Genomic DNA, 57,671 nt, shown 5'->3' with positions numbered 1-57,671 from the left:
ACGAGCTATTTTTTTAGTCGTTGCATTAATTTCATCTGTTTGCAGCATCCGATTCTCCCCCCAAATATCAAGCTCACCAAGTTGTTCATTGGGTGATTGAGCGGATTGATTTCCTATTAAAAGCATCGATAATGCCTGTTTCTCGGTTATATTGGTGAGGGTAGAGCCCGCGATATAAAGAAGTTTCGACGGTGCATGAAGTTTCTGCATATCATTATTATTTTTGGTTCTATTATGATGAGCTATGTTATATAGCGCTAAGCTCGCTTTTTGTATTTCACTATCAACTCCCTTTTGTATTTTGTTAGCACTTCCCTTTTTTTCTGATTGATTTCCGCTAAATAAATTGAATAACTCATTTTCAGCTTGTTGACCAATGGCATCTTGTCGTAATGCGATATTATTTAGTGCTTCAATACTATAAAAATCACCATTTCTTGCCGATATACATAATGTCTCAAAAATGTCAGGTTTGATTATGTCCATGAATAAGTGATTAAACTGGGTAACATTTAGCGAAGGAAGGTAAGAGGGGATCATCATTATTTTTTCCTTTTATATATTGCAGGTAATCGTCAGCAAATAATATTGCTATGCTTATTATTCGCGATTGTAAAATTACAAGAAAAATAAATAGCCAACTATATAAAAGCGATTTTGTTGGAAAAATAAACAAGCTACCCATAATTTTGTAAGTATAGCGGGGCACTAAATTGCCTGTTTTATTGCGTTAGCACACTTTTATTCATACTTTGTCTTTAAGTTATCGTTGTGTCCTGATATATATAGCGAGTTAACTCATACTATGGTGGATTAAAATGAAAAAAGGTTTAGTAAAACTGCTCGCTGGCGCCACGCTAACATTGACGATGGCAAGTCATAGCTTTGCGGCTGAAAAAATTACAGTATTTGCTGCGGCATCACTGACGAACGCACTGAATGAAATATCTGAGCAATACAAAAAAGATCATAATGTTGAAGTGGTGGCCTCTTATGCATCATCGTCAACGTTAGCTCGCCAAATCGAGCAGGGCGCACCTGCGAATATGTTTATTTCGGCTGATCAGCAGTGGATGGACTATATTATTGATAAAAAAATAATGGTTGCTGATACGCGTTATACTTTGCTAGGTAACGAATTAGTACTGATTGCGCCGAAAGACTCTAAAATCGATAAAGTTGAAATTAATAAACAAACTGATTGGAAAAAACTATTAGATGGCGGTCGCTTAGCGGTTGGCGATCCTGATCATGTTCCTGTCGGTATCTATGCAAAAGAAGCGTTAACTAGTTTAGGTGCTTGGGATACAGTCAATCCATTGTTAGCACGTACTAATAACGTGCGTAGTGGAATGGCACTGGTTGAACGTCAAGAAGCTCCACTGGGCATTGTTTATGGTTCAGACGCAGTAGCAAGTCAAAAAGTTAAAGTAGTTGGTATCTTTCCTGCTGATTCACATAAACCCGTTGAATATCCAATGGCTATTGTGAAAGATCAGGATAATAAAGCGACTCGTGACTATTATGAATATTTGAAAACCCCAGCGGCTTCAGAAGTATTCAAACGTTACGGTTTTACTCCACGTTAATAATTTTTGTTAAGAGACTATCGTATTGCAGATGTTAAGTGCTTATGAATGGGAAGCGATTTATCTAAGTCTAAAGGTGTCGGGAGTTGCGGTGGCATTTAGTCTGCCTCTTGGCATTCTTGTTGCTTGGATATTAGTCCGTTGTAATTTTCCGGGTAAAACACTGCTCGATAGCATTATCCATCTACCACTGGTATTACCGCCGGTGGTAGTGGGTTATTTGTTATTGATAAGTATGGGAAAACGCGGTTTTATTGGTGAATGGCTATATGATTGGTTTGGCTTTAGCTTTACCTTTAGTTGGCGCGGCGCGGCATTAGCCTCAGCGGTGGTTGCTTTTCCGCTCATGGTCAGGGCTATCCGTTTAGCTCTTGAAGCAGTCGATAGAAAATTGGAGCAAGCTGCTAGAACATTAGGGGCAACACCTCTAATGGTTTTCTTTACTATTACGATCCCACTTTCTTTACCGGGTATTATTGTCGGTACCGTGTTAGCTTTTGCGCGTTCTCTTGGTGAATTTGGTGCGACGATTACTTTCGTTTCCAATATTCCTGGTGAAACGCAGACTATTCCTCTCGCTATGTACACCTTGATAGAAACCCCTGGCGCAGAAGTGGATGCAGCGCGTTTGTGTATTATCGCGATTATTTTAGCCTTGGTTTCTTTATTAATTTCAGAGTGGCTGACCCGTTGGGGTAAAAAGCGTTTGGGAGTTGCTTGATATGTTAGAACTTGATTTCTCCCAAAAACTGGGTGAATTACAACTAGAAGTTAAAACTCAGTTACCCACCGAGAGTATAACTGCCGTTTTTGGACTTTCAGGTGCCGGAAAAACGTCATTAATCAATGTAATTGGCGGATTAACCAAGCCCAATAAAGGGCGGATAGTGCTCAATGGACGCACCTTGGTCGATACTGAAAAACGCATTTGTTTACCACCTGAAAAGCGTCATATTGGTTATGTATTTCAAGATGCACGGTTGTTTCCGCATTATCGAGTTAAAGGCAATTTGCGCTATGGTATGGCGCCAGTAATGAAAGCTCGTTTTGACGATATTGTGGAATTATTAGGTATTGAAGAGTTACTTCATCGTTTTCCTATTACGTTATCCGGTGGTGAAAAGCAACGGGTAGCGATAGGTCGCGCATTATTGACTGCGCCAGAAATTTTATTGATGGATGAACCTTTGGCCTCATTAGATCTACCTCGTAAACGTGAATTATTACCTTATTTAGAAAAGCTGTCACAAGATGTTAAAATCCCTATTTTGTATGTTAGTCATAGCCTTGATGAAATATTACGATTGGCGGATAAAGTTATCGTGATGGCTCAAGGTAAAGTGAAAGCCTTTGGCCCATTAGAAGAAGTGTGGGCAAGTAGTGCATTACGGCCGTGGTTGCAGCAAGAAACGCTGAGTAGCGTTATTGGAGTCGTGGTACACAGTCAGCACCCTGACTATGCGATGACTGCCGTGATGGTGGGCGGACAAAAATTGTGGATCCCTCGCGTGAATACTGTGCAAGGCAGTGAATTACGCATACGTATCGATGCATCGGATGTTTCATTGGTCTTAGAAAAACCGCAGGTTAGTAGTATTCGTAATATTCTATCAGCAGAAGTGGTGGAATGGATTGAAGATGGCGAACAAGTCGATGTTAAATTAGATTTAGGCGATGAACATTATCTTTGGGCGAGAATTACCCGCTGGGCGCGAGATGAGCTTTCTATTCGTAAGGGGCGAAAAGTCTATGCTCAGGTTAAGGCGGTCTCTCTCTCTCGCCAATTATAATGACTCGTTGTACTTCGCGCTGTGGCGTTGTTGGCTTCACTCAGTTATTCAGGTCACGTACTTATGTATGCTCCCCGAGGTATTGTTGAAAGGTAATCGTGAGGGATACTGGTCTATTACTGTGAGAGCGAATTGGTGTATTAATTTTCAGTTTATAAAGGGCGATACTTATATTCTGAACTATGAGGACTATCATTAATGAGACAGTTTAAAGTTTCACATCCTGGAGAGATCATTGCTCGCGACTTGGACGATATGGGTATCAGTGGTCGTCGTTTTGCATTAAATATTGGTGTTACACCTGCAACAGTATCTCGTTTTCTGGCTGGAAAAACGAACTTAACACCTTCACTGGCTATTCGAATTGCAGCCGCTTTAGGGAGTACTCCTGAGTTTTGGTTACGTCTTCAAACTGCTTATGATTTAAGGCAATTGGAGGACAAAATTGATACTTCGAAAATTGAACGATATGGTGAAAATACAGAAACAAATGAGATTTCATCAACTCATTGATGTAAAAGTGAATAACATAAACGAAAAAACCGCCTAAATTTAAGCGGTTTCATTAAAAGGCGAGTTAAGCTGAGATAGTGAAAAACCTCAAACAAACTGCTATAAAACGTATTTACGGATAACCTCGGCGATGCCGGGTTCGGTATTTTCACGGGTGACGAGAGCAGCTTGTTGTTTGATTTCATCAACGGCATTGCCCATAGCGACACCTAAACCTGCGGTGGTTAACATACTTAAGTCATTGAAGTTATCACCAAAAGCAACGACATCTTTCATCGTCATACCTTGTGATTCAACCCATTCTTTTAAGCGTTGACCTTTACTGTTACCTTTACGACCTACATCCACTTGATCAACCCAAGACCATTCACAATCAAGACCGAGATCGGTTTCGATTTCATGGATCACTTGGTTAAGTTGGTCGAGGTCAGGTGAGCTGACTGCAAACTTCCAAATAGAGTCATAGTCATGCATAACATGAGCAAAATCTTCAACAAATTCAATCGTTGGACGCTGAGCTTGTGGTAATGTTTCTGCCCAATTGAGCGTGCGTTTGATGCTCTCAGTCGGTGCGTTGTATAGCATTGCGTTATCAACATACATTAGATGTTGAATATCAGAGCCACGTAATTTATCAATCATACTGGTGACTGAATCTAGTGTCATAGGATTTGATTTGAGTACTTTTTTACCCAAATAATCATAAAGATAAGTCCCATTACAACAGATTGCAGGGGTATCAAGATCTAAAGCTTGGTAAAAAGGATGGATAGCCACATGGTGACGACCTGTCACGATAATGACTTTAACACCTTGGCGACGAGCTTCATTTAAGGCTGCTAAAGATTCAGGTAAAATTTTCTTTTGATGATCAAGCAGTGTTCCATCGAGATCGAGCGCAATAACGCGGTATGACATAAACGGCTCCACGTGATTTGAGAGGTTGCCTATATTACTGACATAGTAAATATAGGGGTAAAAAATGTTTAGGGTGTAGCAATAAGTCTATTAGCTTTAACATTAAGCTAGTTTTGTTTGTTTTAGCATCTTAACGGTAACTGAACCGTTTTAGTATCATTATTATTCAATCTTTTATAATTTGATCAGCGGTATTGTTGTCCGTGTTTATTTCTCTAAGTTAGCGCGATATTAAACGTGGTGTAATGTGCTTATTGGTATATTTTAGCTTGCGGTCTAACCTTAGGGTATAGTAAGAAATAGTGAGTATTATTTTAATATTTTCATCATGAATCAAGGAGCCAAGATGGATCAGGTTGTTTATATTGCAAGTCCCGAAAGTCATCAAATCCACGTGTGGTCGATGAACGAAGTTGGTGAGCTCACACTTATACAGACTGTTACGACGCCGGGACAGGTTCAGCCGATGGTCTTGAGCCATGATAAAAAACATCTTTATATAGGTGTGCGCCCTAATTTTCGTGTTGTGACTTATGAAGTGGAAGACAAAGGGACATTACGGTTAAAAGCAGAAACATCCATCCCCGGAACGCCAGTTCATTTATCTTTGGATAATAGCGGCCGATACCTGTTTGTCCCTTCTTATCACCAAGGTAATCTCGCGGTATTACCCATTAATAATGATGGCGTACCAAATTCTGCAATCCAAGTGATAGAAGGGCTGCGTAATCCCCATTCATCCCATGTTGATGCAGATAACCAACAATTATGGGTGCCGTGCTTAGGTGAAGACCATATCCGTTTGTTTGATTTACATGAAAATGGTTATTTAACGGAAGCAACCGCAGACCAAATTACAACTGCTACGCAATCTGGTCCTCGCCACCTCGCATTCCATCCAACAGAAAAAGTTATTTATTGTGTGAATGAGCTAGATTCAACGGTGGGCGTGTATCGTAAATTCACTCGCTATCGTAACATGCAAACCTTGGCAAATTACCCATTAGGCAACGAAAGCCAGCGCTGGGCGGCCGATATTCATATTACGCCAGATGGCCGTCATTTATATGTCAGTGAACGTTCCGAAAGCTATCTCAGCCACTATTTAGTTTCTGATAACGGTTGCGAGCTAACATTAGAAGCGCGTTACCCAACAGAGACACACCCAAGGGGCTTTAATATTGATGCAACAGGGCGCTTCTTAATTTCGAGTGGGCAAAAATCAGACCACATCTCAGTCTCTGAAATTGACTCGATTACGGGGAAATTGACGCAAATAGGTAGGTATGGGGTCGGGAAAGGCCCTATGTGGGTCTTAATCTAATACTCGTCATATTTCGCGCTACAGGGGTGTTGGCTGCACTTGCTCGCTCTAGTCACGTAGTTATCTACGCTCCTAGAGTCTCGCTCGTTGGCCGCCTACCTGTAACACGAACTATTTCTAGTCACGTAGTTATCTACGCTCCTAGAGTCTCGCTCGTTGGCCGCATTGCGACAGCCCGAACTATTTAGAGTATTATTTGAACAGTATGTTAAATAGAATATTTAAAATAATGAGTTAACTTAAAACTTTTTTGATCGTTTGGGTGATTTTACTTAGTTGTTCTGGGGTGATGATGTAGGGCGGCATCACGTAGATGAGTTTACCGAATGGACGGATCCAGACGCCATTTGCAACAAAAACCTTTTGTAGCGCAGCGGTGTCTACTGGCTGCTTCATTTCAATAACACCAATTGCACCAAGCACGCGTACATCTTGTACACTCGCGTAGTTTGCTAGAGGCATTAGTTCGCTAATTAATTGCTGCTCAATGTTGGCGATGGTTTGTTGCCAAGGGCTGTTAAGTAATAGCGTGATACTGGCATCAGCGACGGCGCAGGCGAGTGGATTAGCCATAAATGTTGGGCCGTGCATAAAGCAACCCGCTTCACCGTTACTGATCGTTTCAGCGACATGACGAGTCGTGATAGTCGCAGAGAGGGTCATATACCCTCCCGTTAATGCTTTGCCTAAACACATAATATCTGGTGAGATATCAGCGTGATGACAAGCAAAAAGTTTACCTGTACGACCAAAACCGGTGGCAATTTCATCAGCGATTAAGAGCAAATTATATTGATTGCATAAGTCGCGTACCCCCTTTAAATATTGAGGGTGATAAAAACGCATTCCACCAGCGCCTTGAACGATAGGTTCGAGGATGATCGCCGCTATTTCATGATTATTTTCTGCTAATTGTTGCTCAAGTGGCAGTAAGTCTGATTTATCCCATTCGTCGTTAAATCTACATTTTGGTGCATCAATAAAGATATGTGGTGGCAAATAGCCTTTGTACAAGCCATGCATGGAGTTGTCAGGGTCACAAACCGCCATTGCGCCGAAAGTATCACCGTGGTATCCATGGCGCAGCGTTAATATGCGTTGACGTTTCTCCCCTCTAGCTTGCCAATACTGCAAAGCCATTTTGAGCGCAACCTCTACCGCAACAGAACCTGAGTCGGCAAGAAAAACACACTCAAGAGGTTCAGGAGTGATAGCAACTAATTGTTTACACAGGTTAACTGCGGGTGGATGAGTTATTCCACCAAACATCACATGGGACATTTTTTCTAATTGATTAGCAGCAGCTAAGTTTAGTTTAGGATGATTGTAGCCATGAATTGCCGCCCACCAAGAAGACATTCCGTCTACTAACTTTTTTCCATCAGCCATTATTAGCTCGGCACCTTGTGCTGCTTTGATTGGATAAGCAGGAATTGGCTGGCTCATTGAGGTATAGGGATGCCAAATGTGTTTAGCATCAAAAGCAATATCAGAACTATCCATTTAATCTGTCGTCAACTTTTTTAAATTAATTTAGTTGACATGATAATCGCAATATTTAAACTGGCAACAACTTTTTAAATGGGAGACTTTCCGTGAGCCAAGCAAAACAATGGACAATAAAACAAGCTAACGAACTGTTTGCAATGTCTTTTTTTGAACTTTTATTTCAAGCACAGCAAATTCATCGTCAAAATTTTGACCCGCAACAAGTTCAAGTTAGTACGTTGTTGTCAATTAAGACGGGGGCTTGTCCTGAAGATTGTAAATATTGTGCGCAGAGTGCACGTTATAAAACAGGACTAGAAACTGAGCGATTAATGGAAGTTGAACAAGTACTTGAGTCGGCGAAAAAAGCCAAGCAAGCAGGCTCAACACGTTTTTGTATGGGGGCCGCATGGCGTAACCCGAAAGAGCGAGATATGCCTTATTTGGAGATGATGGTTAAAGAGGTAAAATCCTTAGGTATGGAAACCTGCATGACCCTTGGCATGATTGATAATACGCAAGCGAGTCGGTTAGCTGAAGCTGGACTTGATTATTACAATCATAACCTTGATACCTCCCCTGAGTTTTACGGCAATATTATCACCACCAGAACCTATCAAGACCGCTTAGATACGTTAGAAAATGTCCGTGAGGCGGGGATTAAAGTTTGCTCCGGCGGCATTTTAGGGTTAGGGGAAAAGGTCAGCGATCGTGCGGCATTATTAGTGCAATTAGCAAATCTACCTAAGCCGCCGGAAAGCGTGCCTATCAATATGTTGATGAAAGTCGAAGGTACGCCAATGGCCGATAATGAAGATGTGGATGCTTTTGATTTTATTAGAACTATTGCTGTTGCACGTATCATGATGCCTGCGTCGTATGTCCGGCTTTCTGCTGGGCGTGAATACATGAATGAGCAAACGCAAGCGCTGTGTTTTATGGCAGGAGCGAATTCCGTATTTTATGGCTGCAAATTACTCACGACACCAAATCCGGATGAAAACAAAGATTTAGCACTATTTCGTAAATTGAATATTAACCCAGAACGCATCGATACCGTGGAAGGTGATAATCAGCAAGTGGCAAAATTGGCACAAACCTTGTTAACGGCTGATAACTCACAGTTTTATAATGCGGCAGTATAAATGAGTTGGCAATTATTTATTCAAACACAGCTAGAACAGCGCAAACAGAATTTTGCTTGGCGTGAACGTCGCTGTATTGATGGCGCTAATGGTCGAGAGCTTAATTATCAGGGAAAGCATTATTTAAATTTTGCATCAAATGATTATTTAGGACTCAGCCATCACCCTGACGTCGTGACAGCATGGCAACAAGGCGCGGAGCAATATGGCGTCGGTAGTGGTGGTTCAGGTCATATAACGGGTTATACCAAAGCGCATTACGATCTCGAAAAAGAATTAGCTGAGTGGTTAGGTTATCCAAAAGCTTTACTATTTATTTCTGGTTTTGCCGCGAATCAAGCGGTGATTACTGCATTGATGTCTCAGGGCGATCGCATATTAGCGGATAAATTAAGTCACGCATCTATTTTAGACGCAGCAATGCATTCGGGGGCTAATTTACGACGCTTTCAGCATAACAGTGTTGAATCACTGGAAAAACATCTTGCGCAAACAACGTCAGGTAAAACATTGGTTATTACTGAAGGTGTTTTTAGTATGGATGGTGATGGTGCGCCACTTGAACAATTACAACAAGTTGCTAAACAGCACCAAGTTTGGTTGATGGTGGATGATGCTCACGGAATTGGCATAAGAGGTAGTCAAGGACGAGGAAGTTGTGATGCTGAAGGAATTAAACCAGAGATTTTGGTTGTGACATTCGGTAAAGCATTTGGATTAAGCGGTGCCGCTGTTCTTTGTGATGAAAATACGGCTGATTTTTTTATTCAAACGGCTCGTCATTTAATTTATAGCACCTCGATGCCACCCGCTCAGGCTGTTGCACTTGCTGAAGCCGTGAAGCAGGTTAAACAGGCTGATGTTGCGAGAGAACAGCTCAGGCATAATATTGACTATTTTAGACATAATATCAATGTACCTGATATGCAATTAGCATCGTCAATGACTGCGATTCAACCATTAATTATTGGTGATAATGATAAGAGCCTACAACTCGCTAATTTCTTGCGCGAAAAGGGAATTTGGGTACAAGCGATTAGGCCACCAACAGTACCACCAAATAGTGCAAGGTTACGAATTACGCTTAGTGCTGCCCATCAACAGCATGATATAGAACGGTTATTGGAGGCAATGCATGATTTTGTCTTCATATCGTGAAAAACAGCAAATTGCGGCCGCTTTTGGCCGTGCCGCAATGCGTTATGATGCTTTAGCTAATTATCAACAAAATAGTGGTAAACAGCTATTAGTACAGTTAGATATTGAACTCGAAAAGCATCAACGTATATACCCACTAAAAGTCTTGGATGCAGGTTGCGGGACGGGGTTTTTTAGCCAAAGATTGAAGGCGCGAGGTAATGAAGTGACCGCGCTTGATTTATCTGCGGGTATGCTGAATGTGGCTAAAAATAAAAATTCAGCAGCACATTATCTTTGCGCCGATATGGAATCATTACCTTTTCGCCGCGAAACATTTGATATGGTATTTTCTAATCTTTCAATTCAATGGTGTCGAGATATTTATCAGCCCTTAAGTGAGCTTTATCGCGTTACAAAACCGGGCGGATTGATTGCATTTACCACATTAGCTGAAAATTCATTAAATGAATTATCTCAGGCATGGCAAATCCTTGATGGTACTTCTCACGTTAATTCTTTTTTGCCTTATTCATCTATTTTCAAAAGTTGCCAAACATGGCGCAATAAATTGAATTTGCAGGCAGATACTGTTCATTTTTCTGATATCCATGCTCTATTAAATTCACTAAAAGGCATTGGTGCGACTCATTTAACGAAGGAGCGTCGAAAAGGATTAATGACACGTCAACGGCTACAGCAACTTGCATCTGTTTATCCAATAACAGATCAAGGCCTACCTTTAACTTATCAAACTGTTTTTGGAGTAATTTACCGTGACTAAAACTTATTTTATAACAGGTACTGATACTGAGGTTGGTAAAACGGTAGCAAGCTGTGCATTGTTGCAAGCGGCGAAATCTCAAGGTTTAAAAACGGTAGGTTACAAACCGGTTGCGTCAGGGAGTGAATTTACTGAGCAAGGGCTACGTAATGACGATGCTCTCCTTTTGCGAGCCAATAGTACTGTTCAAGTATCTTACGATGAAGTTAATCCTATCGTATTTGAAGCCGCAACTTCGCCGCATATTATCAGTGAGAAAATGGGCAAACCTATCGAATTTTCAGTGATGACAAAGGGGCTTGAGTACTTACAATCACAAGCACAATGGGTATTGGTAGAAGGTGCTGGTGGTTGGTATACACCGTTATCGAAAGAGAATACATTTGCTGATTGGGTGGTAGAACAGCAGTTACCTGTGATTTTGGTTGTAGGGGTCAAACTTGGGTGTATCAACCATGCATTATTAACTGTTCAGGCAATCAAAGCGTCTGGATTAGTGCTATCTGGTTGGATAGCCAATGAAATAGAGCCCGCCGGCACATTTCAGGTTCAATATCTTACAACGCTTAATCAAATGATTAATGCACCTTGTGTCGGATTAATTCCTTATCAAGTTACAAAACCGATAAATGAAGTTGGTCAGTACATTAATTTCTCTTTGTTATAAGATACTGAAATCAATTTACGAATAAATCTAATAAGATCCTCTGCATACAAATTAACTGAGGATCATCATTTTTTAAATTGTGATCCGATCTTTTTAAATAAGAAAATCCCATTTTCTGTCAAGCTGATTACCTTTAATATTAATGAATATACTTCAAATCAGATAAAATCTCTTTTTTAGCGAATATGCGGCATGAAAATTTTTCGTTTTTTTGTCATCTTACTGTCATTTAATTCATGTTTAACAAATTTTGTAATTCGCGCCGAAGCATGAGTACTAAGGGCTCCCAGAGTTATCCACCATTTCTGTGGATAACCTTGTGCATTAACTGATAAAATTGGGTGCAACACTAGGTGAGCTGCGGCTTCGTCTTTATTTGATGTCATTCTGGACTTTAAAGTAATAATTTTAAAAATCAATGAGTTAAATAAAATCAAGACATGAATTTGTATTTGCGATAAAGCTAAAAAAGGTCATAGCATAAAATATATGGTTTCTAAAAGGTCAAGTATTATTTTGGGGATAACATTTTTACAGATAGATTAAAACTACTTGACACAGAAAATTTAATCATAGCACTTGAAGCTGGTTTTTTATCCAGTATTATAGCGGGAGAGATTCGTTAAGAGGCACAGATATGAGTAAGGATTTTAAGCTGTATTCCGAGTTCCAGCCGGGCGGTGATCAGCCTGAAGCGATACGCAGATTAACTGAAGGGTTAGAGGATGGACTTGCTCATCAAACATTATTAGGTGTGACGGGTTCAGGTAAAACTTTTACTATCGCCAATGTGATTGCAAACCAAAACCGACCTACTATGCTGATGGCGCATAATAAGACATTAGCCGCTCAGCTTTATAGTGAAATGAAAGCTTTCTTTCCAGATAATGCGGTTGAATATTTCGTATCTTACTATGATTACTATCAGCCTGAAGCTTATGTACCTAGCTCTGATACCTTTATTGAAAAAGATGCCTCTGTAAACGAACATATTGAACAAATGCGTTTATCTGCTACTAAGGCCTTACTTGAACGTCGAGATGTCATTGTCGTGGCATCTGTATCGGCTATTTACGGGCTGGGCGATCCAAACAGCTATTTAAAAATGATGCTGCATCTTTCAGATGGCATGATCATCGATCAGCGTTCAATTTTAAGGCGATTAGCCGATCTGCAATATACGCGCAATGATCAGGCATTTACGCGAGGAACATTCCGTGTGCGTGGTGAAGTGATCGATGTCTTCCCTGCTGAATCTGATGAATACGCAATAAGAATTGAATTATTTGATGAAGAAGTCGAAAGACTGTCCCTTTTTGATCCTCTAACTGGGCAGATCCAGCACCGAGTACCACGTTTTACTGTTTACCCTAAAACGCATTACGTCACACCGCGAGAGCGCATACTCGAAGCTATGGAGCAAATCAAAGTTGAACTTGTTGATAGGCGTAAAGTATTACTTGATAACCATAAATTACTTGAAGAACAACGAATAGCACAGCGTACACAATTTGATCTTGAAATGATGAACGAGCTGGGATATTGCTCTGGGATAGAAAACTACTCTCGTTATCTTTCAGGGCGTGCCCCGGGCGATCCGCCACCGACCTTATTTGATTACCTACCTGCTGACGGCTTATTGGTAGTCGATGAGTCACATGCGACTATTCCTCAAATTGGTGCGATGTACAAAGGTGACCGTTCACGAAAAGAAACATTAGTTGAATACGGTTTTCGTCTGCCTTCAGCGCTTGATAATAGACCAATGCGTTTTGAAGAGTTTGAGGCTCAAGCACCTCAAACCATTTATGTTTCAGCCACGCCGGGTAACTATGAGTTAGATAAATCAGGCAACGATATTATTGAGCAAGTGGTTAGGCCGACAGGGTTACTCGATCCGATTATTGAAGTTCGCCCAGTAACCACTCAGGTGGATGATTTACTTTCTGAAATACGAATTCGAGTGAAAAAAGAAGAGCGTGTTTTAGTCACAACATTAACCAAGCGCATGGCAGAAGATTTAACTGAATATCTTGAAGAGCATGGCGAACGTGTACGTTACCTTCATTCAGATATTGAAACGGTTGAACGGGTTGAAATTATTCGTGATTTACGACTTGGCGTATTTGATGTGCTGGTGGGTATCAACTTGTTGAGAGAAGGGCTAGATATGCCGGAAGTATCTCTTGTTGCCATCTTAGACGCAGATAAAGAAGGTTTTTTACGTTCAGAACGTTCATTGATACAGACTATTGGGCGTGCTGCACGTAACTTGAATGGCCGAGCGATTCTATATGGCGATAAAATTACTAAATCAATGGAAAAAGCCATTTCTGAAACTGAACGTCGTCGTGCTAAACAAATGGCATTTAACGAAGAGCATGGCATCACACCTCAAGGATTGAAAAAGAAAGTTGGCGATATCTTACAAATTGGCCATAAAGTTGGTAAAGGCAAAGGCCGAAATAAAGATAATGCGAAGCATGAAAATGTTGCTAATGTGCAATCAATGTCGACAAAAGAACTGGAAAAATGCATTTCTCAGCTTGAGGCGAAGATGTATAAACACGCACAAGATCTTGAATTTGAAGCGGCGGCGCAAGTGCGAGATGAACTACAGACACTCAGAAATCAATTTATTGCAAACTCTTAAATAGCTTTGCTTTATATTGAGTTACACGCATTCGATCTTTTGGGCAGAATGCGTGTTAACTCATTAATATAAACATTAATGATATTTATATTAAATACATTTGTATAAATTGTAATCTAATTCTTTAGCTACTGAAGCAATCATTTTTTGTCCTCTAACACTGTTACCTACGGTATCTAATGGTGGCGAGAATGCCGCGATTGCCATAACGCCAGGTATAACAGTTAATATCCCACCACCGACACCACTTTTACTAGGTAGACCAACAGTATAAGCCCAATCACCGGAACTATCGTACATGCCTTCCATCGTCATTTCGGCCAGTATTCGAGTGCAATTATCGGGTTTTAGTACTTGCTCTTGAGTTAGTGGATTTTTTCCTCCGGAAGCAATTGTTGCCCCCATTGTTGCTAGCTCTACAGTAGTGACGAGTGTTGAGCATTGGCGTGTATAAACATCACAGGCTTCCATTGTGTCGCAATAAAGATAACCCGCAGAATACAATAGCCAAGCAATACCTCTATTATGGAAATTAGTTGTTTGTTCGGATTGATTTAATTCATCTGAAAGATAAATATCTTTTGAACCTAATTTTTGTTGTATCGCTAAAATTCGCTGCCAGCGTTCCTCGATTGATTGCGCCTTAATAATACTCGCTGCCGACATTGCACCGGCATTAACCAGGGGAGATAAAGGTTTTTCACCGTGTAACTCTAATGCCATCACTGAATTGAACGGCAGTCCTGTTGGTGTCGCGCCTATTTTTTCTTGAATAGTATTTGCATCATAATCTTCAAGCGCCAATGCTAAGGTGCAAACTTTTGAAATAGATTCAAGCGCAAAGCGGTACTGTGCATCTCCTGCGGTAATAACATCCCCTTGTACTGTTACAATTGATAATGCGCAAAGTTGACTGTCTATTTGGGCTAAAAATGGGATGTAGTCAGCGTTAGCCCCACCATTATCATGACGAAAATTTTGGTATGCTTTATCTACAGCGCTTTGAAGCTTTGTTATCTCTCTCATAGAAGTTATTCCTTAATAAATATATATTATTTTCAATGACAGTGGACTAAATCTTATGAATCAGTAATAGGATTATAGGTATATATAATAAGTAAAAAATAATGGAAAACGTGAGTGATTGAGTCGCAAGGATGACATCGGCTTTATATTTACTCGCTAAAATTATCGTCGTATTTGGAATAGGCAAAGAACAAACTAATATAGTAATTTTTATCATCATTACTGGCATGTGTAGTAAGAGTCCTAGTGACAAAACCACTGCGGGAGTAATGATAAACCTAAAAATGAGTATAACGATAATATAGGGTGTTATCTTTAAGTTTTTAAATCCAGTAATATAAATTATTGTCCCAATAATTAACATTGCAATAGGCGCTGTCATCCCACTTAAATAGTGAGCAAACGAAGATAAAAATGAAGGGATTTCAATATGATTTAATAACAAAATGACACCAATAATGAAGGCAATTAAAGGTGGCGTAAAAATATTTTTAATTGTAACGAATAGGTCGAATTTTTGAGTGTCATTATCATTCTTGAGTAAATAAATACCTAGCGTCCAATATAAGATAGTCTGAGCGATATAGGTCATCAAAGCATAAGGAAGTAGATGAGAGCCGTAAACAGCAAGTGCAACTGGAATACCAAAAAAAATTGTGCTGCTCATTGAGCAGAGGCCAACAAATAGCCCTCTATCTGTTCTCGGTATTTTAATGATTAACGCAGTAATAAAAGAAAGAAGCATCAGTATGAGTATTGAACTAAAAGGTAGGATAATATTGGGTAATAACGTTAAGAATTCTTTTTTTGAAAAATCATGAATTATTGACAATATAAGTGTTAAGGGGAGCGTAATATTGAGTAATAATTTTGTCATCGCATTATTACTATTTTGATTAAACCATTTTATTTTTCCTAATATGAATCCGATTCCAACTATCAGAAAAAGCACTAATATATTAGCATAATCCTGTAACATTGATCCTCCAATTAAATTTATTTTTATCATACTTCCTAAAAACTAAATGGTTTTATGATGGAGTCGTCATATTAAGAAGTTTGTTATTATCGAGTTAAATTAATAAGTCCCTACATTGGTATGTTTAAAATATAGTGCAAATAGATAGAAATAGAAAATAAAATAATTGAGATGAGTTCGCTTATTTCTATTGTACTATTTCTGTACGGTTTTTATGGGGAGGGGAGATAAACCACCTTTCAGGGAAAGGCGGTAATAATTAATTTTAAGTGAGACTAGCGATGTGAGTGTTTATAGCAATGGCACTGTCTGTTCGATGGCTTGAAGCAGCAACTTTCTGTCGTGACGATAAGGAATATCATCTGCTTCGAGTACGCGCTGAATGATTTTTCTGTCATGGCTAATCGTACTAATATCGGTGCGAGGACCTAAGATTAAAGCATCTATTTTTTTACAACCAATATGCTTTTCCATCATTTGTAATTTTTCAGGTAAAGATAGATTCGCAGCGGAAGAGCTGAGTTCTTTACCGAGGTTACCAATATAAATCATCGGGGCTTTACACTCACGTAATGCAGTCGCAACCTCATTGAGCAGCAGTAATGGCATTAAGCTCGTAAAAAAACTACCCGGACCAATAATAATTAAATCGGCTTGATGAATGGCTTGAAGTGCTTCAGAGGTGGCTTTGACTGTTGGATATAGTCGTAGTTCTTTAGGGAGTTCAATCAATGCATCGACATTCACTTCACCATAAACTTCATTACCCATATCATCAATAGCCATTAAATCGACTGGAGACTCAGACATCGGGATCAACTGCGCATCTACTTTAAGCATGTTGCGAATTAAATTAATCGCCTCAAGTGGACGAACACTAAGATGATCTAATGACTTTAACATTAGATTGCCTAAATTATGTCCTGAAAGCTCACCATTACCGACAAAACGATATTCAAACATGGCAGATGCAATAGACGGTTCTGTAATTAACTGGTTTAGGCAGTTACGCATGTCACCCCAAGCAATTCCCCCTTCTGCACGGCGAATTCGACCTGTTGAGCCACCGTTATCTGTGGTGGTAACAATACCTGTTAAACGAGAGCCTAAAGATGAAAGTGAAGACATCACACGACCAAGTCCATGCCCGCCGCCAAGAGCGACAACATGTCTGAGATCAGTCAGACTGCGATTCGTCATAGTATTCCTATATCAGTTAATTTTTCAGCGCCATAAAGCTAAGCTACTTCCTATTATCATAATGAATGAGCGAAACGAAAAATATCATTATGCAAAATAGGTAAAAGCAATTTATAAACAAGTGAAAATAGGTCTATAAATCGGGTTTACAAGCCGTGTCTATAATTATTGGGCGTTAATCTACCATAAAACATCATCGCTAGCTGATTTACTGTGATAAAAAACAATAAAAGAGAACATTCCGTATTTACCTTAATCAAGATGAACAAAAAATCGTCATGGAGTTCCCATTTTGAGAAATTAACGATATTATGTAAATAATTCTCATTTTCATTATTGGCGTTATAGTCTTATATGTCAGATTCTGAATTACAATGCCTATTTGCACGTCATTCTTCTTCATTATGCCGTTATCTGAACGGGTATCTTAAAGACCATAGCTTAAGTATGGATATTGCACAGGAAAGTTTTGTGCGTATGGCTGAATTGATGAAACATTCGTCAGTACAAGATTTTGATGCTTATTTGTATCGCATTGCAAAAAATTTAATGATAGATCATTTTCGGCAGCAAAAAAAACAGCCCTCGGTACTTATCAGTGATGAACAGTGGCAAGCACTGCCTGCAAATATAAAAAGCCTTGAGTCACAGGCTATTAGAGAGCAGCAAATTAACCAAATACAGTCGATAATGCGTACATTACCTCAGAGAACTCAAGAAATATTTCGATTACATCGTGAAGAAGGGCTTTCGCAACTGGATGTTGCTGAGTTACTAAATCTCTCATTGAGTACGGTTGAGAAACATTTAGCCAATGCATTGGCTGTTCTCATTCATAAGTGGAGAGACTAAATATGGCTCACTTTTCTGATTTACCTTCAGATATTAATTCTACGGCTGCATTATGGGTGATAAAAACTGCACAAGATAAGTTAACGGCAGAAGAAGAACTTCAATTCCAATTATGGATGAATGCATCAGAGCAGCATTTTGATGCCTATTGTCATGCTCGACAATTATGGTCTTTGACTGAATCAATGCCGAGAGAATCAATACCTACATCCACCTCTACACGGAAATTAATAAACTCAAAAGCGGTAACCAAAAGGCATTATAGTTGGCTGTCTATGGCTGCGGCAGTCATTTTTAGTGTGCTATCTGTGTTTTTTTGGTATGAAAGAACTCACGAGGTTGCTGATTATCAAGCAAAAGTTGGTGAAGTAATGCACATTACGCTTCCTGATGGCAGCCAAGTTGATCTGGATAGCGGAGCGAAATTAACCATTGCTTTTAATGATAATTTTCGACAAGTGAACTTACTGGCAGGCCGTGCTTATTTTACCGCAGCCCCTGTGTCTAAGGTCGAGTCTCGCCCCTTTCGTGTTGCTGCAAAGGAAGGCTTTATTCAAGCGCTGGGTACTGAATTTTTAGTCGACAATAATGATGAACAAGTTGATGTCAGTGTTTATCAACACAGTGTCAAAATTTACTTATTATCGGGACAAGAAGTTACAGTTAATACTGGTGATTCGACACATTATCAACAACAGATTTGGCCTGTTTCGACCTTTGAAGAGCGACATTCGACAGCGTGGCGTCAGGGACAAATTATTTTTCATCAACGTATATTAGCTGATGTTGTGGCTGAGATTAGTCGTTATCGTGATAAGCCGGTTTTTTTATTGGGGGCACAAACGGATCAGCGAGTCAGTGGTGTCTTTCAAGTTAAATCAATTGAAGGTGCTTTATCCAACTTAGCGGCATCACGTAATTTAGCGATTTATGAAATGCCATTTTTTACGTTAATTTATTGATATTCTATGTTTTATATACTAAATCAATAATTAAATAACAATTAATTAAAAAATTGTTTACGGGTTTTTTTATTTTCTACGTCTTGATCTAAGTGATTATGATTTTTATTACCATTATCATCTTGGGGATGGGAAATGACTCAGAAGAAACATTATTATAAAAAATCCGTACTTTGTGTTCACCTTGCATTGATGGCATTACCTGCAGTTCCGTTTATGGGTTATGCACAGACAGAACAACTACCGCAAACTGAACAAGTGAAATCGAATATCTCGTTTTCTATTCCAGCTCAATCTCTTGAGCAGGCACTTTTACAGTATGCACAACAAGCAAACGTTGAAATATTAATTGAGAGCCAAGATGTTGCTGGACTAAAAAGCCATGCAATACAGGGGAATTTATCGCTTAAGGAAGGATTACGGCAACTGATTGGCTCAAATCCAATCTATTATAATATTCAAAATAACCGTATTTCAATTAGCCGTATACCCACAGTATCCACTGATAAATCAGTAGTGGTGTTAGATAAAATCACTGTTACCGCTGCGCAAGTTCAACAAGGCGATTGGGTGTATAGCACTCCAGCTTCTGTGAGTGTCATCAGTAAAAAACAAATTGAAGACAGACCACCTAAACACATTGCCGATTTGCTCGAACTAACAACGGGCGTTTACTCGAGTGTCAGCCAGCAGGATCCGTCTTTATCTGTCAATATTCGTGGTGTCCAAGACTATGGACGCGTCAATATGAATATTGATGGGATGAGGCAAAACTTCCAAAAGAGTGGTCATGGACAGCGTAATGGCACCATGTATATCGACTCAGAACTTCTATCTGGTGTGGAAATTCAAAAAGGCAACAGTAGCGGAATGGGCAGTGGTGGTACTTTGGGTGGTGTGGCAACTTTTAATACCGTCAATGCGTCCGATTTTCTGACTAAAGACAAAACCTTTGGCGGTAAAATACATGCCAGCACTGGCACTAATAATACACACTTCATCGGTAGTAGCGCTATCGCGCTAGGCAATGAAAAGGCAGATTTACTGTTTGCTGCGAGTGAGCGACGACTCGGAGATTATAAGCCAGGTACACAGGGTGATATTGGTAATATTCGTATTAATAATGATATCGGCCTGTATGACCAGATGGTCCATGATTTAAAGCATAATAAAATAACTGATAGTAATTACCAAATGACCTCTTATTTGGCCAAAGCAGGCTGGAATATTGATGAGTCACAACGCGTTCAGTTTAACTATCTAGAAACAAAAGTGGCGACACCGAATGCGGGTACATTGACCAATTTGTCGAATACATGGCCCTATACATTGGGCTGGAAAAGCAGCGGATTTAGTGATGTTAATACCAAGAACTATTCTTTAGATTATACCCGTTATAGTGATAGCCCATGGAGCACAGAGTTTAAAGCTAAGGTTTATCTTGTTGATACGAAAGATGATAGCGAAACGTATGCGACGAGTGTAGTGTTTAAAAATGGCTATCAAACTGATACTCGAGTTAAGACGCAGGGCTTGCAACTTGAAAACCATTCAGAAATTGAATTTAACCGTAATAATGTATTAAAAGCACATTATGGATTTGAGACATTTCAAGATAAGGCTTCCAGTAGCTCAACCCAGACTTCCGCGGGTAATGTCACACCTGATGGTAAGCGTTCACTTAGTTCATTATTTACAACACTGACCTATGAGCATGACGATTGGTTAACGTTGGAAGGGGGGATGAGATATGATTATTACACCCTTAAAGGCCAAACCAGTATGGGGTATCGGACATACCCTTACACCAAGGATAATCCTTGTAAAGCCATGAGCTCTAGGGCATGCCAGGGTGTTAATATCATTCAATCGTGGGATGTTGATAAGTCAGAAGGGGCGTTTTCACCGAATATTCGATTGGCGGTTCACCCAGGTCTCGAATGGATGGAATTATTTACTAGTTATGGTCGTTCATGGCGTCCGCCAGCGATTACTGAAACCCTCACCACGGGCAGCGCACATAGTTCGTCGACTCAATTTCCTAACCCTTATTTAAAAGCTGAGCGCTCGAATGCATGGGAACTGGGGATGAATGTTAATTATCCACAGTTATTAATTGAAGAAGACCGCCTTGTCGCAAAAGTTGCTTACTTTGATACGCGGGTGGATAACTACATTAATTTGGCCATCAATCGAACAAAACCAGGTATGGTTAACCCAAGTATTGGTAATGCGGCCTACAGCAATAACTTAAATGTCACGCGCTTCAGAGGATTCGAGTATCAAATTAACTATGATGCAGGCTTTGCTTATGCAGATCTGACGTTTACTCATATGCTCGGTAAAAATAAATTCTGTGCTCATCCAGCATGGTTAGGCGGAGTATTGAAAGGGGGCGCGAATAGCGGTCCGGGTAACTGGTACATGGAAGTAGATGAACAGCAAAGCAACTATGTTGATTGCCATAATGGTGCCGTTTTTAGTAGCGCAGCCAATTTACCAGGAGATAGAGGATCATTTACCCTCGGTGGGCGAGCGTTTGACCGTAAACTGGATGGCGGCGTAGTTGTTCGCTTTACGCCGGGCTTCCAAGATAGCTCAGCACAAAGTAACCAACCCTATTTAGCTGATTGGCCGAAATATACGCTAATTGATTTATATGCCAGTTATGCTTTCACCGATAATTTCATTATACGTGGGAACGTTGAGAATTTAATGGATCGCGCCTATGTAGTGAGTTTTGGTGAAAGTTTATCGAATACGTTAGGACGGGGTAGGACTATTAGTGGGGGGGTTGAGTACCGTTTCTAAATACTCGTCATACTTTTACTCGTCATACTTTGCGCTGTGACGTTGTTGGCTGCACTCGCTAGCCCTAGTCACGTAGTTATCTACGCTCCTAGGGTCTAGCTCCTTTGCCGCCTAGTCACAACACAAATTATTTAGAGTATTTGCTAGTTATCATATTTTTATTAAAAGAAAAAATGTTTCGAAGTTAAATAATTATAATGATTTGTGCGGTGATGTTGTTGGCTGCATTCGCTAGCCCTAGTCACGTAGTTGTCTACGCTCCTAGGGTCTAGCTTCATTGTCGCCTAGTCACAACACAAATTATTTAGAGTACTTTGCTGATTATAATTTTTTTCTTAAAAGAAACGGCTTTTTGATGGTGAATACTTGTCATACTTTGCGCTGTGACGTTGTTGGCTGTACTCGCTAGCCCTAGTCACGTAGTTGCCTACGCTCTAGCTTCTTTGCCGCCTAGTCACAACACAAATTATTTAGAGTACTTTGCTGGTTATAATTTTTTTCTTATTTTAAAAGAAAAGACGTTTTGATATTAAATGCTTACTCACCGCTTTATTAATATAGTTTATTGAGCTTAACTTAAATATTTACAATATTTACAATATAAACAATAAGATGAGGTGATGAGTGTTTCGTTTTAGATCTATATCAATAAATTGATAATTAAATATTAACAAACTACGATCTATTTCTTATCTAACTCTACTTTCTATTCATAAATTAATCGAAAATTGTCTGTGATAATAAGGGCTTCGGCCACTATGTTATAATTTCTGTAAGTCGTTGTATATTATATTATATATCGAATTGCGATTCGCTTTTTATTTTTCTATACGCTAGAATCCTTACAGTTAATAAGTGAACGTAGTGGGTTGTTTTAAATTTAATGATATGAATTTAATCGGCTGCTGGGTTCTCAATAAAACTCCTAGCCTTTGTGTCTAAGTTCGGTAGCCCGAATATGATGCTCTGGCCGTGGTCTATGAGCCACCAGGGTGCGAGATAGAAATGTCTGCATCTCCCGTATTTGGAAAGGTGTGATTATGCAACAGCTTGTCGATCAATTTGACCGTAAATTCTATTATCTTCGTCTTTCTATAACAGATGTTTGCAACTTTCGTTGCACATACTGCCTCCCTGATGGCTATAAACCAAGTGGCCGCCATGAATTCTTAACACTCGATGAAATTCGTCGCATTAGTCGTTCTTTTGCTGAATTAGGTACGGAAAAAGTCCGTATTACGGGTGGTGAGCCAACGATGCGTAAAGACTTTAGCGATATTATTGCCGCAATTAATGAAAACAAAGCAATTAAAAAAATAGCGGTAACAACCAATGGCTATCGTATGGCGCGAGATGTTAAAGAGTGGAAAGACGCAGGGCTTAGTGCAATTAACGTTAGCCTTGATAGCCTCGATCCACGTCAATTTGCTGCGATCACAGGACAAGATAAATTTTTTCAAGTGATGAAAGGGATTGATGCTGCTTTTGAGGCAGGTTTTGAAAAAGTTAAAGTTAATGCGGTATTGATGAAAAATGTCAATGATATTGGGTTGAAGTCATTCCTAAATTGGATTAAACATCGCCCAATTCAATTACGTTTTATTGAATTAATGGAAACGGGTGATGGAAGTGATCTATTTCAACGTTACCATGTATCAGGTGAAACCATTCGCGATCGCTTAATTGAAGAGGGGTGGTATATGCAGCCACGCTCTCGTAGCGATGGCCCTGCCCAAGTCTTTAGCCATCCTGATTATCAAGGCGAAATCGGGCTTATCATGCCGTACGAAAAAGATTTTTGCCAAAGTTGTAATCGCCTACGTGTTTCCTCTTTGGGAAATCTGCATTTATGCTTATTCGGTGAGAATGGTATTCCACTGCGTGATTTGCTTGGCGATGATAATCAAAATGAAGCGTTAAAAGCGCGTCTTCAAAGTGGATTGAAATCTAAACGTGAGACCCATTTTTTACATATGGGCGATAGTGGCATTACCCCAAATTTATCCGTCATTGGCGGCTAACCATTTTTGATTTTCAGGAGAAAATATGTCCCAGCTGACTCACCTTAATGCGTCGGGCGAGGCCCATATGGTTGATGTTTCTGCAAAAGCTGAAACTATCCGTGAGGCGCGAGCGCAAGCGTATGTCACCATGAACCCAGAAACGTTAGCAATGATAGTCGATGGCAGTCACCATAAAGGTGATGTTTTTGCGACAGCGCGTATTGCCGGAATCCAAGCTGCAAAAAACACGTGGCAACTGATCCCTTTATGTCATCCCCTATTATTGACTAAAGTTGAAGTGACTCTTACAGCTGAACAAGAACATAACCGTGTACGCATTGATACCTGTTGTCGTTTAACGGGTAAAACGGGTGTTGAAATGGAAGCGCTTACGGCGGCCTCTGTGGCGGCATTAACTATCTATGATATGTGTAAAGCTGTTCAAAAAGATATGGTTATTGGTCCGGTGCGCTTACTTGAAAAAACCGGCGGTAAGTCTGGACATTTTAAGGCGGAATGATGATTACAGTTTTATTTTTTGCTCAAGTGCGTGAATTAGTCGGCACAGATCGTTTGGAGCTGACTGAAAATTATCAAACGGTTGAAGAATTACGCCAAGCACTATCACTAAAAGGCGATCGTTGGGCGCTTGCTTTAGAAGACGGAAAATTACTCGCAGCTGTCAATCAATCATTTGTTTCACTGGAACATTCATTGGTTTCAGGTGATGAGGTGGCATTTTTTCCACCCGTCACTGGGGGCTAAATTATGAACAATACTCATATTGCGGTACAAACGGATAATTTCAGTGTTGGTGAGCAATACCAGTGGTTAGCACAGTGCGATAGTGACGGCGCCGTTGTCACGTTTACAGGAAAAGTACGTAATCATAACCTTGGTGACAGTGTGGTTGCGTTGACACTTGAGCATTATCCAGGAATGACTGAAAAAGCGTTAAATAATATTGTTGAAGAAGCAAGAGGGCGTTGGCCTTTGCAGCGCGTGAGTGTTATTCATCGAGTCGGTACATTACAACCGGGTGAAGAGATTGTATTTGTGGGGGTGACCAGTGCTCACCGCGATGCTGCATTTCAATCTGCTGAATTCATTATGGATTACTTAAAAACAAAAGCACCTTTTTGGAAAAAAGAAGCATTGCCAGAAAATGAACGCTGGGTTGAAGCGAAAGAGAGTGATGAAGCATCAGCAAAGCGCTGGTAATCGCATTTTTTCCCCTAAAAAATACGAATTTGCTGAATGTATTGTGAAAGTATTGTGATAAACTTTGCTATAATTTGTCCGATTACAGTATTTTTACTGGGTCTTTTTTCTTTTTCTTAAAGGGTAACCATCATGGGTCAGTTTGATCAACGTAATGATTCTCTTGTCCAGGGTGCCAACACTGGCGTTCAGGCATTTATGTCACAAGTATACGGCTGGATGACAGTCGGTTTACTGTTGACTGCATTTGTAGCTATGTATTCATTGAGCAGTGGTTTGTACATTACCATCGCAACGAATAAAATTTTGTTTTTTGGCATGATCATCGCTGAGCTTGGTTTAGTGATGGGTTTGTCATTCTTACTTCCAAGAATGAATGGCATGATGGCAACCGGTATGTTTATGCTTTATGCGTTGCTAACCGGTTTAACTATCTCCGTTATTCTCGCTGTTTATACCGGTGAATCCGTCGCGGGCACTTTTGTCATCACTGCGGTGATGTTTGGTGCGCTTAGCTTCTACGGCTATACCACTAAACGCAGCCTAACAGGAATGGGTAACTTTCTGTTTATGGCATTGATTGGTATCGTTGTCGCTTCACTGGTTAATATCTGGCTGCAAAGTTCAATGATGTACTGGGTTATCACTTATGGTGGTGTGCTGCTGTTTGCTGCATTAACTGCTTATGATACTCAGAAGTTGAAAGAAATGGGTTCACAAATTGATGAAAATGATAGAGAAACAATGCGTAAATACTCAATTATGGGTGCATTATCTCTGTATTTAGACTTCATTAACCTGTTCCTGATGTTGCTGCGTATTTTCGGTGACCGTCGCTAATTAGCGATTAGTACAGTATAAATAATTAAAAGCCCTTGTGATGTGAGTCACAAGGGCTTTTGTGCTAATTAAAGCTTGAAAAATAATAAGCTAATAATTAATTGTGAGATTATTATTAGTGAAGTAAACAGCTTTGAGCGATTCATCTAACCTAATGGTTTATGCGATTTTCTTTCTAAATAAACAGCCTTGAGCGATTCATCTAACCTAATGGTCTATGCTATTTTCTTTCTAAATAAATAGTACGCTACATTACTTGTGACTAACGCAATAATAAGTAGTGGCCATAAGCTATGGAAAATTACTGAAAAATCAGCATCTTTTAGATAAATTTGTTTAGTAATATCTGTAAAGTGCCGAATCGGATTTATCCAAGTAATATCTTGTAGCCAAACAGGCATATTCTCAATAGGAGAAATATAGCCCGATAACAGGACGGCAGGCATCATAAAGACAAACACCCCAATAAATGCCTGTTGCTGCGTGGAACATAACGCAGATATTAATAAGCCAAAGCCAACCAACGATAAGCCATAAAATAGCATCGTGCCATAAAATAGTAGCAATGAACCTGCGAAGGGAATTTCATAACAAAAAATACCGATGACGAGGACCAGTGTTGCTTGCGCCGTTGCGACTATCAATGCAGGAATGGCTTTGCCAATAAAAATTTGCCAAGTGGTCAGAGGCGAAACTAACAATTGGTCTAGTGTGCCTTGCTCACGCTCTCTGGCAATAGAAAGAGAGGTGACAATAAGTACACCAATGGTTGTAATTAATGCGACTAATGAGGGTACGATGAACCATTTATAATCTAAATTTGGGTTGTACCAATTGCGAACAACCAATTCACTATTGTTGGGGCGAGGCTGACCTTGTGTGAGTTCCTGCTCATATTGCATGACAATTTGTTCAATATAGTTAGCGGCTATCTGAGAGCTATTTGAATTTCGTCCATCTAACAATAGCATCATGTTAGCTTTGTGCTGGCTCGCAATATCAGCGCTAAAGTTTTGATCGAAACGCACTACTAACAGTGCTTTACGGTTATCGAGTGTCTCGCGAATGTCGTGCTCACTTTTCAGTAACAAGATATGAGAAAATGCACTAGCTTTGGCTAATCGCTGGGTAAGCTCAATAGAATGTTGGCCACTGTCTTGGTCATAAATTGCAATTGTGGTATTGGTGACTTCTAATGTTGCCGCTAGCGGAAATAAAATCATCTGAAAAATAACGGGCAAAATTAAAATAATCCGCGTTTGTGGTTCTTGCAACAAAGATTGCAACTCTTTCATAATTAAGGTGTATAGACGATAAAACATAGTTTCACCTCAATCCAGTCGACGACGGGTTTTAAGCGCCGTTAGACCAATAAATAAAATTGCCGAAGCAATCAATAAAAGAAAATCAGTGAGTAACACGAGATAGATATCGCCGGCGAGAAATAGTGTTTGCAAGCTACTGACAAAATATCGCGCAGGAATGAAGTAAGTAACAGCTTGAATGATGGCAGGCATACTATCAATTTCAAAAATAAAACCCGATAACATGATGGCAGGTAAAAAGGCCGCATTCAGCGCTATCATAGCGGCATTGAATTGGTTTCGGGTGATCGTCGAAATTAATAACCCCATCCCTAATGCCGTAGCAAGATAGAGACTGGTGATCACAAATAAGATAACCAATGAGCCTCGATAGGGGATATCCAGAACAAACGTGGTGACGAACATGCATAGGATCATAACAAATGAACCAAGTAACTGATAAGGCAATAGCTTAGATAACAGTAGTTCAGTGCGGGTGATTTGCGTCGATAATAACGCTTCCATGGTGCCACGTTCCCATTCACGAGCAATCACTAGGGAGGTCAAAATTGCACCTACAACTGTCATGATAATACTAATCGCGCCTGGGATAATGAAATGCTGGCTAATTGCAGCCTCGTTAAACCAATAGCGCATATTTAATTCAATTAATGGGTCTGTTGCATAACCTTTATTTTCCCCTTGTTGAACTAACCAAGTATGCCAAACCCCTTTGGTGTACGCTTGCACAAAGTTTGCTGTGTTTGGTTCGCTACCGTCAGTGATGACTTGAATCGGCGCATGTCCTTCTGAGCGCAATAGCTGAGCGGAAAAATTGACAGGAATAACAACGATCCCGCGAATTTCTCCTGCTTGCATTTTATTGGCTAAAAGTTGGCGGTTATCACTGATAGTTGCATCAATAAAAGGCGAGCCAGTAAACGCATCGACGAGTTCCCGCGCTTCTTGGCTCTGTTGGTCCATTAAAATACCCACGCGCAGTTTGCTCGAATCTAGATTGATACCATAGCCAAAAATGAACAGCAGCATGAGTGGAATCACAACAGCGATTAGTGCACTGCTCGGATCGCGAACGATTTGTTTAGTTTCTTTAAAGCACAGAGCTTTGAGTCTGCGCCACGAAAAATGGGAGGCTGCTGCGGTCATCGTTCCCCCTGTTGTTGATCATAATTAAAGATAAGCTCTATGAAGGCATCTTCCATTGAAGGATTAGGATTTTCAGCGCTGGCAACTTGTTGTTTTAGTTCATCAGGGGTGCCTGCGGCAATAATTTTACCGTGATATACCAAACCAATACGATCGCAATATTCAGCTTCATCCATAAAGTGAGTGGTTACCATCACAGTGACGCCTTTATCGACCATCCCATTAATATGTAACCAAAACTCTCTACGAGTTAGTGGGTCAACTCCCGAAGTGGGTTCATCCAGAAACAAAATATCAGGTTCATGCATCAACGAACAGGCAAGAGCGAGGCGTTGTTTATAACCTAAAGGTAATGAATCTGTGATTTGATTAATAATTGGCGTGAAACTAAATGCATCTATCATCTCTTGCATTTTAGTTGATTGTTTTTTGTGGTGAAGGCCATAAACGCCAGAAAAAAACTTTAGGTTTTGCTTCACTTTTAAGTTGCCATATAACGAGAATTTTTGCGCCATATAACCTAAATGCTGACGTGCTTTATTTGAACTGGTTTTTAAATCCATTCCCAATACCAAAGCTTGTCCTTCAGTTGGTTTCATTAGGCCACACATCATTTTAAATGTGGTTGATTTCCCTGCCCCATTAGGGCCTAACAAGCCAAAAATCTCACCGCGTTTGACTTGAAAATTAACCGTATCAGTGGCGGCAAAATTACCAAATTTCTTAGTGAGATTGCGAGCTTCAATGACGGTTTCATTTGGATTTGGTGGGATTTGCGGGACAATAGAAGCCAGCTCTGAACGATGTGATGGGCCACCGCCAAGTAAATCAATAAACGCATCTTCAAAGCGTGGCTCTGCTTCAATTAGTTTTTGGTCGCCCATATTGAGCGCATTAAGTAAATTTTGTTGGGAAGCATTAGGTTTTAAGATCAAACGGATGTAGCGACCTTGAATTACGCCATCGGTAGTTTCAGGTAATACTAATGCATTTTGTAGTTGAGTGCGTTTTTGTGTGGCAGGGACGTCGAGTAAGAATGATCGTCCAACCATTTTTTGAGTCAGTAATTCAGGTTTTCCTGAATACAGTAACTTCCCCTTGTTGAGTAGCAGAACTTCTTTACATTGCTGAGCTTCATCTAGGTAAGAGGTGCTCCAGAGGATCAACATGCCATCATCAGCAAGGGTATGCACCATTTGCCATAATTCACGACGAGCGATGGGATCGACTCCTACTCCTGGCTCATCGAGCAGCAATACTTTAGGCTTGCCTAGTAATGTACAGGCTAACCCCAGTTTTTGTTTCATACCGCCTGAGAGTTTACCCGCAAGACGAGAGGTAAAATCGGTCAGATTGGTAAATGTCAGTAATTGTTGATAGGTTTTTTTGCGTTCATCACCGATAACACCACGTAAATCTGCATATAAATCGAGATTCTCTTGCACGGTTAAATCTTCGTATAAACCAAACTTTTGTGGCATATAGCCCAAGTTTGCCCGCACTTCAATACTGTCTTTGATGGGATCTAAACCCATTAGACTGATTGTGCCGGAATCAGGTTTTAACAATCCAGCTAGCATTCTTATTAGCGTTGTTTTACCTGCGCCGTCGGGGCCCACGAGCCCCGTGACTGAGCCACCATGAATTTCAGTCGTTAAGCTCTCGACTGCCGGTGAATCTAGACCTGAAAATGTTTTTTCAATACCCTGAAGGCGTATGTTGTAATCATTATTCATGACAAGCATTTACTGTTTTGTTTCAGGAAAACGGACGGTGACGGGCATACCCTGACGCAGAGCGTCATCAGGATCGCTCACGATAATACGTAAACGGTATACCAAATCAGTACGTAAATCAGGTGTTTGTACGCTTTTAGGCGTGAATTCAGCAGTAGGAGAAACAAAACCTATTTTCCCGTGGTAAGGAGAATCGGGTCTGCTATCGGTATATAGCAACACATCACTACCGGGAACGGTGGCACCAAGATTAGGCTCGCTGACATAGGCTCGAACCCATACCGGGTGGATTAGGGTAACACTAAATACCGTGTTGCCTGCGCCAACAATGGTACCTGGTTCAATAGCGCGGGTTAAAATAGTGCCATCTGATGGCGCAGTGAGTGTTGTATCTTGCAAATCAAGTTCAGCTTGTGCAACAGCGGCTTCAGCTTGTAGCCATTCACCTCTTGCTGCGGCGATCTCTTCTTGGCGAAATCCACTTTGATATTGATTGAGTTTATCTTGTGCGGCTTTCAGGGCAGCGAGGGTTTGATTACGACTATTTTTTGCATTGTCTAAATCATTAGCTGAAATAACGCGCTGAGCTGCAAGGCCTTGCTGGCGTTTATAAAAATTATCAGCATATTGCCAAGCCGCTTGTTTTTGAGCAACTTCCGCTTCTGCTTGAGCAATTTCTTGAGTTCGATAACCCGCTTCTTTTAAAGCTAGTTGCGCTTTAGCGCTATCTCGAATGCCTTTCGCTTTATTAAGCGCATTGATGTAAGAGGCATCATCAAGTTTGCCAAGCTTATCCCCTGCGGTCACGCGCGCGCCTTCATCTACATTCAAAGACGCGAGCCTTCCCCCTACTCGAAAACCAAGGTTAACGGTTCTGACATCAACATTTCCGTATAAGGTTAATGTTTTATCTTGCTTAGATTGGTAGTAGTAATAACCACCCACAGCAACACCGATTAATATGACAATAAGAAGAATAAAAACAGAACGACGTTTATTGTTCATAGCTAACCTTACTCAAGAGGATAAAATGATAAAAAAGTTATACTGAGTTAGTTATAACCTAAAAGTATTACTTTTCTTTATCTATTTATCATATCACTTTTCTGCTTGTTTGCGATGACGTAACCCCTCTAATAAGATATTTGTATGTTCGATAAGAACTTGATTAATAATTTCAAATTCATTCTCATTAATATGTTTCCAACCCGTTTGTCTGAGTAATGTTTCTCGTGCAATACGAAATGAAAGCGTTTCGCCAAGAATGGCATGGGTATGGATTAACGTAGTTAAATTATGGGGATCTGCGCCGATATAAGTGGCGATTAGATGATTTAAACGCGAGTGTATTGGGCCTAAAGCTTGTTCATGGATAATGGTGTAGGCTTCTGTTGGATTCAGCTGTTCACGTGCTAATATTCGCGAAAAACTGAGGTTTTTTTTCTCCAACTGAAAGTAATTATAAGCAATAACGGTTTTTTGTAATAGCTCAAGGGCTTTTTGAGGTGTTTGAGCCTCAGCAGGTTGGTTAAGAAAATTATCTATCAGGTTAAACGTTTCATAGAAGCTTTCTTTGACGTTACTGGCAATCATCTGTGCAACAGCAAGGTAAAGGCCTTCCTTCGAACCAAAATAATATGAAATTGCTGCGATATTTTGACCAGAAACTTGTGCTATTTGGCGTGTAGTCGCCCCATCAAGTCCTTTTTCTCCATAAACATCAGCAGCTGCGAGAAGTAGTTGTTGTCTCGCATTCTCTCCTCGCAAAGTTGACGATGAATTTATAATCATAAACATTCCTTTAAATCAGAATTAAATAACACCCAAATAGGCTCTAAGCGGCTTTTCATTTTTATAAGGGATAGAAAACGACAACTCATAGTGTCATATAAGTATATATACCATATGAAGGGCATTTTATATTAATTTGTGAGGCAAACTAAATTAATATATTTATCGTCATCAAATAATGTTAGAATTTAGACATGTCGCACGGCAGTTTGCGCTTTTTTCTTCTTCTGATTCACTTCCCCTTAGAACTGCCTCAATAATTTGATACGGTGAAGCCCGGAGTAATTTAATTTGACTAATTTTTCAGACCTCGCTTTAAACGAGGAAATTTTGCTTGCCATTAATGAGTTAGGCTATGAAAGTCCTACACCTATTCAACAACAAGCTATTCCTGCAGTACTTGCAGGTAAAGACCTGTTAGCAAGCGCTCAAACAGGTACGGGTAAAACCGCAGGCTTTACGTTGCCTATTTTACAAAAACTCATTGAAACCCCGCGTGGGAACAATCGTAGACCCGTTCGGGCGTTGATCCTGACACCTACAAGGGAATTGGCAGCTCAAGTTGCTGAAAATGTAAAAGAATACAGTCGTCATTTGAAAATCCGCTCAATGGTTATTTTTGGCGGGGTAAGCATTAATCCACAGATGATGAAATTGCGCAGTGGCGTTGAGATTTTGATTGCAACACCTGGACGCTTACTCGATTTAGAGCATCAAAATGCAGTTGACCTATCTCAAGTTGAAATTCTTGTGCTTGATGAAGCTGATCGCATGTTAGATATGGGTTTTATTCACGATATCCGTCGTGTTATTAGTAAACTCCCTAAAAAGCGTCAAAATTTACTTTTCTCAGCAACTTTCTCTGACGACATTAAACAGCTCGCTAATAAATTGCTAACTAACCCTGTGACCATTGAAGTGGCGCCACGTAATTCAGCGTCAGAACAAGTGACACAATATGTACATCTTGTTGATAAAAAACGTAAAGCAGATCTTTTATCATTCATGATCGGCCGTGATAATTGGCAGCAAGTTTTAGTATTTACGCGTACTAAGCATGGTGCTAACCGTCTTGCTGAACATCTTAATAAAGATGGTATTAAAGCTGCGGCTATCCATGGTAATAAAAGTCAGGGCGCGCGTACTCGTGCACTTGCTGATTTTAAATCAGGTGATATTCGCGTTTTAGTTGCTACTGATATTGCTGCGCGTGGTATTGATATTGAACAACTTCCTCATGTTGTGAACTATGAATTACCAAATGTGGCAGAAGATTATGTTCACCGTATTGGTCGTACTGGTCGTGCTGATGCAACGGGCATGGCGGTTTCTTTAGTTTGTGTCGATGAAATTAAACTTCTCAAAGATATTGAAAAACTATTGAAAAAATCAATTCCGCTAATGACAACTGAAGGTTATGAGCCAGATCCTTCAATTAAAGCTGAACCTATTCAAAAATCACCGCAGCGCAATGACAGACGTTCATCTGATAGACGTCCTAGTGAGCGCAGTGACAGAGGTGGAAGTGATAGAGGCGATAAAGGTAGTAACAGACCTCGTCGTTCTAGCGCGCCAGCTGCAAAAGGAAAATCTGAGTCATCAGGTTCACCTTGGAAAAATGCACAAAGCAAAGTAAGACAAGGACGTGGTGAAGGTTAATGCGTGTGCTACTAGCCCCTATGGAAGGGGTTTTAGACTCACTCGTTCGTTCATTGCTCACAGAGGTCAATGATTATGACCTCTGCATTACTGAATTTGTTCGTGTAGTAGATACGTTACTTCCAGCCAAAACCTTCTATCGTTTGTGCCCCGAATTACGTAATCAAAGTCGTACGCCATCAGGAACTTTAGTTAGGGTGCAGTTGTTAGGGCAGCACCCCGAATGGTTAGCAGAAAATGCAGATAGAGCCGTTGAATTAGGCTCTTGGGGCGTCGATCTGAATTGTGGATGCCCATCAAAAACGGTAAATGGCCATGGTGGTGGTGCTACGCTGTTGAAGCAACCCGATCTCATTTACCGTGCTGTTAAAGCCATGCGTGATGCTGTTCCTAAATCATTACCTGTTTCTGTGAAAGTTAGACTAGGTTGGGATAGCGGTGAATTTACCCACGAAATTGCTGATGCAGCAGAGCAGGGGGGAGCCACTGAATTAACCGTTCATGGACGCACTAAAGAAGATGGTTATAAGGCTGAGCGTATTAATTGGCAAGCTATCGGTGACATTCGTAAGCGGTTATCAATACCTGTTATCGCAAATGGTGAAATTTGGGACTATGAAAGTGCTAAACGCTGTATTGAAATAACGGGATGCGATGCCATTATGATTGGGCGGGGTGCATTAAATACACCGAATCTAAGCCGAGTGATTAAAAATAACCATCGGCAAATGCCTTGGGAACAGGTTAATCAGATATTATTAAAATATACTGAACTGGAAAAACTTGGTGATACTGGTCACTATCATGCCGCTCGTATTAAGCAATGGTTGAGCTATTTACGTAAAGAATATCAATCTGCGGATGAACTGTTTCAACAAGTGCGATCTTTGAAAAATGCACAGCAAATTTCTGATGTTATTTCGCATATTGTAGATGTAAATATTGATAAAAAGTCTTAAAAAAAGAATTTTTATTTGCGAAAATAACTTATTGGGTCTTTACTTAGTAAGTATGATAGTCATTAAGTTAAGTTAATCACTATTATTGTTGAGACATTATTACTTAATACAACCTAGTCTTTTGGAGGCGTAATATGGGCGTTATTGCTTGGATTATTTTTGGTCTGATTGCGGGTGTTCTAGCAAAATGGCTCATGCCTGGAACGTATCAGATGGGTTTTATTATGACCACAGTTTTAGGGATTGTCGGCGCCGTTGTCGGGGGGTATATCAGTACTTTCTTTGGTAAAGGTAAAGTTGATGGTTTCAATTTTGGTAGCTTTGTGGTCGCCGTTATCGGTGCAATTGCAGTGCTCTTCTTGGCGGGTATATTTGCCAAATAGTTTTGCTTAAATATACGTCACAATAACGAGATACTGACTATTTTAGTCAAGATCTCAAGAATTTAATAAAGGCTGCAATTTAAATATTAGCAGCCTTTATTTTTGCGAGTTGAAACCTAAGGTTCAATCGGCAAACCATTATCCTGTCCCCACTCTGCCCACGAACCGTCATATAAACGTACATCTGTGTTGCCAAGTAGGGTTAACGCCATTAGCACAACGGCAGCGGTCATTCCTGAGCCACAAGAAGTGACTGAGGGAGCGTGGATATCGACGCCTTGCTGAGTAAAAATGGCTTTTAGTTGTTCAGGGGACTTGAACTCTCCATTTTCAACGAGTAGATCCCAAGGAACATTTTTACTTCTCGGAATGTGTCCCATACGTAGACCCGGACGTGGTTCGGGTGCTTGTGCTAGAAAACGCGGCGCTGCACGAGCATCGATAATTTGAATTTTACCTTCGTTAACGATATCTAATACTTGTTTTTGATTCAAAGCATTCGTTTCTTTTCGAGTTGCTTTAAATTCTTTGATTGCTGGTGGAATGACTTCACCTGCTTGAGTTTCAAATCCAGCTGTTTTCCAAGCATCAATTCCACCTGCCAATATTTTGACGTTTTTGCAGCCCATTGTCGTGAATGTCCACCAAGCACGAGGGGATGAAAATAAATTATTTTGGGCATAAATAATAACTTGAGTATTATTATCAATACCCATAGCACCTACTGCTTGGCTGAAGGTTTCTGCACTCGGTAGCATATGGGGCAGATCGCAGGTTTTATCGGCAATTTCATCTTGATGAAAAAATTGCGCATTAGGAATATGTTCTTGTAAATAACGTTGGCGACAATCATAGGGGGCTGTTGGTGGAGGAGATGATGCGTCGAGTACAATAATATTTGCATCAAACAGATGCGCGTTTAACCATTGCGGTGTAACAAAAAAATCGTTGTACATAAACTATCTCCATCCTGAGCTAATACATTATTTTAGTTTGGTTGCTGCATTTGGTTAGGGGCAGGGATTAGGGATTGAGCCTGAGGTTGTCCCTGTTCTAAAGGTGTTGTTGAGCGAGTATAAATATTCATACCTGCTAAAACAATGCCGCCTACTGAACCAAAAGCAAATAAGGCGCATATAGCGATTGCTAATTTTTTCATATTTTATAGCCTGCGTTAAATTTTAGAACACAAAGTATAACTGGATGGTTGTTGCAAACAAGTTAAAAGCGACATTTTATACGCTTTTGCAAATCGCTTCCCAATTTTAATGTATAATGGGTTTTAATACAGTAGTTTTGCGAAGCGGTTGGCAAAAGTAATCTTTTTACTTTTGTGCTATTTATCTACTAGGTTATCGTACATTTCAAATTTGGTTATCGCGTAATTTATGTCCCTGTCTAATAAAATAAAAGAACAAATAACGGAGTGGTATAAAGGCTTATCACTACAAATTGACGGGTTTGTTTCCCGTGAGCCTCAACGTCAAATGATTGCTGAGGTGGCTAAAAACTTAGCTGATGCTGATGGGCGCCATTTAGTGATAGAGGCTCCTACTGGGGTTGGTAAAACACTGTCTTACCTAATTCCGGGGATTGCGGTAGCGCGTGAAGAAGGTAAAACCCTGGTTGTGAGTACTGCCAATGTCGCGCTGCAAGACCAAATTTTTAGTAAAGACTTGCCACTACTAAGCAAAATTATTCCAGATCTTAAATTTACTGGCGCATTCGGCCGTGCACGTTATGTTTGCCCGCGAAATCTAGAAGCAATTTGTGCCGCAGAAGGGGATCAAATTGATTTAATGTTGTTGGTTGAGGATAAAACCGAAATCGCCAATAGTGAAGAACGTGCGATTTGCCAGCAATTACGTAATGATTTTCATAGTTTTGCTTGGGATGGGTTAAGAGATCACCATAAACGCGCTTTTAGCCATAGCTTATGGCGTAAAGTTAGTACAGATAAAATGAATTGTTTGGGGCGAAATTGTCAGTTTTATCAACGTTGTCCATTTTTTATTGCTCGACGTGAAATTGATGATGCGGACGTTGTCGTTGCAAATCACGCACTCGTCATGGCGGCAATGGAAACTGAGTCCGTATTGCCCGATCCTAAAAAATTATTACTTGTACTGGATGAAGGTCATCATGTTCCTGATGTTGCGAGAGATGCCCTTGAAGTTGAAGGTGAAATTACTTTAGTTCAATTAACTGCACAAATTGATAGCTTTATTCAACATGTTACGCAGTATGTTGCCCAGTTTCGTCCAGCAAAACCTCCAAAGTTAGCAAACCCAGAGAAATTACAAAAGCATGCAGAAAAACTACGAGAAACATTTCGTGATTTTTCCGTGTTAGCAAATGCGTTATTACCTGAAACATCAAAAGATACAGAATATTTATTTCCTTTAGGTGTATTGCCTGAATCTATGCAATTAAGTTGTCAGGAACTCTTTAAGTTAACAGATGGTTTTAAAGGGCTTGCAGAAGCAATACTCAGTGATTTAACAGAGCAAACCGCCAAACAAGATATCGTGCGTTTGCATCGTTCTATACTGACAACTAGCAGAGCAATGGGTTATTTTGAAAATATGGCTAAGTTATGGCGGTTAGCTGCCCTTGATCAAAGCTCAGGTGCGCCGGTTTCTAAATGGCTAAGTCGCCGCTATGAAAAAAATCAATCCCGCTTTTTTATGCATTGTGCGGGTATTAGAGTCAGTGAGCAGCTTCAGCACTTACTATGGCGTAATATCCCTCATATTGTGATTACTTCTGCAACGCTTAGATCACTCAATAGTTATTCAAGATTTATGGAGCTAAGTGGTTTGTCTGAAAAAAACGATGACCGCTTTGTGACCCTTTCCTCGCCATTTAATCATACAGAGCAAGGAAAATTGATCATTCCACAAATGAAATATGAACCCACTATGGATAATGAAGCAAACCATTTAGCTGAAATGGCGACTTTCTTTCGTAGTGAATTCATTAAAGAAACCCATCGTGGTGTATTAGTTTTATTTAGTAGCCAAAGAGCGATGGATGGATTTTTAGAGCATGTAAAAGATTTACGATTACAGCTACTTGTTCAAGGGGATCAACCTCGTTATCGTTTAGTTGAAACACATTGCGAAAGAATTGATCAAGGGCAAAAAAGTGCGCTAATGGGGTTACAATCTTTCGCTGAAGGATTAGATTTAAAAGGCGAATATCTGACTCAGGTACACATCCATAAAATTGCATTTCCACCTGTCACAAATCCTGTCATTATCACTGAGGGAGACTGGCTAAAATCATTGAAACGCTATCCTTTTGAGGTTCAAAGTTTACCCAGTGCGTCATTTAACTTGATCCAACAATCAGGGCGGCTTATTCGGAGCCATGAATGTTACGGTGAAATAATTATCTATGATAAACGTTTGATCACTAAAAATTATGGGAAGCGTTTATTAAATGCGTTGCCTATTTTCCCAATAGAGCGACCTGAAATGCCTGATAGCGAGAAATAGCTGATGCAAATGAATAATATTCCATTTGGCCTAACTAATTGGGCCGAAATTGAGCCAGAAACTCATCAAGGTGAACAGGGTTATGCATTATGGCGCACTGCAAAATATGGTGACATCCGTGTAAGGATGGTTGAATACTCTGCGGGATATATTGCGGATCATTGGTGTTTAAAAGGGCATATTTTGTTGTGTTTAGAAGGTGAATTACATTCTGAGCTTGATGATGGTCGAACGTTTATTTTAACGCCTGGGATTAGTTACCAAGTAGCGGATAACGCTGAAGCACATCGCTCCTCAACGCCAATGGGCGCTAAATTGTTTATTGTGGACTAAAGAGAAACAGCTAATATGTTTTTTAATAATGAATAACGTGCTATTTATTATTTGATGTGGATTTTGTGCGTTTTTTAGGTAGTTTAATTAGTGCCACATAATTAATACCTAAAAAGAGAGGCCACATTTAGTGGCCTCTTGGTCAATTTAAATTGACTCTGTTTAACGACATTGCTCTTGTACTTGGGACTGCTTAATTTAAAATACAGTTTTATTCAATATTAGCTTCAATGAACCAGAGGAACTTGTCTAGATCACGTGATGCTGCGGTAAACATATCAGCAGTATCTTCGTCTTCAACTTCATTTATCGCTTTACGGAGATCATTTGCGACAACAGCATAGCGATCAGCTAATGCTTTTAAGTGATCTTGCACCGTGTGAATATTGGTTGGATAAGCTTCTAAAGATGTTAATCTATTTACTTCTTGGGTTGTACCGATAGCCACACCACCAAGCTGAACTGCACGCTCTGCGAATTCATCTAGATGTTCAACAATTGTGGTTCTAAAGCCATCGAGCATTTCATGCACGGCAATAAAATTACGTCCACGCATATTCCAATGTGCTTGTTTAGTCATTAAAGATAGATCAGTAAAATGGATGACCATGATATTAAGTATATCAATGGTTTCTAATTTTACACTATCTTCTAAATCATTACGGGTATATAACAGTTCTTTTGAAGATGTTTTAAATAATTTAGCTGTACTCATGATTCATCCTCTTTTTAATATTAATTTATTTAGTAACTTTATCTGTTAATAAATATAAAACATAAATTGTAATTTGTCATAGAGTAATAATCAATTGATCTAATAGGTAAATCCAATATAGTGTCACCGATTTTTTTCATTAAGGGCTATTTTAATTTTAAGCGCATGTAACTGTTATATTAAGGTAAAGGAAATTAACTAATATTTCAAATTTATGAAGAAATTTTTACAAAAAAAAAGGCTAATAAATATTAATGTATGAATTTATTAGCCTTATTAGCATGTTAAAATACTTTATTATTCAACTTATTTGCTAGGCCACTTTCTCTATTTTAGGTTTAGGCGTTGCGGTTGATGTCGATCCTATTGAAGCGCAAACGATGCAGAGTAGTGCAAGCCATTGTGTGCTAGTTAGATGTTCTTGTAGGAAGATAATACCTAAGAATGCGCCCATACAGGGTTCAAGGCTCATTAATGTCCCAAAAGTACGAGCGGGAAGACGGGTTAATGCAATCATTTCTAAGGTATAAGGAAATGCGGTAGACAGTATGGCGACGGCTAATGCCAGAGGCAAAATAGCGGGATCAAACATCACCTCGACTCCCGTTTGCATTAAGCCTATAGGAAAGAAAATTAGTGCTGAAATAAAGGATCCAATAGCCACCGTTGCTGCACCATATCCGGCGCCAGCACGTTTACCAAAGATAATATAAATTCCCCAACAGACACCAGCACCTAGAGCATACAGCACCCCAACGGGATCTAATGAGTTAATGTTATCGCCAATGGGTAACAAAAAGAGTAGACCAGCGATAACGAGTCCTATCCAGAGAAAATCAATTGGTCGGCGTGAGGAAAACATGGCAACAGCCAACGGACCCGTGAATTCTAATGCCACGGCAATACCTAAAGGAATTCGTTCAAGAGCGAGATAAAATAGGTAGTTCATTGTGCCGAGTGAAATACCATAAGTTAGTAGGGGGATTATCGAATTCTTTCTAAAATTTAATCGCCAAGGCTTGAAAATAGCGCATAAAATGATTGTTGCAAGTAATAGACGTAAGCCTGTTACACCAGGAGCGCCGATAACGGGAAATAATGTTTTAGCCAAAGATGCGCCACTTTGAATAGAAGCCATTGCTAATAATAGCAACCCTATAGGTAATAGTGGCAAAACACTCTTTTTAATATCGGCAGACATGAATAATTAAACCTCAGAAAATACGTTATTAATCAGGCGAAAACTTACTTAATTTAAAGCAATTGGTTGTTTTATAAATGAACGTTTTGTGTAAGCAAACAGTTCTAAAAAATAATATTTCGCAATAGAAAATAGAACAATATGATGACATCTAAAGTGATATTCACTCGATGTGAAAATATTTATCAGAATTATGTCATAGAATAGGTTTAGTTAATATGGTTTATCAAGATGAAAGCTCAATGATATAGACTGCTGAAATATGGCGGTTTAGCAGGTATTGGCTGTAACCAGAATCGGGGCGCTATTAATTATGTGGTTTGTATGTTGAGCTTTTCTTCAGGTACCCTATAGTTATGGCTTAAAAATAGTTATCGTTTAAAAAATGACAGAAAATTAAGGTATAAGTAAGTAATGAGAAAAATTAAAAGTGTAGCAGTATATTGTGGTTCTAGTATGGGCTCAAATGAGATTTATCAGCAACAAGCAATTGAATTTGCAAAAGAAATGGTTAAGCGTGATATTACTTTAGTTTATGGTGGTGCGAGTGTTGGAATTATGGGCACAATTGCGGACACAATATTATCTCTTGGCGGTAAAGCTATTGGTGTTATCCCATCGTTACTTGAAGAGCGAGAAATATCGCATAAAAATCTGACTGAATTATATAAAGTTGAAACTATGCATCAGCGCAAAAGTAAAATGATTGAGCTGGCAGATGCTTTTGTCGCTTTACCAGGTGGATACGGTACTCTTGAAGAGTACAGTGAAGTGTTTACTTGGAGCCAAATTGGTTTACATACAAAGCCTTGTGCATTATTTAATATTAATAATTACTGGCAACCGTTGATTGATATGACCAACAAAATGGCGGATGAAGGTTTTTTACATGAAAAATATCGTCATATGGCGATTGTAGAAACTACGCCAACGGCAATATTAGATAAATTTGAAACTTATATTGCGCCACCCGTGAAAACTTACGATTGATAACAAATTCGTTAATAATAAAGCCGTTGATGACGTTAGTTGTGAGGTTAGGATGATAAGAAAAGCAGCAAAAAATGACCTTGATGAGATTTTTGTTTTATACCAACTGCTATTTTTTGAAATGGCAGCGCTTGATCCTGAGAGGATGAAACCGGTTGAACAATCATCTGAGTTTATTCACGATGCCATCGAAAATCCTAAGTTTCATTTTTTAGTTGCTGCTATCGAAAATAAAATTAAAGGGTTCTGTATTGCTCAGAAGCAGTCAGCTCCCGCTTATAATTGTATGGTTCCCAGAGATTTTGCTTATGTTTTTGATTTCGTGGTTGCGCCTGATTCTCGGGGTGAAAAAATAGGCCATCAATTACTTAATGAAATGAAAGGTTGGGCAAAAGAAAATAAATTAAGTCATTTGGAGCTTTCTGTTTTTTCACAAAATCATCAAGCAATTAAATTTTATGAAAGAGAAGGCCTAACCGAGATAACTCGTACAATGGGAATTAAGCTATAAAATATTTAATCGGCCTGTCATAGGTCAATTTTCTCATTTCATCTTTAATATTACTTTAGTTGTCATGTTAGTTGGCTAAATAAAGTCATTAAGGTAAATATAAGCACAAATATAAAATGATATAACAGATATTTCTATTTCAGTATCATGCAATACAAAATAGCTTGTCTTATCAGCAAATTATGTGCTGTTCTATGATTTTGAATGATGGAGCATATTGAAAATATTCACTATTTTCAAAGAACATGTTTCAAAGTTATAAGGTTAATTAAAACAGCACAAGATCTAAGCGTCCAATTGTGGCATAATGCGCCGCTATTTGTACCTATCATACTTCAAGTCGCATGTGCGTTAACTTCGCTAGGCTAGCCGGATCACATCGTTCATCTATACTCACAGGTTGGGATAGTAACGCTCGCGGCCTTCATGCTACTCGATTTATTTAAAGTATAGTGGTGGGGCAACTCTACATATGATTAATTTAAGGCCTAGAAGTGTTAACGACAAACAATATCACTATGCAGTTTGGCAGCAAGCCACTGTTTGAAAATATTTCAGTTAAATTTGGAACAGGAAATCGTTACGGTTTAATCGGCGCTAATGGTGCGGGTAAATCAACGTTTATGAAGATATTAGGTGATGATTTAACACCTTCTGCTGGTAACGTGAGCATTACTGATCCGAATGAACGTATTGGTAAATTACGCCAAGATCAATTTGCATTTGAAGAATTTACCGTTCTTGATACCGTCATCATGGGGCATGGTGAACTGTGGGATGTGAAACAAGAGCGCGATCGTATTTATGCGTCACCTGAAATGAGCGAAGAAGATGGCTATCGCGTCGCTGATCTTGAAGTTGCTTATGGTGAGATGGATGGCTACAGCGCAGAATCGCGTGCAGGTGAATTATTACTTGGTGTTGGTATTCCCGTAGAGCAACATTACGGCCCAATGAGCGAAGTCGCCCCAGGTTGGAAACTGCGTGTGCTTCTAGCACAGGCACTATTTTCAAACCCAGAAATTTTGTTACTTGATGAGCCGACGAATAACCTTGATATCGATACTATTCGTTGGTTAGAGCAAGTGCTGAGTGAACGTGATTGCACCATGGTTATTATTTCCCATGATAGGCATTTTTTGAATACTGTGTGTACGCATATGGCCGATCTAGATTATGGTGAACTACGTTTGTTCCCAGGTAACTATGACGAATATATGATTGCCGCGACACAAGTAAGAGATCGCTTAGTTTCTGATAATGCGAAGAAAAAAGCACAGATTGCTGAACTTCAATCATTTGTCAGCCGTTTTAGTGCTAACGCATCTAAATCAAAGCAAGCAACGTCACGAGCGCGTCAAATTGATAAAATTCAGTTAGATGAAGTTAAGGCCTCTAGCCGTCAAAATCCATTTATCCGTTTTGAGCAAGATAAAAAATTGTTCCGTAATGCCCTTGAGTTAGAAGGTGTGGCAAATGGTTACGGTCAAGAACCCTTGTTTAAAAACTTGAATTTACTGCTTGAAGTGGGTGAAAAAGTTGCTGTTATTGGTGCGAATGGTATCGGTAAAACAACATTTTTGAAAACACTCGTTGGCGAAAAACCACCGACCAGTGGTAGCGTTAAATGGTCTGAAAATAGCAGTATTGGCTATTATGCACAGGATCATGCTGAAGATTTCGACACCGATCTCAATGTTTTTGATTGGATGAGTCAATGGAAAAGTGAAGGGGATGACGAGCAAGCGGTTCGCAGTATTTTAGGTCGCTTACTGTTCTCCCAAGATGACATTAAGAAAAAAGTATCGGTGTTATCTGGTGGTGAGCAAGGCCGTATGTTATTTGGTAAGCTGATGATGCAGCAACCAAATATTCTTATTATGGATGAACCAACTAACCACTTGGATATGGAATCTATTGAGTCAATTAATATGGCTCTTGAGATGTATGAAGGAACGCTGATTTTTGTTTCCCATGACCGTGAATTTGTTGGCTCGCTCGCTAGCCGTATTTTAGAAATTAAAGATAATAAAATCATTGATTTTAAAGGTACTTATGATGAGTATCTAACGAGTCAAGGTGTTGTTTTATAATATTTTAATTTAGCAAAAAATAAAAAATAAATAGCCCCTTTTTCTGTGAAGATGAAGGGGCTATTTTATTGATGAAGATAAGGAAAACTAATTTAGTTTTTCTTCACAAATTCAGATTTTAATTTCATTTGGCCGAAACCATCAATTTTGCAATCGATGTTGTGATCGCCTTCAACGAGACGAATTCCTTTCACACGTGTTCCAATTTTTAGCATTGATGAGCTGCCTTTCACTTTAAGATCTTTGATTACAGTGATTGTATCGCCATCAACTAACAAGTTACCATTGGCATCTTTAACGACTAATTCGTCAAGATCTGCTGTAGGTTCGGCATCATTCCATTCATGTGCACACTCAGGGCAGACATACATTTCGTTATCAGTATAGGTGTATTCAGACTGACATTTAGGGCAAGGAGGGAATTGCATATTAGTACTCTCAGTGACTTATCAAAAAATGAAAAGTGATTATAGTCTTGTTCACTATCACCACGAAAGAGGCATAGTATAAGGTTAAAGACTAATTAAAACATTTTTTCGGATTATTCTTAATAAATGGTGCAAAAAAATGGCGAGCGTTCACTCACCATAAACGAGGTTATTATGACGAAGCGGTCTGAGAACAGACTTCACAATGAGGATCTTTTGCCAGTTTAAATTGACGAAAATCCATACTCATTGCATCGAATAGCAGGACTTTACCGACATTCACTTTGCCATATTGCGTTAGTAATTTAATTGTTTCCATGGCTTCTAAGGTACCGATTGTACCGACAAGCGGCGCCATTACTCCAGCTTCCACACAAGTTAAACTGTTTTCACCAAATAGACGGCTTAAGCAATGATAGCAAGGTGTATTATCTTCATATGTAAAAACAGACAGTTGACCTTCCATACGAATTGCCGCGCCAGAAACTAACGGTTTTTTATGCGAAAGACATAAACGATTTAGCTGTTCGCGTATTGCAACATTGTCTGTGCAATCAAGTATAACTTGATGCGTTTTTATCAATGCATCGAGCTGATTATCATCAAGTTGTGCATTTATCGCTTCAATATGAATGTGTGGATTGATCGCCGTTAATTGCGATTTTGCAGAATCAACTTTGGGTGCGCCGATGGTTGCATCGCGATGTAGCGTTTGTCTTTGCAAATTCGATAAAGAAACAGTATCAAAATCCACCAAAGTTAAATAGCCAACCCCTGCGGCGGCAAGGTATTGGGTTGCTGCGCAGCCAAGACCACCAAGACCAATAACCAGCACTTTGCTGGCTTTTAATTTTTCCTGCCCGTCAAAATCAAATCCACGTAAAATAATTTGACGGTTATAACGCAGCATTTCTTCATCGCTAAGTTCTTGCACTGTTGTTATTCACTTTTCAGTAAGTAATTAAACATTTCAACTTCCACCATTTCACCCGCAGCAACATGGCCACGCTCTCTTTCAAGAACAATAAAACAGTTAGCTTGGCTAAACGAGCTGAATATATGGGAACCTTGGTGTCCGGTCGTGGCAACTTGTAGTTGGCCTTGTTCATTGGTGCTTAATACACCACGCTGAAAATCCAGTCGTCCAATCGATTTTTTTAATGGGGTAATTGTGGGAACTTTAAATCGAATAGGAGCGCGCCATTGACTATGGCCATTAAGGCGAGCTATCAGCGGTTGTACTAATTGATAGAAAGTGAGTGCCGCGGATACTGGGTTGCCCGGCAGTCCACAAAACCATGCTGAGCTTAATTTACCAAATGCGAAAGGTTTACCCGGTTTAATTGCTAATTTCCAAAAACCGATTTGACCTAACTCGTCGAGAATTTGTTTTGTATAGTCGGCTTCACCAACGGAAACGCCACCACTACTAATGACTAAATCTGCTTGGCTATCTGCCTCAATAAAAGTTTGTTTGAGTTTTTCAGGTGAATCAGGGATCACACCAAAATCTAACACTTCACAATTGAGTTTTTCTAGCATCAAACTGACTGCAAAACGGTTGGTATCATAAATTTGTCCGTCAGCCAGTGGTTGGCCGACCGCTTGTAATTCGTCACCAGTTGAAAACACAGCTACTTTTAAGCGGCGGTATACAGTGATATCAGAAATACCCAGCGAGGCGATCAGGGGTAATTGAGCGGTAGAAAGTAAGGTACCGGCAGGGAAAACTGGACTACCTTGTGAGATATCTTCACCAGCTTTACGTACATTACTGCCTTTTTTAAATGATTCAGTGAAGATAATACCCTGTTCTGTTTGCTTAGTTGATTCCTGCATGACGACGGTGTCTACACCTTCAGGGATCGGGGCACCAGTCATGATGCGTACACAGCTGCCTGCGGTTATTTTTCCTTGCATTGGGCTGCCTGCGAATGACTTTCCAGCTACTGGCATGGGTGTTTTTCCATCCCAGTGTGCAAAATTCAGTCCATAGCCATCCATTGCAGAATTATCAAATGGGGGAACATTAATGGGTGAAATTAGATCGGCTGCGATCACGCGTTGAGCAGAATCGGTTAATGGAATGATTTCTGTTTGGGTCATTATTTGTGTTTGAGACAGTAGTTTTTCGAGTGCAAGCTCGAGAGAAATCAAATCGTTAGTATGGTTCTGGTTCAAGGTCGTTACCCCTATTATTGTTATTTGCCGTCGAGGCTTAAAATATATCTATGGTTGTTATTATGTCAGATATCACTGTATGGGTGAATGAATAGAAATTGATTACGGATAGCTTTTGAATGAATTTTTACGTTGAACCGATAGGTCAATAGGCAATAAAAGTCATAATAGAGAGAAAATTGTGTTGTTGTATTGATGTTAACAAATATAAGAATAAACTATTCAACAAGAAATGGTTTTTACTCAAAATAGTTTACTGCGTTCTATTACACACTTTTAAATAATGATATATCTATTTAAAAGTCCAATAGTTATGGTGAGTAAGTGTATGGCGGGATATGCAAATATTTCATCCCGATCTCGGAGGTTGTGCTGGATTATCTACACCTGCTGTTTTAGAGTACCGCACACGCCTGTATTTAAATAAAAATAACTAAATTATCTGTGGAGGATCACATGTCATCGCTGAGTAAAGAGGCCGAATTAGTACATGCAGCTTTGGAAGCTAGAGGGCTTGAGACCCCATTACGTATTCAACCAAAATTAGGTGAAGAACGTAAGCAACTGATTGAAGGGCACATGGCTGAGGTCATGAAGCTATTGAATTTAGATTTAACGGATGACAGCTTAGCGGATACCCCGCGTCGTATAGCAAAAATGTATGTTGATGAAATTTTTTCGGGGCTCGATTACGCTAATTTTCCGAAAATCACTTTAATTGAAAATAAAATGAAAGTTGATGAAATGGTGACTGTCCGCGACATCACGCTGACAAGTACTTGCGAACATCATTTTGTGACTATCGATGGTAAAGCAATCGTGGCTTATATTCCAAAAGATAAAGTCATTGGTTTGTCTAAAATTAATCGAATTGTTCAGTTCTTTTCTCAGCGTCCGCAAGTGCAAGAGCGTTTGACGCAACAAATTCTCGTTGCTTTACAAACCCTGCTTGGAACTAATAATGTCGCAGTATCGATTGATGCTGTGCATTATTGCGTAAAAGCACGGGGTATTAGAGATGCTACCAGTGCAACAACCACAACATCGTTAGGTGGCTTGTTTAAATCGAGCCAAAATACCCGCCAAGAATTTCTACGTGCAGTTCGCCATAATTAATCAATGACAACAACCGAATATTCAATCGCCCCAAAAGGGCGAATTGAGCAACTCGATACCGTGCGTGGCATAGCAATCTTAGGCATTCTGCTGATGAATATTTTTGCTTTTGCTTTGCCGCAAACTGCTTATCTAAATCCTTTTTATAGCCCAACGGTACAGCCATCTGAAGCGATTGTTTGGGGGATTTTCAATCTATTTTTTCAAGGTAAAGTTCTTGCTATTTTCACCTTATTATTTGGTGCAACTTTGGCTCTGCTACATCAACGCTCATATCGATGGAATCAGTGTCGGTTAATAGTTCTAGCTATTTTTGGTTTAATTCATGGTGTCGGTTTTTGGGATGGCGATATCTTATTGGCTTATTCGCTAACTGGGTTTGTCGCACTCTATATGTTAAATCACGGCAGTAAAATAACATTATTGAAGATTGCAATTGCAATTTACCTGATTGGATTAGTGATTTTATGGGTTTTAGGAAGCGGTGTTGACCCCTCCTATTTTTGGCAAGTCACTGATGCTCAGGTTTTTTTTGAAGCATCTCAAAAAACTATCGGTGGAATGGAAAGTTTACTGCATCGTGCTGATGGTATGTTAACTATGATAGAAATGTTATTGGTGCAATATGGATGGCAATTATTAGCATTGATGACTGTGGGGGCTTTATTGATGCAAAATGGTTGGCTTCGTGGACAGTTTAGTCAATCACATTATCGCTTGATGGCGCTGATTTTGATCCCTCCGGCTTTACTTGTACAAATACTTTCACTGTATATTCAAAGCTTATTTGGTTGGAGTTTTTTTGCTACTTCTATTGTCGGGTATATCATTAATGAGCTAATGATACCTTTGCAATCATTAGGGTATATTGCGTTAATTTATGGATTTTGGCGGAGTTTTCAACAAAGCGTTATTGCAAGATTACTACAAAATATTGGACGGATGGCATTAAGTAACTATTTACTGCAAACGCTAATTTGTACGACAATATTTTATCATTTAGGCTATTTTGGTTCTTTTACTCGTGTTGAATTATTAGTTTTTATTGTCCCTATTTGGGGAGTGAATTTAGCTTTCTCTTATTATTGGTTACAGTTTTTCAAACAAGGCCCCATTGAATGGAGTTGGCGTAAATTGACTGAAAAACTGTATCATTTATCGGTTGATAAAACTCAGTAGTATTAAGGCGCTTTAACTTCTATGTTTTTTTAATATCAATTGGTGCCGTTGTTAGCTTAACTTACTTGCTTCTTCAGGTGAAACCGCAGGGTAACCTTTAATTCCATCAGGCATTTTTATGGGGGCAGGAATTGATTCTTGTTCCCCTAAAAATTTGGGTTCGCGTTTGAGAATATATAAGTCAGCAAGGGCACCAAGGCGTGCAAAAACCTCACGAACACGGACTTTGTACATACCTTGCGGTGTTGGTACGGCTAAACATTGGGCATCAATCCCTTTATGTTTGGCAATAAATACCGCTCTTTCACAGTGAAAGCGCTGTGTGATAATAGTGAAATTATCTGTATCAAATACTTTTTTGGTGCGAACAACGGAATCAAGGGTTCTGAAACCCGCAAAATCAAGTACGATTTTAGATGCAGGTACTCCCGCTTTTATCAGGTCTTTGCGCATATTAATGGGTTCATTGTAATTATGAGCACCATTATCACCACTCAGTAGCAAATATTTCACTTTTCCACTGTGATAAGCATCTGCGGCACCTTTGATTCGATAGGTGTAATATAGATTTGTGACTCCAGAGGCATAATATTTAGATGTGCCAAGTACCATCCCGACATCCCGCGCAGGTAATTTTTCTATATCTTCATAGATATAGGGCGCAGTGTCCCAGCCAATCCAACGATCAAGTAAAATAACGGTGGCAAAAGCTATCCCTACGAAAAGTAACAGACCATAAAGCAGACGCTTCCTCATGTCCTAGCCTTGAAAATAAATAGTCATAGCGATTAGGCTACTTGAGTTAAATTAGTGACGCAAGTCGCGTAACGTAAAGTCATGTCAATATAATGAACAATATTCAAGTTGACTAAGGGGCAGGACTGATATTTTCTTTATAATTGCGAATAATTCCTCATTATCATCCAATCAAATGAATAATTTCTAATAATAGAATCTCAATTTTTCGTATAAAAAATAGTCTATATCCTTGCGGGTGAATAGATTATATCCGTTATTGAATAGTGAGCCGCTTCACAAAGAAGTAGTTTTTATTTAACAAGCCTATTTGTTTTGAAATTTTAATTCTATATTGATTATAAGTTATGAAATTTTATTTCTTCATCAATGCACATAACTCAGTTATAAAGCCATTTAGTGATAAGTTGAAACAGCAAAAATAGTACATGAAAAACATATTCAATAAGAATAGAGACTGTAATTCGATACGTGAGGAACGAAACTATGAAATTAAAAACCTTGTTAGCCGCGGCAGCTATGTTAGTAACGGCGAGTGTTGCTGCAAAAGAGTATCAAATTAATCATACGGCTCAGATAAAATCGCTGAGTGATGCGAAAAATGTCGCGGTATGGGAGCAAGCTGAGGTATTAACTGATTTTAGTTATCCATGGGAAAAAGAGACACCACCAAAAACAGATTTCCGTGCATTATGGAGTGATAATACCTTATATTTCCGTTTTATCGCCGATGATAAAGATATCCAACTCGGCAATGATCCTGATAAAGATCAGGCGGTATTAGATTCGGATCGCGTTGAATTATTTTTTGCGACTAGCCCCGAATTAAAACCTTATTATACGGCAGAAATGGACCCTAAAGGTCGTACTTTTGATGCGAAAGCTAATTTTTATCGTGAAGTTGATCCAAGTTGGAATTGGGAAACATTGCAAACTGTCGGTGAAATCACGCCTGAAGGCTATGTGTTAACGGGTAAAATTGACCTCGATGAATTTACTCGTCTTAACTTATGGCAAGATGCAGACAAAAAAACGCTAATGTGTGCCATTTTACGTGGTGAATTTAGTGCGGGTGAGCCAAAACAAGTTCGTAAATGGATAAGTTGGATCCATCCTGATTCAGTAAAACCTGATTTCCATATCCCTTCTGCATTTGGTAGCTGTAAGTTGGTTAAATAATACGTTTACCGGCAGTGAGTTACTGCCGGTTATACTCTTTCTATTGGTTCAATTTATCTTAAATAGTTAATGATTCACACGATAGTTGTGAACAGCATCACGTTAGCCAATGCTGCTGAAGGATTTCTGGTAATATAAATTGAAATTTAAATTCATATAATGTAATTTTTAATGAAATATAATTTCAAATGATTTGAGGTGTTTTATGTCTCTAGCCGAAAATACACTGAGTGATTGCCTACAAAATGAATTCAATCAGGAAACATTACAGTTTTCGCGTTTGGAGACACTCGCCATGGTCAGCGCAATTAATCAAGCCGATGGCACGGTAGCGGGTGCAATTCAAACTGTTTTACCTGCGATTGCTGAAGCGGTTGATGCCATTGCGGAACGTTTAAAGCAGGGTGGTCGCCTATTTTATGCAGGTGCAGGAACCAGTGGCAGACTTGCTGTACTCGATAGTGCTGAATGTCCTCCAACATTTGGTACTAATCCTGAAATGGTACAGTCCATCATTGCGGGTGGCCAAGAGGCGATGTTAAAAGCGGTTGAAAATATTGAAGATTCAACACAGGCTGCCATTGATGAATTAATCAAACGTGGTTTGTGTGAAAAAGATGTCGTTGTCGGTATTGCAGCTAGTGGTCGTACACCATTTACCCTCGCCGCGATTGACTATGCGAACCAATTAGGGGCTTTAACGGTTGCTATTACGACGCGAGGACGAGGCCTAATTAGTGAAGTGGCAAGATTTGCGATTGCACCAGATGTGGGGCCTGAGGTGTTATCTGGCTCAACGCGAATGAAAAGTGGCACCGCACAAAAAATGATCCTCGGCATGCTCAGCACTTGCGTAATGGGGCGTTTAGGCCGAATTCATACCAATTTAATGGTGGATGTGGTTGCCAGTAATATCAAACTATTACGTCGAGCAGAACGTATCGTTGGCGAAGTCTGCATGATTGATACTCAAACTGCCGCCAACTTATTAAAACAAGTCGATTACCATCCGCGACGCGCAATTCTAATGCATGAACTTAATATTAATGCACAGCAAGCGACGGATATTGTGTCACAGCATCCACACACAGCATTGGATGATATGTTGAAAACTAAACAGTCTTGATATCGTCAACACCAGGGGAATGATATGGCTAATAAAATAGAACATCTGGAAGTACTCGCCAGAGAAATAGAAAAATATGCGGGCGGTTTTGAGAACATTGCAACATTAACTCACTGTATGACCCGCATTCGTTTAGTTTTAAAAGATAATGACAAATTTGACGCAGAAGCGCTTAAACAAATTGAAGGTGTCAAAGGGGTTATCTTTAATGGTGAACAACAACAAGTTATCGTCGGCATGGGCACTGCAGCAAAAGTATTTTCGGTGATGAATAAGCGGATGCAGGGAAGTGCATCTGTGAATACTGACAATGCAACGCCTGTAGCTGCAAAAAAAGGCTTTTCAATTCGTCGCACATTGAATACGTTAGCTGCAATTTTTGTTCCAACCATTCCTGCGTTAATTGGTTGCGGTCTTATTATGGGGCTAATCAATATTATTCGTTTAGTCGCGCCGGGTGTTGTTGACCAGTTTCCTGAATTATTCAAACTATTGAAATTAATTGGTAGCTCCGTTTTTGTTTATTTATCTATCATGATTGGGGTAAATACGGCAAAAGAGCTTGGCGCTTCAACTTCAATAGGTGCGGTAATGGCAGGCTTACTTTCAATGCCGGGCTTGGCCGATGTCACGTTATTTGGCGATAAACTTCAACCTAACAGCGGGGGTATTTTTGCTGTGTTGATGGTGGTTGTTTTCTCTTCCAAATTTGAAGTGTGGTTTAGAAGCATTATCAAAGAAAGTTTAGACCTGATTATTACACCCTTTGTGACGATTCTCGTTTCCGCTATGGTGGCGATTATCATCTTCCAACCCGCAGGTCATTATTTAAATCAAATCTTGGCACAAGGTGTTTCCGTCGCTTTATTAGATAGCGGCGGTGGCGCGGTGGCGACGGGCGGTATTTTAGGGGGCAGTTTTTTATTCCTATTATTGACTGGCTTGCATCAAGGGCTTATCCCGATCCATGCAGAAATTTTGCAAACATTTGGCCTTAATTATCTATTCCCAATATTGGCAATGGGCGGAATGGGGCAAGTAGGATCATGCTTCTGGGTATTCTTAAAAACCAAAAATCAACGTTTGAAAAAAACCTTAGTGGGTGCGTTGCCTGTGGGTATCTTTGGTGTCGGTGAACCGTTATTATTCGGTGTGTCATTGCCTTTGGGAAAACCATTTATTGCCGGTTGTATTGGTGGCGCGGCAGGTGGTGCACTGATGGCCTTCTTCCATGTTGGTATCATTATTCCATTTGGTACGGCTGGTTTGTCTCTAATCCCATTAGTCGGTGACGGTCAAATACTGGATTTTCTCATTGCAGTTGTCGGTGCATGGATTGTCGGTTTCATTGCCAGTATGATACTAGGCTTCACTGACCCAGAAAAATAATTAAAAGGAATAGCCATGTCGACACTGACGGTAAAATTGGAAAGCTTACTGACAAGAGGTAAAGGAACTGAGCAGCGCATCGCTAGTTTTTTGCTGGAGCATCGAGATAGTCTGATTGCGATGAATGCTGCTGAGCTTGCGCAAGCCGCAGGTGTCAGTAGTGCTTCGGTTATCCGCTTTTCTCGCCAGATGGGTTACCGTGGCTATCCCGAGTTTAAAGTTGATTATTTATCGGATGAAAAACAGCATAGAGCTGAGAGTTTATATGGCAATTTGAGTCGTAGTGATGATACGGCTCAGATAATTGCGAAAACGGGGCAAATGTTTATTTCTGCCATCGAGAAATCACTAGAATTACTTGAACCTTCAATTGTTGATGAAATAGCCCAAAAAATGGTCAGTGCAAAACGTATTGTATTATTTGGTATTGGTTCATCAGCTATTGTCGCTAGTGATATTTTTCATAAATTAATTCGCGTTAATAAGCATACTTTGTTCAGTTATGACTTACATGTTCAGCTCAGTTATTCGGCAAATTTAAGTCCTGATGATTTTGCTATTGCGGTCACTGCTCGAGGTAATACGCAAGAAGTAAACAATATGTTACGTTCAGCCAAAGAAACGGGTTGCACGACAGTTGCTTTGACGCGTTTTGGGCAAGACGATGCAACTAAAATAGCCGATTTCACACTACCTTATTTCTATGATGAGCAGCACTCACAGTTGGGTGTCATTACACCGCAAGTTTTACAGATGGTAGCTTTTGATACTTTATTTTTTAAATATCTCACGTTAGCAGACAGTGACGCTGATATTGCGTTGCAAAAAGGCCGACGCGCTCTGATACAAGGCAAGAGCTAATGATTTTGACTGAGTTGGCGATCGGTGCTGTGATTGGGCTGATAATTAGTACAACCGGTGTTGGTGGCGGGGTTATTGTTTTACCGATATTAACGTATTTTTTTGGGCTGAATGCCCTTGCTGCGGTTGCAACCGCCAACTTTCTATCAATGCTAATGAAGGTTTCTTCTTCATATATGCATTTTCGATTAGGGAATATCCCGCTTAAAGGGGCGATGATTGTACTTGCGATTATGCTTCCAAGTACTTTTCTTTCTAGCCTCTTGGTGACTTGGCTGGGAAGTTTACCTGAATATGAAAAACAGGTTGAGTGGGGGATTAATTTGCTGGTTGCGACGGCTATTATTTTCTCACTTTACTTATTTATTCAGCGAATGTTTTTTTCTTCACCAATTAAAAAACAACTAGTCAAAACGAACCAATTGCGTGCAATGGCAATACCCGCAATTCTCGCCGGAATTGTGTTAGGTGCAACGGGAGTAGGTGGTGGCGTTGTGGTATTACCGATGTTATTACGTTATATGCAACTTAATATTAAGCAGGCTATTGGCACATCAATACTGGTGACGACGATACTATCGGGTTCATCTGCATTTGCTTATGCACAAGATGGCTATACAGATTTTAAATTAGCGTTAATCCTATGTGTTGGCGCATTAATCGTTATGCCACTGGCTAAATATTTACTGATCCATTTATCCGAACGCGCTTTTCAATATATAACGCTATTATTAATTGCTTGCAGTGCAATTATGATGACATTAAATCTATTTTCTTTTTAAAAATCACAACTCAGAATTAAATAAAAAAGGAGCGCCTTACGGCACTCCTTATCCATTCATATTAAAAATATTTTAAAATGAAGTTCTTTTATAAGTACGATATTCAGGTTTCCAGAAATTCCGTTCAATAGCTTCATTTAATGCATCGTCAGAAGTCACAGTTGCAACGCCTTGAACTTGCGCCTCTTTAGCCACTTGTTTCGCTATAATACGTGAAACTTCTTGGATATCAGACAGAAGAGGTAATAACGGGCCTTCTCCATCTTTCGCTAATGGCGAACAGCCTGCCAGTGCACGGCTGGCGGCCATTAACATTGCTTCAGTAACACGTTTTGCCCCAGAAGCAATAACACCTAAACCAATGCCTGGGAATATATATGAGTTATTGCATTGAGCAATTGGGAATACTTTATCTTTATATGAAACAGGGCTAAATGGACTACCAGTTGCAACAAGTGCTTGGCCTTCTGTCCAATTAATAATGTCTTCTGGGCGAGCTTCGACACGTGAAGTTGGATTTGAAAGCGGCATCACAATCGGTCTAGCGCAGTGTTTATGCATTTCTTTAATAATTTCTTCAGTGAACAGACCTGCTTGTCCCGAAACACCAATTAAAATCGTTGGTTTTGCATTACGCACAACATCGAGCAGAGAAATTGAATCGCTATTGACGTCCCAGCCACTAATATTTTCACTGCTTTGAGTCAATTTACTTTGGAAATCGAGTAAATTAGGCAGCTTATCGGTGAGTAGACCAAAGCGGTCAACCATATAGATGCGCGAGCGAGCTTGCTCATCACTCAAACCTTCAGATTTCATTTGCGAGACAATTTGCTCTGCAATACCGCAGCCAGCGGAACCTGCACCTAAGAAGGTGACGCGTTGATCGCTAAGCTTACTTCCAGCGGCATTGCTAGCTGCAATTAAGCTACCAAGGGCGACGGATGCAGTGCCTTGAATATCATCATTAAAGCAGCAAAGTTCATCACGGTAACGTGTTAGCAATGGCATGGCATTATTTTGTGCAAAATCTTCAAATTGCAGTAATACATTTGGCCAGCGGCGTTTAACGGCCTGAACAAATTCATCAAGAAATTCGTTATATTCTTCACCGGTAATACGCGGATGGCGCCATCCCATATAAAGCGGGTCATTAAGGCGTTGTGGATTGTTAGTTCCCACATCAATAACAACAGGTAATGTATAGGCTGGGCTGATACCACCACAAGCGGTATAAAGGGAAAGCTTACCAATAGGAATGCCCATCCCACCGATACCTTGGTCACCGAGACCTAAAATACGTTCACCATCTGTGACCACAATAACTTTTACATTTTGTTTAGTGGCATTTTGTAACATATCATCGATATGTGCACGGTTTGGGTAAGAGATAAACAAACCTCGAGCACGGCGATAAATATCAGAAAAATGTTCGCAAGCTTCACCTACTGTTGGCGTATAGATGACAGGCATTACATCGGTTAGGTGGGCATCAATTAAACGATAAAATAAGGTTTCATTGGTGTCTTGAATGTTTCGTAAATAAATATGTTTATCAATATCAGTTTTAAAATCAACTAACTGACGATGTGCGCGTTCTACTTGTTCTTCGATAGTTTCAACTTGCTCTGGCAACAAACCATGTAAGTTGAAATTGGCACGTTCTTCTTCAGTAAAAGCACTTCCTTTGTTAAGTAAAGGAAATTCTAGCAAAATTGGACCAGCGTAGGGAATATAGAGAGGGCGTTTTGTTTCGTGTTCATGTTCCATGAAATATCACTCTTCGGACGATTAATTAACAACAGTCAGGTTAGATCCTAAGCCAAATAGAAAATATGTACAGTAAATATTGATGCAAAATCGTTAAAATATTTACCGATTTATATTACCTATATGATAAGGAATTTTTTGACAGAAGGGAATTTTAGCTGCTATTTGCGTAGTCATTACGATGGATAGATCACGCTTGGTTAAATAATGAATGTATTATCGTTATTTTTACGTTTTTAAACGTTAGTTTTGCTTTTCTTAGGTGAGTTTTTTTAACATTTCCTCCTTATTTTTAGTAGGTTGCTGATTAAAATAGTGGGTTCACTGTAAGTGAAATCATATTTTTAAATATCATATATTGCTGCAAGTTTTTAACTGTTTTAGCTTAGGGCTATTAATTTATATTTTAATCTTGGGGTAAATTATAGATGCAAATTAAAAACATATTAATAATACCCATATTATTAATTATTTTCCTTTGCAATCTTTCATATGGAAATGGCTTTTTAACAAATAAAAAAGAGAAAGTAAAATCAGATAATATTGAAAACTCTTATAATAGTAAGAAAGAAATAGGTATTTTTATTATTTTGATCAGAGAATATATGAAGCAAGTGATGGTTGAATATAATAAACGATTATCAAATAAAGATTTTAAAA

Annotated in this window: 56 protein-coding genes, 1 pseudogene and 1 riboswitch (1 of these 58 running past the window's edge); of the genes and pseudogenes, 36 read left to right on the top strand and 21 right to left on the bottom strand. The window is 39.6% G+C overall.

Annotated elements, in window-relative coordinates; translation table 11 throughout:
• Positions 1-543, bottom strand: the 5' portion of a protein-coding gene (locus DD649_RS02590) for a hypothetical protein (RefSeq protein WP_294103309.1). 78 nt of this gene lie to the left of the window's left edge; the window shows 543 of its 621 coding nt (coding positions 1-543); the start codon lies at positions 541-543; its stop codon lies off the left edge, out of view.
• A 275-nt stretch (positions 544-818) separates the two neighbouring features.
• Here DD649_RS02590 and modA point away from each other — a divergent pair, with 275 nt between their 5' ends.
• The 5 genes and pseudogenes from modA (at position 819) to DD649_RS02565 (ending at position 3,892) form a co-directional block, all read left to right on the top strand.
• Positions 819-1,589, top strand: coding sequence for a molybdate ABC transporter substrate-binding protein (gene modA, locus DD649_RS02585; protein WP_294103307.1), 771 nt, complete (start codon positions 819-821; stop codon positions 1,587-1,589).
• Positions 1,590-1,620: 31 nt separating this feature from the next.
• Positions 1,621-2,310 (top strand): molybdate ABC transporter permease subunit, encoded by a 690-nt coding sequence (gene modB, locus DD649_RS02580; protein WP_336428945.1) that lies wholly within the window; start codon positions 1,621-1,623, stop codon positions 2,308-2,310.
• 1 nt (position 2,311) lies between these two features.
• A complete protein-coding gene (modC, locus tag DD649_RS02575; RefSeq protein WP_294103305.1) occupies positions 2,312-3,379 on the top strand; it encodes a molybdenum ABC transporter ATP-binding protein ModC in 1,068 nt (355 codons plus the stop codon).
• Between the two features lie 85 nt (positions 3,380-3,464).
• Positions 3,465-3,578 (top strand): annotated as a pseudogene (locus tag DD649_RS02570) (type II toxin-antitoxin system RelE/ParE family toxin); the annotation flags it as partial.
• The gene (locus DD649_RS02565) at positions 3,578-3,892 is read left to right on the top strand and encodes a HigA family addiction module antitoxin (protein ID WP_336428938.1); all 315 of its coding nucleotides are present in this window, start codon (positions 3,578-3,580) and stop codon (positions 3,890-3,892) included. The pseudogene DD649_RS02570 and the gene DD649_RS02565, both read left to right, overlap by 1 nt.
• Positions 3,893-3,991: 99 nt before the next feature.
• Here the strand turns inward: DD649_RS02565 and DD649_RS02560 are convergent, their stop codons facing one another.
• The gene (locus tag DD649_RS02560; protein ID WP_294103301.1) at positions 3,992-4,810 is read right to left on the bottom strand and encodes a pyridoxal phosphatase; all 819 of its coding nucleotides are present in this window, start codon (positions 4,808-4,810) and stop codon (positions 3,992-3,994) included.
• A gap of 346 nt (positions 4,811-5,156) precedes the next feature.
• Between DD649_RS02560 and pgl the strand changes: the two genes are divergently transcribed.
• Both pgl and DD649_RS02550 read left to right on the top strand, forming a co-directional pair.
• A complete protein-coding gene (pgl, locus tag DD649_RS02555; RefSeq protein WP_294103298.1) occupies positions 5,157-6,134 on the top strand; it encodes a 6-phosphogluconolactonase in 978 nt (325 codons plus the stop codon).
• On the top strand, positions 6,119-6,322 hold the full coding sequence (locus tag DD649_RS02550; RefSeq protein WP_294103296.1) for a hypothetical protein: 204 nt from the start codon (positions 6,119-6,121) through the stop codon (positions 6,320-6,322). Before pgl ends, DD649_RS02550 begins: the two co-directional genes overlap by 16 nt.
• Before the next feature lie 46 nt (positions 6,323-6,368).
• On the opposite strand, the gene bioA is transcribed toward DD649_RS02550, so the two are convergent.
• The gene (bioA, locus tag DD649_RS02545) at positions 6,369-7,637 is read right to left on the bottom strand and encodes an adenosylmethionine--8-amino-7-oxononanoate transaminase (RefSeq protein ID WP_294103293.1); all 1,269 of its coding nucleotides are present in this window, start codon (positions 7,635-7,637) and stop codon (positions 6,369-6,371) included.
• A 92-nt stretch (positions 7,638-7,729) separates the two neighbouring features.
• On the opposite strand from bioA, the gene bioB reads away from it, so the two are divergent.
• Genes bioB through bioD form a run of 4 tightly spaced genes read left to right on the top strand, consistent with a single transcriptional unit; the run spans position 7,730 to position 11,355 of the window.
• A complete protein-coding gene (bioB, locus tag DD649_RS02540; protein WP_294103291.1) occupies positions 7,730-8,767 on the top strand; it encodes a biotin synthase BioB in 1,038 nt (345 codons plus the stop codon).
• The gene (gene bioF / locus DD649_RS02535) at positions 8,768-9,925 is read left to right on the top strand and encodes an 8-amino-7-oxononanoate synthase (RefSeq protein ID WP_336428934.1); all 1,158 of its coding nucleotides are present in this window, start codon (positions 8,768-8,770) and stop codon (positions 9,923-9,925) included.
• Entirely contained in the window at positions 9,903-10,688 is a 786-nt protein-coding gene (bioC, locus tag DD649_RS02530; protein ID WP_294103288.1) for a malonyl-ACP O-methyltransferase BioC, read from the top strand. Before bioF ends, bioC begins: the two co-directional genes overlap by 23 nt.
• Positions 10,681-11,355, top strand: coding sequence for a dethiobiotin synthase (bioD, locus tag DD649_RS02525; protein WP_294103287.1), 675 nt, complete (start codon positions 10,681-10,683; stop codon positions 11,353-11,355). Before bioC ends, bioD begins: the two co-directional genes overlap by 8 nt.
• Before the next feature lie 176 nt (positions 11,356-11,531).
• Here the strand turns inward: bioD and DD649_RS02520 are convergent, their stop codons facing one another.
• Complete coding sequence (locus tag DD649_RS02520) at positions 11,532-11,741, bottom strand: hypothetical protein (protein WP_294103285.1); 210 nt, start codon at positions 11,739-11,741, stop codon at positions 11,532-11,534.
• A 251-nt stretch (positions 11,742-11,992) separates the two neighbouring features.
• On the opposite strand from DD649_RS02520, the gene uvrB reads away from it, so the two are divergent.
• Entirely contained in the window at positions 11,993-14,008 is a 2,016-nt protein-coding gene (uvrB, locus tag DD649_RS02515) for an excinuclease ABC subunit UvrB (RefSeq protein WP_294103283.1), read from the top strand.
• 90 nt (positions 14,009-14,098) lie between these two features.
• Here the strand turns inward: uvrB and glsA are convergent, their stop codons facing one another.
• From glsA to yvcK, 3 genes are all read right to left on the bottom strand, one after another.
• Positions 14,099-15,034 carry a glutaminase A gene (gene glsA, locus DD649_RS02510; protein WP_294103281.1) on the bottom strand — a complete coding sequence of 312 codons (936 nt, stop codon included), beginning with the start codon at positions 15,032-15,034 and terminating at the stop codon, positions 14,099-14,101.
• 46 nt (positions 15,035-15,080) lie between these two features.
• Entirely contained in the window at positions 15,081-16,043 is a 963-nt protein-coding gene (locus DD649_RS02505) for an AEC family transporter (RefSeq protein WP_294103279.1), read from the bottom strand.
• A 261-nt stretch (positions 16,044-16,304) separates the two neighbouring features.
• Positions 16,305-17,213, bottom strand: a complete 909-nt coding sequence (yvcK, locus tag DD649_RS02500) for a uridine diphosphate-N-acetylglucosamine-binding protein YvcK (RefSeq protein ID WP_294103277.1) — start codon at positions 17,211-17,213, stop codon at positions 16,305-16,307.
• Positions 17,214-17,567: 354 nt separating this feature from the next.
• Between yvcK and DD649_RS02495 the strand changes: the two genes are divergently transcribed.
• From DD649_RS02495 to DD649_RS02460, 8 genes are all read left to right on the top strand, one after another.
• The gene (locus tag DD649_RS02495; RefSeq protein WP_294103274.1) at positions 17,568-18,065 is read left to right on the top strand and encodes an RNA polymerase sigma factor; all 498 of its coding nucleotides are present in this window, start codon (positions 17,568-17,570) and stop codon (positions 18,063-18,065) included.
• A 2-nt stretch (positions 18,066-18,067) separates the two neighbouring features.
• The gene (locus tag DD649_RS02490; protein WP_336428925.1) at positions 18,068-19,027 is read left to right on the top strand and encodes a FecR domain-containing protein; all 960 of its coding nucleotides are present in this window, start codon (positions 18,068-18,070) and stop codon (positions 19,025-19,027) included.
• Between the two features lie 135 nt (positions 19,028-19,162).
• Positions 19,163-21,838 carry a TonB-dependent receptor gene (locus DD649_RS02485; RefSeq protein ID WP_294103270.1) on the top strand — a complete coding sequence of 892 codons (2,676 nt, stop codon included), beginning with the start codon at positions 19,163-19,165 and terminating at the stop codon, positions 21,836-21,838.
• A gap of 910 nt (positions 21,839-22,748) precedes the next feature.
• Positions 22,749-22,889: riboswitch (molybdenum cofactor riboswitch) on the top strand.
• Complete coding sequence (moaA, locus tag DD649_RS02480) at positions 22,879-23,859, top strand: GTP 3',8-cyclase MoaA (RefSeq protein ID WP_294103268.1); 981 nt, start codon at positions 22,879-22,881, stop codon at positions 23,857-23,859. It overlaps the preceding riboswitch by 11 nt.
• 25 nt (positions 23,860-23,884) lie before the next feature.
• Complete coding sequence (moaC, locus tag DD649_RS02475; RefSeq protein WP_336428921.1) at positions 23,885-24,361, top strand: cyclic pyranopterin monophosphate synthase MoaC; 477 nt, start codon at positions 23,885-23,887, stop codon at positions 24,359-24,361.
• Entirely contained in the window at positions 24,361-24,606 is a 246-nt protein-coding gene (moaD, locus tag DD649_RS02470) for a molybdopterin synthase sulfur carrier subunit (protein WP_294103265.1), read from the top strand. Before moaC ends, moaD begins: the two co-directional genes overlap by 1 nt.
• Before the next feature lie 3 nt (positions 24,607-24,609).
• Positions 24,610-25,062, top strand: a complete 453-nt coding sequence (gene moaE, locus DD649_RS02465) for a molybdopterin synthase catalytic subunit MoaE (RefSeq protein ID WP_294103263.1) — start codon at positions 24,610-24,612, stop codon at positions 25,060-25,062.
• A gap of 132 nt (positions 25,063-25,194) precedes the next feature.
• Positions 25,195-25,902: a Bax inhibitor-1/YccA family protein gene (locus DD649_RS02460; RefSeq protein ID WP_294103261.1), complete on the top strand. Its 708-nt coding sequence runs from the start codon at positions 25,195-25,197 to the stop codon at positions 25,900-25,902.
• Between the two features lie 215 nt (positions 25,903-26,117).
• Here the strand turns inward: DD649_RS02460 and DD649_RS02455 are convergent, their stop codons facing one another.
• From DD649_RS02455 to cecR, 5 genes are all read right to left on the bottom strand, one after another.
• On the bottom strand, positions 26,118-27,224 hold the full coding sequence (locus DD649_RS02455) for an ABC transporter permease (RefSeq protein ID WP_294103332.1): 1,107 nt from the start codon (positions 27,222-27,224) through the stop codon (positions 26,118-26,120).
• Positions 27,225-27,233: 9 nt separating this feature from the next.
• Positions 27,234-28,373 (bottom strand): ABC transporter permease, encoded by a 1,140-nt coding sequence (locus DD649_RS02450; RefSeq protein ID WP_336428916.1) that lies wholly within the window; start codon positions 28,371-28,373, stop codon positions 27,234-27,236.
• Entirely contained in the window at positions 28,370-30,109 is a 1,740-nt protein-coding gene (locus DD649_RS02445) for an ATP-binding cassette domain-containing protein (protein ID WP_336428913.1), read from the bottom strand. The genes DD649_RS02450 and DD649_RS02445 overlap by 4 nt, the downstream gene beginning before the upstream one ends.
• A gap of 9 nt (positions 30,110-30,118) precedes the next feature.
• Positions 30,119-31,114, bottom strand: a complete 996-nt coding sequence (gene hlyD, locus DD649_RS02440) for a secretion protein HlyD (protein ID WP_294103256.1) — start codon at positions 31,112-31,114, stop codon at positions 30,119-30,121.
• A 93-nt stretch (positions 31,115-31,207) separates the two neighbouring features.
• The gene (gene cecR, locus DD649_RS02435) at positions 31,208-31,900 is read right to left on the bottom strand and encodes a transcriptional regulator CecR (RefSeq protein ID WP_336428910.1); all 693 of its coding nucleotides are present in this window, start codon (positions 31,898-31,900) and stop codon (positions 31,208-31,210) included.
• Between the two features lie 291 nt (positions 31,901-32,191).
• Here cecR and rhlE point away from each other — a divergent pair, with 291 nt between their 5' ends.
• From rhlE to DD649_RS02420, 3 genes are all read left to right on the top strand, one after another.
• Positions 32,192-33,559: an ATP-dependent RNA helicase RhlE gene (gene rhlE, locus DD649_RS02430; RefSeq protein ID WP_294103251.1), complete on the top strand. Its 1,368-nt coding sequence runs from the start codon at positions 32,192-32,194 to the stop codon at positions 33,557-33,559.
• Positions 33,559-34,518: a tRNA dihydrouridine(16) synthase DusC gene (gene dusC, locus DD649_RS02425; protein WP_294103249.1), complete on the top strand. Its 960-nt coding sequence runs from the start codon at positions 33,559-33,561 to the stop codon at positions 34,516-34,518. Before rhlE ends, dusC begins: the two co-directional genes overlap by 1 nt.
• A 134-nt stretch (positions 34,519-34,652) precedes the next feature.
• Positions 34,653-34,901 carry a GlsB/YeaQ/YmgE family stress response membrane protein gene (locus DD649_RS02420; protein ID WP_294103247.1) on the top strand — a complete coding sequence of 83 codons (249 nt, stop codon included), beginning with the start codon at positions 34,653-34,655 and terminating at the stop codon, positions 34,899-34,901.
• 116 nt (positions 34,902-35,017) lie between these two features.
• On the opposite strand, the gene sseA is transcribed toward DD649_RS02420, so the two are convergent.
• Positions 35,018-35,857 (bottom strand): 3-mercaptopyruvate sulfurtransferase, encoded by an 840-nt coding sequence (gene sseA / locus DD649_RS02415; RefSeq protein ID WP_294103245.1) that lies wholly within the window; start codon positions 35,855-35,857, stop codon positions 35,018-35,020.
• 32 nt (positions 35,858-35,889) lie between these two features.
• Entirely contained in the window at positions 35,890-36,060 is a 171-nt protein-coding gene (locus DD649_RS02410) for a hypothetical protein (RefSeq protein WP_294103243.1), read from the bottom strand.
• Between the two features lie 229 nt (positions 36,061-36,289).
• On the opposite strand from DD649_RS02410, the gene dinG reads away from it, so the two are divergent.
• Together dinG and DD649_RS02400 are read left to right on the top strand one after the other, a co-directional pair.
• The gene (gene dinG, locus DD649_RS02405) at positions 36,290-38,401 is read left to right on the top strand and encodes an ATP-dependent DNA helicase DinG (protein ID WP_294103241.1); all 2,112 of its coding nucleotides are present in this window, start codon (positions 36,290-36,292) and stop codon (positions 38,399-38,401) included.
• 3 nt (positions 38,402-38,404) lie between these two features.
• The gene (locus DD649_RS02400) at positions 38,405-38,734 is read left to right on the top strand and encodes a DHCW motif cupin fold protein (RefSeq protein ID WP_294103236.1); all 330 of its coding nucleotides are present in this window, start codon (positions 38,405-38,407) and stop codon (positions 38,732-38,734) included.
• A gap of 211 nt (positions 38,735-38,945) precedes the next feature.
• On the opposite strand, the gene dps is transcribed toward DD649_RS02400, so the two are convergent.
• A complete protein-coding gene (dps, locus tag DD649_RS02395; RefSeq protein WP_294103232.1) occupies positions 38,946-39,449 on the bottom strand; it encodes a DNA starvation/stationary phase protection protein Dps in 504 nt (167 codons plus the stop codon).
• Between the two features lie 313 nt (positions 39,450-39,762).
• A complete protein-coding gene (gene rhtA / locus DD649_RS02390; RefSeq protein ID WP_294103230.1) occupies positions 39,763-40,650 on the bottom strand; it encodes a threonine/homoserine exporter RhtA in 888 nt (295 codons plus the stop codon).
• A gap of 414 nt (positions 40,651-41,064) precedes the next feature.
• Here rhtA and DD649_RS02385 point away from each other — a divergent pair, with 414 nt between their 5' ends.
• The 3 genes from DD649_RS02385 to DD649_RS02375 all read left to right on the top strand — a co-directional run bounded on the left by DD649_RS02385 (position 41,065) and on the right by DD649_RS02375 (position 44,244).
• On the top strand, positions 41,065-41,640 hold the full coding sequence (locus DD649_RS02385; protein ID WP_336428903.1) for a TIGR00730 family Rossman fold protein: 576 nt from the start codon (positions 41,065-41,067) through the stop codon (positions 41,638-41,640).
• A 52-nt stretch (positions 41,641-41,692) separates the two neighbouring features.
• Positions 41,693-42,151 (top strand): GNAT family N-acetyltransferase, encoded by a 459-nt coding sequence (locus DD649_RS02380; RefSeq protein WP_294103226.1) that lies wholly within the window; start codon positions 41,693-41,695, stop codon positions 42,149-42,151.
• Between the two features lie 494 nt (positions 42,152-42,645).
• Positions 42,646-44,244 (top strand): ABC-F family ATPase, encoded by a 1,599-nt coding sequence (locus tag DD649_RS02375; RefSeq protein ID WP_294103224.1) that lies wholly within the window; start codon positions 42,646-42,648, stop codon positions 44,242-44,244.
• A gap of 92 nt (positions 44,245-44,336) precedes the next feature.
• Here the strand turns inward: DD649_RS02375 and DD649_RS02370 are convergent, their stop codons facing one another.
• The 3 genes from DD649_RS02370 to moeA all read right to left on the bottom strand — a co-directional run bounded on the left by DD649_RS02370 (position 44,337) and on the right by moeA (position 46,853).
• A complete protein-coding gene (locus tag DD649_RS02370) occupies positions 44,337-44,672 on the bottom strand; it encodes a zinc ribbon domain-containing protein YjdM (RefSeq protein WP_294103222.1) in 336 nt (111 codons plus the stop codon).
• Positions 44,673-44,844: 172 nt separating this feature from the next.
• On the bottom strand, positions 44,845-45,606 hold the full coding sequence (gene moeB, locus DD649_RS02365; RefSeq protein WP_294103220.1) for a molybdopterin-synthase adenylyltransferase MoeB: 762 nt from the start codon (positions 45,604-45,606) through the stop codon (positions 44,845-44,847).
• A gap of 5 nt (positions 45,607-45,611) precedes the next feature.
• A complete protein-coding gene (gene moeA / locus DD649_RS02360; protein ID WP_294103218.1) occupies positions 45,612-46,853 on the bottom strand; it encodes a molybdopterin molybdotransferase MoeA in 1,242 nt (413 codons plus the stop codon).
• A 456-nt stretch (positions 46,854-47,309) separates the two neighbouring features.
• Between moeA and folE the strand changes: the two genes are divergently transcribed.
• Positions 47,310-47,969 (top strand): GTP cyclohydrolase I FolE, encoded by a 660-nt coding sequence (folE, locus tag DD649_RS02355; protein ID WP_294103216.1) that lies wholly within the window; start codon positions 47,310-47,312, stop codon positions 47,967-47,969.
• Between the two features lie 3 nt (positions 47,970-47,972).
• The gene (gene yeiB, locus DD649_RS02350; RefSeq protein WP_294103214.1) at positions 47,973-49,148 is read left to right on the top strand and encodes a DUF418 domain-containing protein YeiB; all 1,176 of its coding nucleotides are present in this window, start codon (positions 47,973-47,975) and stop codon (positions 49,146-49,148) included.
• A 51-nt stretch (positions 49,149-49,199) separates the two neighbouring features.
• On the opposite strand, the gene sanA is transcribed toward yeiB, so the two are convergent.
• Positions 49,200-49,904 (bottom strand): outer membrane permeability protein SanA, encoded by a 705-nt coding sequence (sanA, locus tag DD649_RS02345; protein ID WP_294103213.1) that lies wholly within the window; start codon positions 49,902-49,904, stop codon positions 49,200-49,202.
• A 486-nt stretch (positions 49,905-50,390) separates the two neighbouring features.
• Here sanA and DD649_RS02340 point away from each other — a divergent pair, with 486 nt between their 5' ends.
• The 5 genes from DD649_RS02340 to DD649_RS02325 all read left to right on the top strand — a co-directional run bounded on the left by DD649_RS02340 (position 50,391) and on the right by DD649_RS02325 (position 55,241).
• Entirely contained in the window at positions 50,391-51,083 is a 693-nt protein-coding gene (locus DD649_RS02340; RefSeq protein WP_294103211.1) for a carbohydrate-binding family 9-like protein, read from the top strand.
• 205 nt (positions 51,084-51,288) lie between these two features.
• Positions 51,289-52,209, top strand: a complete 921-nt coding sequence (murQ, locus tag DD649_RS20035) for an N-acetylmuramic acid 6-phosphate etherase (RefSeq protein ID WP_336428895.1) — start codon at positions 51,289-51,291, stop codon at positions 52,207-52,209.
• A gap of 24 nt (positions 52,210-52,233) precedes the next feature.
• Positions 52,234-53,598: a PTS transporter subunit EIIC gene (locus tag DD649_RS20030; RefSeq protein WP_336428892.1), complete on the top strand. Its 1,365-nt coding sequence runs from the start codon at positions 52,234-52,236 to the stop codon at positions 53,596-53,598.
• Between the two features lie 15 nt (positions 53,599-53,613).
• Positions 53,614-54,459, top strand: a complete 846-nt coding sequence (locus tag DD649_RS02330) for a MurR/RpiR family transcriptional regulator (protein ID WP_294103207.1) — start codon at positions 53,614-53,616, stop codon at positions 54,457-54,459.
• A complete protein-coding gene (locus DD649_RS02325) occupies positions 54,459-55,241 on the top strand; it encodes a sulfite exporter TauE/SafE family protein (protein WP_294103205.1) in 783 nt (260 codons plus the stop codon). Before DD649_RS02330 ends, DD649_RS02325 begins: the two co-directional genes overlap by 1 nt.
• Positions 55,242-55,313: 72 nt before the next feature.
• Here DD649_RS02325 and DD649_RS02320 read toward each other — a convergent pair whose 3' ends face one another.
• On the bottom strand, positions 55,314-57,011 hold the full coding sequence (locus DD649_RS02320) for an NAD-dependent malic enzyme (RefSeq protein WP_294103203.1): 1,698 nt from the start codon (positions 57,009-57,011) through the stop codon (positions 55,314-55,316).
• A gap of 428 nt (positions 57,012-57,439) precedes the next feature.
• On the opposite strand from DD649_RS02320, the gene DD649_RS02315 reads away from it, so the two are divergent.
• Positions 57,440-57,671: hypothetical protein (locus tag DD649_RS02315; protein WP_294103201.1), on the top strand; the 232-nt coding region annotated here is incomplete at its 3' end.

It is taken from the genome of Providencia sp. (genome assembly GCF_003533305.1).
Classification (GTDB): domain Bacteria; phylum Pseudomonadota; class Gammaproteobacteria; order Enterobacterales; family Enterobacteriaceae; genus Providencia.
Note: the sequence above shows the minus strand (reverse complement) of the source record. Positions and strands in the feature narration are given on the sequence as shown.

Bases quoted from the DNA above. Each gene is read 5' to 3' on its own strand.
- DD649_RS02340 (WP_294103211.1), top strand. From the start codon at position 50,391: ATGAAATTAAAAACCTTGTTAGCCGCGGCAGCTATGTTAGTAACGGCG.
- DD649_RS02490 (WP_336428925.1), top strand. From the start codon at position 18,068: ATGGCTCACTTTTCTGATTTACCTTCAGATATTAATTCTACGGCTGCA.
- DD649_RS02485 (WP_294103270.1), top strand. From the start codon at position 19,163: ATGACTCAGAAGAAACATTATTATAAAAAATCCGTACTTTGTGTTCAC.
- modB (WP_336428945.1), top strand. From the start codon at position 1,621: ATGTTAAGTGCTTATGAATGGGAAGCGATTTATCTAAGTCTAAAGGTG.
- glsA (WP_294103281.1), bottom strand. From the start codon at position 15,034: ATGAGAGAGATAACAAAGCTTCAAAGCGCTGTAGATAAAGCATACCAA.
- DD649_RS02330 (WP_294103207.1), top strand. From the start codon at position 53,614: ATGTCGACACTGACGGTAAAATTGGAAAGCTTACTGACAAGAGGTAAA.
- hlyD (WP_294103256.1), bottom strand. From the start codon at position 31,114: ATGAACAATAAACGTCGTTCTGTTTTTATTCTTCTTATTGTCATATTA.
- sseA (WP_294103245.1), bottom strand. From the start codon at position 35,857: ATGTACAACGATTTTTTTGTTACACCGCAATGGTTAAACGCGCATCTG.
- DD649_RS02410 (WP_294103243.1), bottom strand. From the start codon at position 36,060: ATGAAAAAATTAGCAATCGCTATATGCGCCTTATTTGCTTTTGGTTCA.
- DD649_RS02380 (WP_294103226.1), top strand. From the start codon at position 41,693: ATGATAAGAAAAGCAGCAAAAAATGACCTTGATGAGATTTTTGTTTTA.
- dusC (WP_294103249.1), top strand. From the start codon at position 33,559: ATGCGTGTGCTACTAGCCCCTATGGAAGGGGTTTTAGACTCACTCGTT.
- moaA (WP_294103268.1), top strand. From the start codon at position 22,879: ATGCAACAGCTTGTCGATCAATTTGACCGTAAATTCTATTATCTTCGT.
- folE (WP_294103216.1), top strand. From the start codon at position 47,310: ATGTCATCGCTGAGTAAAGAGGCCGAATTAGTACATGCAGCTTTGGAA.
- moaC (WP_336428921.1), top strand. From the start codon at position 23,885: ATGTCCCAGCTGACTCACCTTAATGCGTCGGGCGAGGCCCATATGGTT.
- moaD (WP_294103265.1), top strand. From the start codon at position 24,361: ATGATTACAGTTTTATTTTTTGCTCAAGTGCGTGAATTAGTCGGCACA.
- bioF (WP_336428934.1), top strand. From the start codon at position 8,768: ATGAGTTGGCAATTATTTATTCAAACACAGCTAGAACAGCGCAAACAG.
- modC (WP_294103305.1), top strand. From the start codon at position 2,312: ATGTTAGAACTTGATTTCTCCCAAAAACTGGGTGAATTACAACTAGAA.
- rhtA (WP_294103230.1), bottom strand. From the start codon at position 40,650: ATGTCTGCCGATATTAAAAAGAGTGTTTTGCCACTATTACCTATAGGG.
- DD649_RS02560 (WP_294103301.1), bottom strand. From the start codon at position 4,810: ATGTCATACCGCGTTATTGCGCTCGATCTCGATGGAACACTGCTTGAT.
- sanA (WP_294103213.1), bottom strand. From the start codon at position 49,904: ATGAGGAAGCGTCTGCTTTATGGTCTGTTACTTTTCGTAGGGATAGCT.
- dinG (WP_294103241.1), top strand. From the start codon at position 36,290: ATGTCCCTGTCTAATAAAATAAAAGAACAAATAACGGAGTGGTATAAA.
- yvcK (WP_294103277.1), bottom strand. From the start codon at position 17,213: ATGACGAATCGCAGTCTGACTGATCTCAGACATGTTGTCGCTCTTGGC.
- dps (WP_294103232.1), bottom strand. From the start codon at position 39,449: ATGAGTACAGCTAAATTATTTAAAACATCTTCAAAAGAACTGTTATAT.
- DD649_RS02565 (WP_336428938.1), top strand. From the start codon at position 3,578: ATGAGACAGTTTAAAGTTTCACATCCTGGAGAGATCATTGCTCGCGAC.
- bioA (WP_294103293.1), bottom strand. From the start codon at position 7,637: ATGGATAGTTCTGATATTGCTTTTGATGCTAAACACATTTGGCATCCC.
- modA (WP_294103307.1), top strand. From the start codon at position 819: ATGAAAAAAGGTTTAGTAAAACTGCTCGCTGGCGCCACGCTAACATTG.
- moaE (WP_294103263.1), top strand. From the start codon at position 24,610: ATGAACAATACTCATATTGCGGTACAAACGGATAATTTCAGTGTTGGT.
- DD649_RS02420 (WP_294103247.1), top strand. From the start codon at position 34,653: ATGGGCGTTATTGCTTGGATTATTTTTGGTCTGATTGCGGGTGTTCTA.
- DD649_RS02455 (WP_294103332.1), bottom strand. From the start codon at position 27,224: ATGTTTTATCGTCTATACACCTTAATTATGAAAGAGTTGCAATCTTTG.
- DD649_RS02385 (WP_336428903.1), top strand. From the start codon at position 41,065: ATGAGAAAAATTAAAAGTGTAGCAGTATATTGTGGTTCTAGTATGGGC.
- DD649_RS02460 (WP_294103261.1), top strand. From the start codon at position 25,195: ATGGGTCAGTTTGATCAACGTAATGATTCTCTTGTCCAGGGTGCCAAC.
- DD649_RS02450 (WP_336428916.1), bottom strand. From the start codon at position 28,373: ATGACCGCAGCAGCCTCCCATTTTTCGTGGCGCAGACTCAAAGCTCTG.
- DD649_RS02495 (WP_294103274.1), top strand. From the start codon at position 17,568: ATGTCAGATTCTGAATTACAATGCCTATTTGCACGTCATTCTTCTTCA.
- murQ (WP_336428895.1), top strand. From the start codon at position 51,289: ATGTCTCTAGCCGAAAATACACTGAGTGATTGCCTACAAAATGAATTC.
- DD649_RS02445 (WP_336428913.1), bottom strand. From the start codon at position 30,109: ATGAATAATGATTACAACATACGCCTTCAGGGTATTGAAAAAACATTT.
- DD649_RS02520 (WP_294103285.1), bottom strand. From the start codon at position 11,741: ATGACATCAAATAAAGACGAAGCCGCAGCTCACCTAGTGTTGCACCCA.
- DD649_RS20030 (WP_336428892.1), top strand. From the start codon at position 52,234: ATGGCTAATAAAATAGAACATCTGGAAGTACTCGCCAGAGAAATAGAA.
- pgl (WP_294103298.1), top strand. From the start codon at position 5,157: ATGGATCAGGTTGTTTATATTGCAAGTCCCGAAAGTCATCAAATCCAC.
- DD649_RS02325 (WP_294103205.1), top strand. From the start codon at position 54,459: ATGATTTTGACTGAGTTGGCGATCGGTGCTGTGATTGGGCTGATAATT.
- cecR (WP_336428910.1), bottom strand. From the start codon at position 31,900: ATGATTATAAATTCATCGTCAACTTTGCGAGGAGAGAATGCGAGACAA.
- DD649_RS02505 (WP_294103279.1), bottom strand. From the start codon at position 16,043: ATGATAAAAATAAATTTAATTGGAGGATCAATGTTACAGGATTATGCT.
- DD649_RS02320 (WP_294103203.1), bottom strand. From the start codon at position 57,011: ATGGAACATGAACACGAAACAAAACGCCCTCTCTATATTCCCTACGCT.
- DD649_RS02400 (WP_294103236.1), top strand. From the start codon at position 38,405: ATGCAAATGAATAATATTCCATTTGGCCTAACTAATTGGGCCGAAATT.
- uvrB (WP_294103283.1), top strand. From the start codon at position 11,993: ATGAGTAAGGATTTTAAGCTGTATTCCGAGTTCCAGCCGGGCGGTGAT.
- bioC (WP_294103288.1), top strand. From the start codon at position 9,903: ATGATTTTGTCTTCATATCGTGAAAAACAGCAAATTGCGGCCGCTTTT.
- DD649_RS02370 (WP_294103222.1), bottom strand. From the start codon at position 44,672: ATGCAATTCCCTCCTTGCCCTAAATGTCAGTCTGAATACACCTATACT.
- yeiB (WP_294103214.1), top strand. From the start codon at position 47,973: ATGACAACAACCGAATATTCAATCGCCCCAAAAGGGCGAATTGAGCAA.